Source organism: Flavobacterium sp. JLP, from assembly GCF_015350755.1.
Classification (GTDB): Bacteria; Bacteroidota; Bacteroidia; order Flavobacteriales; family Flavobacteriaceae; genus Flavobacterium.
Map to the genome: position 1 here is coordinate 288,357 of NZ_JADKPS010000002.1, position 57,671 is coordinate 346,027.

At 34.4% G+C, this 57,671-nt stretch carries 46 protein-coding genes and 1 tRNA gene (2 of these 47 cut by a window edge); 31 read left to right on the forward strand and 16 right to left on the reverse strand.

All coding sequences use genetic code 11. The features are described 5' to 3' along the window. A protein-coding gene (gene hutH, locus IRZ83_RS06720; protein WP_029271440.1) for a histidine ammonia-lyase crosses the window boundary here: on the reverse strand, positions 1 to 347 show its 5' portion. Its footprint begins 1,174 nt before the window's first position; 347 of the gene's 1,521 nt are visible here — the first part of the coding sequence; it begins with the start codon at positions 345 to 347; its stop codon lies off the left edge, out of view. A 101-nt stretch (positions 348 to 448) separates the two neighbouring features. On the opposite strand from hutH, the gene IRZ83_RS06725 reads away from it, so the two are divergent. The 3 genes from IRZ83_RS06725 to IRZ83_RS06735 all read left to right on the forward strand — a co-directional run bounded on the left by IRZ83_RS06725 (position 449) and on the right by IRZ83_RS06735 (position 3,266). Continuing rightward, positions 449 to 1,699, forward strand: coding sequence for an NAD(P)/FAD-dependent oxidoreductase (locus tag IRZ83_RS06725; protein WP_194567681.1), 1,251 nt, complete (start codon positions 449 to 451; stop codon positions 1,697 to 1,699). A gap of 201 nt (positions 1,700 to 1,900) precedes the next feature. Then, complete coding sequence (locus IRZ83_RS06730; RefSeq protein ID WP_194567689.1) at positions 1,901 to 2,254, forward strand: type II toxin-antitoxin system MqsR family toxin; 354 nt, start codon at positions 1,901 to 1,903, stop codon at positions 2,252 to 2,254. A gap of 7 nt (positions 2,255 to 2,261) precedes the next feature. Further along, positions 2,262 to 3,266 (forward strand): type II TA system antitoxin MqsA family protein, encoded by a 1,005-nt coding sequence (locus IRZ83_RS06735; RefSeq protein WP_194567691.1) that lies wholly within the window; start codon positions 2,262 to 2,264, stop codon positions 3,264 to 3,266. 137 nt (positions 3,267 to 3,403) lie between these two features. On the opposite strand, the gene IRZ83_RS06740 is transcribed toward IRZ83_RS06735, so the two are convergent. The 6 genes from IRZ83_RS06740 to IRZ83_RS06765 form a co-directional block, all read right to left on the reverse strand. Then, complete coding sequence (locus tag IRZ83_RS06740; RefSeq protein ID WP_029271442.1) at positions 3,404 to 5,089, reverse strand: sodium/sugar symporter; 1,686 nt, start codon at positions 5,087 to 5,089, stop codon at positions 3,404 to 3,406. A gap of 276 nt (positions 5,090 to 5,365) precedes the next feature. Beyond that, positions 5,366 to 6,415, reverse strand: a complete 1,050-nt coding sequence (locus tag IRZ83_RS06745; RefSeq protein WP_029271443.1) for a UDP-glucose--hexose-1-phosphate uridylyltransferase — start codon at positions 6,413 to 6,415, stop codon at positions 5,366 to 5,368. Positions 6,416 to 6,432: 17 nt separating this feature from the next. Beyond that, on the reverse strand, positions 6,433 to 7,593 hold the full coding sequence (gene galK, locus IRZ83_RS06750; protein WP_194567693.1) for a galactokinase: 1,161 nt from the start codon (positions 7,591 to 7,593) through the stop codon (positions 6,433 to 6,435). Then, the gene (locus IRZ83_RS06755; RefSeq protein ID WP_194567695.1) at positions 7,593 to 9,935 is read right to left on the reverse strand and encodes a glycoside hydrolase family 2 TIM barrel-domain containing protein; all 2,343 of its coding nucleotides are present in this window, start codon (positions 9,933 to 9,935) and stop codon (positions 7,593 to 7,595) included. The genes galK and IRZ83_RS06755 overlap by 1 nt, the downstream gene beginning before the upstream one ends. A 60-nt stretch (positions 9,936 to 9,995) precedes the next feature. Next, positions 9,996 to 11,036: an arabinogalactan endo-beta-1,4-galactanase gene (locus IRZ83_RS06760; protein WP_228520667.1), complete on the reverse strand. Its 1,041-nt coding sequence runs from the start codon at positions 11,034 to 11,036 to the stop codon at positions 9,996 to 9,998. Between the two features lie 5 nt (positions 11,037 to 11,041). Beyond that, complete coding sequence (locus IRZ83_RS06765; protein WP_194567696.1) at positions 11,042 to 12,097, reverse strand: aldose epimerase family protein; 1,056 nt, start codon at positions 12,095 to 12,097, stop codon at positions 11,042 to 11,044. A 101-nt stretch (positions 12,098 to 12,198) separates the two neighbouring features. On the opposite strand from IRZ83_RS06765, the gene IRZ83_RS06770 reads away from it, so the two are divergent. Then, on the forward strand, positions 12,199 to 13,197 hold the full coding sequence (locus IRZ83_RS06770) for a GntR family transcriptional regulator (protein WP_194567697.1): 999 nt from the start codon (positions 12,199 to 12,201) through the stop codon (positions 13,195 to 13,197). Positions 13,198 to 13,247: 50 nt separating this feature from the next. Here IRZ83_RS06770 and IRZ83_RS06775 read toward each other — a convergent pair whose 3' ends face one another. Next, complete coding sequence (locus tag IRZ83_RS06775) at positions 13,248 to 13,937, reverse strand: NUDIX hydrolase (RefSeq protein ID WP_029271449.1); 690 nt, start codon at positions 13,935 to 13,937, stop codon at positions 13,248 to 13,250. Between the two features lie 554 nt (positions 13,938 to 14,491). Between IRZ83_RS06775 and IRZ83_RS06780 the strand changes: the two genes are divergently transcribed. The 14 genes from IRZ83_RS06780 to IRZ83_RS06845 all read left to right on the forward strand — a co-directional run bounded on the left by IRZ83_RS06780 (position 14,492) and on the right by IRZ83_RS06845 (position 35,917). Further along, positions 14,492 to 17,536: a SusC/RagA family TonB-linked outer membrane protein gene (locus tag IRZ83_RS06780; protein ID WP_194567698.1), complete on the forward strand. Its 3,045-nt coding sequence runs from the start codon at positions 14,492 to 14,494 to the stop codon at positions 17,534 to 17,536. Between the two features lie 29 nt (positions 17,537 to 17,565). Further along, on the forward strand, positions 17,566 to 19,128 hold the full coding sequence (locus IRZ83_RS06785; RefSeq protein ID WP_194567699.1) for a RagB/SusD family nutrient uptake outer membrane protein: 1,563 nt from the start codon (positions 17,566 to 17,568) through the stop codon (positions 19,126 to 19,128). Positions 19,129 to 19,262: 134 nt separating this feature from the next. After that, complete coding sequence (locus IRZ83_RS06790; protein WP_194567700.1) at positions 19,263 to 20,810, forward strand: alpha-N-arabinofuranosidase; 1,548 nt, start codon at positions 19,263 to 19,265, stop codon at positions 20,808 to 20,810. Positions 20,811 to 20,821: 11 nt separating this feature from the next. After that, positions 20,822 to 22,447: an arabinan endo-1,5-alpha-L-arabinosidase gene (locus IRZ83_RS06795; RefSeq protein WP_194567701.1), complete on the forward strand. Its 1,626-nt coding sequence runs from the start codon at positions 20,822 to 20,824 to the stop codon at positions 22,445 to 22,447. A gap of 166 nt (positions 22,448 to 22,613) precedes the next feature. Further along, on the forward strand, positions 22,614 to 23,573 hold the full coding sequence (locus tag IRZ83_RS06800) for a glycoside hydrolase family 43 protein (protein WP_194567703.1): 960 nt from the start codon (positions 22,614 to 22,616) through the stop codon (positions 23,571 to 23,573). Between the two features lie 88 nt (positions 23,574 to 23,661). After that, positions 23,662 to 24,645, forward strand: coding sequence for an arabinan endo-1,5-alpha-L-arabinosidase (locus IRZ83_RS06805; RefSeq protein ID WP_194567705.1), 984 nt, complete (start codon positions 23,662 to 23,664; stop codon positions 24,643 to 24,645). 13 nt (positions 24,646 to 24,658) lie between these two features. Further along, on the forward strand, positions 24,659 to 26,644 hold the full coding sequence (locus tag IRZ83_RS06810; protein ID WP_194567707.1) for a glycoside hydrolase family 127 protein: 1,986 nt from the start codon (positions 24,659 to 24,661) through the stop codon (positions 26,642 to 26,644). A 334-nt stretch (positions 26,645 to 26,978) separates the two neighbouring features. Next, positions 26,979 to 28,964, forward strand: coding sequence for an alpha-L-arabinofuranosidase C-terminal domain-containing protein (locus tag IRZ83_RS06815; protein WP_194567709.1), 1,986 nt, complete (start codon positions 26,979 to 26,981; stop codon positions 28,962 to 28,964). A 165-nt stretch (positions 28,965 to 29,129) separates the two neighbouring features. Continuing rightward, positions 29,130 to 30,821, forward strand: a complete 1,692-nt coding sequence (locus tag IRZ83_RS06820) for a ribulokinase (protein ID WP_194567711.1) — start codon at positions 29,130 to 29,132, stop codon at positions 30,819 to 30,821. Beyond that, positions 30,805 to 31,506, forward strand: a complete 702-nt coding sequence (locus IRZ83_RS06825) for an L-ribulose-5-phosphate 4-epimerase (RefSeq protein WP_194567713.1) — start codon at positions 30,805 to 30,807, stop codon at positions 31,504 to 31,506. The genes IRZ83_RS06820 and IRZ83_RS06825 overlap by 17 nt, the downstream gene beginning before the upstream one ends. 166 nt (positions 31,507 to 31,672) lie before the next feature. Next, positions 31,673 to 33,181 (forward strand): L-arabinose isomerase, encoded by a 1,509-nt coding sequence (araA, locus tag IRZ83_RS06830; protein WP_057115567.1) that lies wholly within the window; start codon positions 31,673 to 31,675, stop codon positions 33,179 to 33,181. 268 nt (positions 33,182 to 33,449) lie between these two features. After that, positions 33,450 to 34,637, forward strand: a complete 1,188-nt coding sequence (locus tag IRZ83_RS06835; protein WP_194567715.1) for an aldose epimerase family protein — start codon at positions 33,450 to 33,452, stop codon at positions 34,635 to 34,637. 129 nt (positions 34,638 to 34,766) lie between these two features. After that, a complete protein-coding gene (locus tag IRZ83_RS06840) occupies positions 34,767 to 35,399 on the forward strand; it encodes a hypothetical protein (protein ID WP_194567717.1) in 633 nt (210 codons plus the stop codon). 47 nt (positions 35,400 to 35,446) lie between these two features. After that, positions 35,447 to 35,917: an OsmC family protein gene (locus IRZ83_RS06845; RefSeq protein ID WP_194567723.1), complete on the forward strand. Its 471-nt coding sequence runs from the start codon at positions 35,447 to 35,449 to the stop codon at positions 35,915 to 35,917. Positions 35,918 to 36,065: 148 nt separating this feature from the next. On the opposite strand, the gene IRZ83_RS06850 is transcribed toward IRZ83_RS06845, so the two are convergent. Next, positions 36,066 to 36,145: transfer RNA gene (locus IRZ83_RS06850), tRNA-Leu, on the reverse strand. A gap of 230 nt (positions 36,146 to 36,375) precedes the next feature. Between IRZ83_RS06850 and IRZ83_RS06855 the strand changes: the two genes are divergently transcribed. After that, complete coding sequence (locus IRZ83_RS06855; RefSeq protein ID WP_029271464.1) at positions 36,376 to 37,317, forward strand: ribose-phosphate pyrophosphokinase; 942 nt, start codon at positions 36,376 to 36,378, stop codon at positions 37,315 to 37,317. Positions 37,318 to 37,434: 117 nt separating this feature from the next. After that, positions 37,435 to 38,046, forward strand: a complete 612-nt coding sequence (locus IRZ83_RS06860; RefSeq protein WP_029271465.1) for a 50S ribosomal protein L25/general stress protein Ctc — start codon at positions 37,435 to 37,437, stop codon at positions 38,044 to 38,046. 256 nt (positions 38,047 to 38,302) lie between these two features. On the opposite strand, the gene IRZ83_RS19620 is transcribed toward IRZ83_RS06860, so the two are convergent. Further along, on the reverse strand, positions 38,303 to 40,570 hold the full coding sequence (locus tag IRZ83_RS19620; RefSeq protein ID WP_194567724.1) for a tail fiber domain-containing protein: 2,268 nt from the start codon (positions 40,568 to 40,570) through the stop codon (positions 38,303 to 38,305). Positions 40,571 to 40,812: 242 nt separating this feature from the next. Between IRZ83_RS19620 and pth the strand changes: the two genes are divergently transcribed. Together pth and IRZ83_RS06875 are read left to right on the forward strand one after the other, a co-directional pair. Beyond that, positions 40,813 to 41,439 (forward strand): aminoacyl-tRNA hydrolase, encoded by a 627-nt coding sequence (gene pth, locus IRZ83_RS06870; RefSeq protein WP_194567725.1) that lies wholly within the window; start codon positions 40,813 to 40,815, stop codon positions 41,437 to 41,439. Between the two features lie 138 nt (positions 41,440 to 41,577). Next, positions 41,578 to 42,189: a superoxide dismutase gene (locus IRZ83_RS06875; protein ID WP_029271468.1), complete on the forward strand. Its 612-nt coding sequence runs from the start codon at positions 41,578 to 41,580 to the stop codon at positions 42,187 to 42,189. A 679-nt stretch (positions 42,190 to 42,868) separates the two neighbouring features. On the opposite strand, the gene IRZ83_RS06880 is transcribed toward IRZ83_RS06875, so the two are convergent. The 4 genes from IRZ83_RS06880 to IRZ83_RS06895 all read right to left on the reverse strand — a co-directional run bounded on the left by IRZ83_RS06880 (position 42,869) and on the right by IRZ83_RS06895 (position 46,975). Next, complete coding sequence (locus tag IRZ83_RS06880; RefSeq protein WP_029271469.1) at positions 42,869 to 44,767, reverse strand: amidophosphoribosyltransferase; 1,899 nt, start codon at positions 44,765 to 44,767, stop codon at positions 42,869 to 42,871. Between the two features lie 79 nt (positions 44,768 to 44,846). Then, positions 44,847 to 45,770, reverse strand: a complete 924-nt coding sequence (locus tag IRZ83_RS06885) for a PfkB family carbohydrate kinase (RefSeq protein WP_194567726.1) — start codon at positions 45,768 to 45,770, stop codon at positions 44,847 to 44,849. Between the two features lie 241 nt (positions 45,771 to 46,011). Further along, on the reverse strand, positions 46,012 to 46,404 hold the full coding sequence (locus IRZ83_RS06890) for a hypothetical protein (protein WP_194567727.1): 393 nt from the start codon (positions 46,402 to 46,404) through the stop codon (positions 46,012 to 46,014). Beyond that, the gene (locus tag IRZ83_RS06895; RefSeq protein WP_194567729.1) at positions 46,388 to 46,975 is read right to left on the reverse strand and encodes an RNA polymerase sigma factor; all 588 of its coding nucleotides are present in this window, start codon (positions 46,973 to 46,975) and stop codon (positions 46,388 to 46,390) included. Before IRZ83_RS06895 ends, IRZ83_RS06890 begins: the two co-directional genes overlap by 17 nt. A 399-nt stretch (positions 46,976 to 47,374) precedes the next feature. Between IRZ83_RS06895 and IRZ83_RS06900 the strand changes: the two genes are divergently transcribed. Beyond that, positions 47,375 to 47,725, forward strand: a complete 351-nt coding sequence (locus IRZ83_RS06900) for a DUF6249 domain-containing protein (protein WP_029271473.1) — start codon at positions 47,375 to 47,377, stop codon at positions 47,723 to 47,725. A gap of 60 nt (positions 47,726 to 47,785) precedes the next feature. On the opposite strand, the gene rnhA is transcribed toward IRZ83_RS06900, so the two are convergent. Both rnhA and purN read right to left on the reverse strand, forming a co-directional pair. After that, entirely contained in the window at positions 47,786 to 48,265 is a 480-nt protein-coding gene (rnhA, locus tag IRZ83_RS06905) for a ribonuclease HI (RefSeq protein ID WP_194567731.1), read from the reverse strand. 112 nt (positions 48,266 to 48,377) lie between these two features. Further along, a complete protein-coding gene (gene purN, locus IRZ83_RS06910; protein ID WP_029271475.1) occupies positions 48,378 to 48,941 on the reverse strand; it encodes a phosphoribosylglycinamide formyltransferase in 564 nt (187 codons plus the stop codon). Between the two features lie 175 nt (positions 48,942 to 49,116). On the opposite strand from purN, the gene IRZ83_RS06915 reads away from it, so the two are divergent. The 8 genes from IRZ83_RS06915 to IRZ83_RS06950 form a co-directional block, all read left to right on the forward strand. Beyond that, a complete protein-coding gene (locus tag IRZ83_RS06915) occupies positions 49,117 to 49,353 on the forward strand; it encodes an acyl carrier protein (protein WP_007137004.1) in 237 nt (78 codons plus the stop codon). Positions 49,354 to 49,605: 252 nt separating this feature from the next. Further along, on the forward strand, positions 49,606 to 50,859 hold the full coding sequence (gene fabF / locus IRZ83_RS06920) for a beta-ketoacyl-ACP synthase II (protein ID WP_029271476.1): 1,254 nt from the start codon (positions 49,606 to 49,608) through the stop codon (positions 50,857 to 50,859). Between the two features lie 9 nt (positions 50,860 to 50,868). Next, complete coding sequence (rnc, locus tag IRZ83_RS06925) at positions 50,869 to 51,609, forward strand: ribonuclease III (protein WP_029271477.1); 741 nt, start codon at positions 50,869 to 50,871, stop codon at positions 51,607 to 51,609. Between the two features lie 125 nt (positions 51,610 to 51,734). Continuing rightward, positions 51,735 to 52,223: an IPExxxVDY family protein gene (locus tag IRZ83_RS06930; RefSeq protein ID WP_029271478.1), complete on the forward strand. Its 489-nt coding sequence runs from the start codon at positions 51,735 to 51,737 to the stop codon at positions 52,221 to 52,223. An 8-nt stretch (positions 52,224 to 52,231) separates the two neighbouring features. After that, entirely contained in the window at positions 52,232 to 53,662 is a 1,431-nt protein-coding gene (gene pyk / locus IRZ83_RS06935) for a pyruvate kinase (protein WP_194568287.1), read from the forward strand. Positions 53,663 to 54,234: 572 nt separating this feature from the next. Then, positions 54,235 to 55,887 carry an arylsulfatase gene (locus IRZ83_RS06940; RefSeq protein WP_194567733.1) on the forward strand — a complete coding sequence of 551 codons (1,653 nt, stop codon included), beginning with the start codon at positions 54,235 to 54,237 and terminating at the stop codon, positions 55,885 to 55,887. A 61-nt stretch (positions 55,888 to 55,948) separates the two neighbouring features. Beyond that, positions 55,949 to 56,965 (forward strand): HAD family hydrolase, encoded by a 1,017-nt coding sequence (locus IRZ83_RS06945; protein ID WP_194567735.1) that lies wholly within the window; start codon positions 55,949 to 55,951, stop codon positions 56,963 to 56,965. A gap of 94 nt (positions 56,966 to 57,059) precedes the next feature. Beyond that, positions 57,060 to 57,671, forward strand: the 5' portion of a protein-coding gene (locus tag IRZ83_RS06950) for a hypothetical protein (protein WP_029271482.1). It continues 216 nt past the right edge of the window; the window shows 612 of its 828 coding nt (coding positions 1–612); it begins with the start codon at positions 57,060 to 57,062; its stop codon lies off the right edge, out of view.

Sequence of the window (57,671 nt, forward strand, 5' to 3'; positions counted from 1 at the left end):
ATTACAGAAGGATGAACTCCAGAATTTCCTAATGAAAGCGTATTCAAACGAGCCAAAATGGCCGCTTTTGCACAAACCGGACTTAAAGGTTTTCCGGTTCCCGAAGAGTGGCTTCTAATTAAATTATATTGCAGCTGAATTTGGTCTGACTCTTTAATTCGATATTGAGCCATTGGTCCAAAACCAGTATTTACACCGTATATTATTTTATTTCCTGAAAATTCTTTCAGAAAATTAAAGCTTTCGTTTACTCGATTTAGAACTACATCGCTGATGGTAACTTTGTTATTGCCAAAAATTATAGACTCGAATTCTGCTAAACTTAGATATTCATTAATTGTATTCATTAAATTGTTTTTGGTTGTGCTAATTTAATTTTATTTATCAAAATAAATGTAGTTATTTTGATAAGCGCAAATGTAAGTTAATAATCGATAACATTTTTATTATGACAAAGGAGTTTGTTGATGTTTTGGTGATCGGTGCAGGACCTTCGGGATGCGTTTCGGCATCTTATCTTCATAAAAATAACATTAAGATAAAAGTAGTAGAAAAAGCTAGATTTCCACGGCTTGTGGTAGGCGAAAGCCTAATTCCGCGAGTGATGGATCATTTTGCCGAAGCTGAACTTTTTGAAAGCCTCGATGCGATGAATTTCGAGAAAAAATTAGGTGCTCGTTTTATTAGGGGAGAAGAAATTTGTGTTTTCGATTTCAGTCAGAAATTTGGCGAAGGCTGGGATTGGACTTGGCAAGTACCGCGTGCTGATTTTGATAACACGATGGCGGAAGAAGTAATTAGAAAAGGAATTGATTTAGAATTTGAAACAGAAGTTTTGGAAGTTTCTTTTGAAGGAAAAAATTCTAAAACCATTGTAAAAGATGCAGCCGGAAATTTAAAAGAAATTCACGCTAAATTTATTATTGATTCTAGCGGATACGGACGCGTTTTGCCGAGACTTTTAGACTTGGATACGCCGTCGAAACTTGATCCTCATTCTTCGATTTTTACACATGTAAAAGATATTAATCGCCCGGAAGGCGAGGAAGGAACGCAGATTTCATTCGATATTCTGGAAACGGAAGTTTGGTTATGGGTAATTCCGTTTTCTAATGGAAATACAAGTTTAGGTGTTGTAGGGCCAACGGATTTTATCAATTCGCTTTCTGAAAATAAAGACAATGCGGAAGCTTTGAAAAATGCAATTCAGAAGTCTGATTATTATATCAAAAGATTTAAAGGAACGGAATTTTTATTTGAACCGGTAAAACTCGAAAATTATTCAAGAGCCGTTAAAAGAATGTACGGAGATGGTTTTGCTTTGACAGGAAACAGTTCTGAATTTCTAGATCCGGTTTTTTCTTCTGGAGTTGCTTTTGCGACAGAATCTGGAATGCTTGCAGCGAAATTATATATTAAGGAAGCGCAGGGAATTGAAGTAGATTGGGAAACTGAATTTACCGATTATATGAAAAGAGGAATTGCTGTTTTTACCACTTACGTGAAAGAATGGTACACTGGAAACCTTCAGACTTTGTTTTTCCATCAGCCGGAAAATCCAGATGTAAAGGAGAAAATTTGTTCCGTTTTAGCAGGTTATGTTTGGAATGAAGAAAATCCGTTTGTCAAAAAACACGATCACGTGATCAAGAATATGGCATATTTGCTGAATATGCAGAAAGAACAAAGTCAGTCCTGAGTGATCAGGACTTTTTTTGTGGTTTATTGAATTTTTTAAATAATGATTTTCAGTTTTTATATCTTTCCCTATTCAAAATAACATAAACAACACTTAACTTTAAGGTGGATTAATTGTTGATTTAATGGATAAATTAAACTTTAAAGTTGCTTTTTTGGTTTTAAACAAGTAATTTTGCAGTGATTATTAAAAATCATTAGTATGTCTCATAAAGCAAGTGTCATATCTTTTTTACAGGAACTTAAGCAAATAATAAAGACATGGGATATATTTTTTATAGATAGAGCTAAAAATAGTATACAAGATTTAGCAGATATTGGAATCACAGCCAACTCGAGAAAAGAAATAATTGCTCAATTAGAAGTTGAGGATTATAGTGAAGGTCCTCTACCCGAAACACAATTTAATGGAAAAGAATTGTGGATTTTCGGAAAAATAATAAAAACCCAAGACGTTTACATCAAGCTTACTTTGTCCAAAAGTACCAATAATGCGATCTGTATTTCATTTCATAAAGCAGATCATCCTATAAAATTTCCATATAAAATCAAATAGAAGAATTATGAAAAGTCCAATTACAGGTAAAGAAATGACCTTACAAACCAATAAAAAAAGTGTGGTTTTCCGTAAAGAAGAGTTTGAATATTTTCATTTGAGTTATTATTGTGAAGATAGTCAGGAATCATTTACGACAACAGAAATAGACGAGTTAAATCTAAATCAAGTTTATAATCAATATAGAGATAAACATAATATTCTCTTTGCAGATGAAATTCTAAGTATTAGGGAAAAGTATGGATTATCTGCAAATAAAATGTCTCAAATACTGGGATTTGGAGCAAATAGCTATAGGAACTATGAAAAAGGAGAGGTTCCAAGTATGGCAAATGCTAATCTAATTCAAACTATTTCTAATAACTCTATTGTTTTTAAAGATTTAGTTTTAAGAAGTACAGATTTAGAAGACTTTGAAAAAAGTAAAATATTAGTAAAAATAGATGCTGCTATAGAACTAGAATCAGAAACAAATGATGAAAACAAGTTCGTCAGCATGCTCTTTCAAAATATGCTTCCGGATGTTTTTTCAGGTTATAGAAAACCAAATATTCAAAAATTATCGGAAATGGTTGTTTATTTTACAGAAAAACTTTTACCAACTGTAACTATGATGAACAAATTATTGTTCTACGCAGACTTTTTAAATTATAAAAAATCGGGATATTCAATAAGTGGAACTAGGTATATGGCTCATAATTATGGACCTGTTCCTATAAGATTTAACGGAATATTTGATTATATGACAAATAAAAAAATTGTTGATTTGCAAACTGAATTTTATGGTGACTATACTGGAGAGAAATTTATTTCTTCTCCTACTAAAAACTTTAATTCTGAATTATTTAATGAAATTGAATTAGAATCATTAGAAGAAGTCGTGGTGAAATTTAAAAATTGTAATGCAAGTCAAATTAAAGACATTAGTCATAAAGAAAAAGCATGGATTGAAAATGAAAAGGGGAAAAATAAAATTAATTATAATTATGGATTTGATTTAATTCATATTTAAATTATAATGAATTAGATGTTTAGAAGGATTTTCAAATACGTTATTTTTAAGGTAATATAGATTATTAAAAATAAAAAGAGGATATCAAATTGATATCCTCTTTTTGTCTTCAAAAAATAATATAGTAAAAAATTATACTACCAGAATTTAACGTACAATGCCACAATAATCAATAATGTAATTACGATTAAAACTGTAGTTTGTGGTTTTACTTTAAACATTTCAGCGTCTATTTCGAACGCTTTAGGATTTACTTTTGGTCCTGCAAAACTGATTCCGATCATAGCCAGCATTGTAAAGAAGAATGATAATCCCATACAAATGTGGAAAGGAATTTCGAAAGCACCTTTTCCATTTGGATAAGCAGTATATAACAATGTTTCGTTTCCGAACAACATTGGAGCATATTCGTTGAATAATACTGACAATACAAATCCTAAAATCACCCCTACAATAGCGGCAGTTCCAGTAGTTCTTTTCCAGAACATACCAAGGAAGAACATTGCAAAAACTCCAGGGCTGATAAATCCAGTGTATTTTTGAATGTAGGTAAATCCACCAACACCGCCAATTCCTAAGATGTCATTCCATGTAAATAAAACAGCTAAAAGCATTGCAGCAAAAACAGCAATTCTACCAATGTTTACTTGTTGTTTTTCGCCAGCTTCTTTTTGAATGTATTTTTTATGAATATCTAAAGTATAAATAGTCGAGATACTGTTTACTTTTCCAGCTAATGAAGCTACAATTGCAGCAGTCAAAGCCGCTACAGAAAGTCCTTTTAAACCTGTTGGCAAGAAAGTTAATACTGCAGAGTACGCTCCATCTTTTCCTCCAACTAATTGTGGTAAATGTCCATTTTCATATAAAACAAAAGCAGCAATACCAGGCAGCATTACGATTAATGGCATTAATAATTTCAACATTCCAGCAAATAAAATACCTGTACGAGCCGTTTGTAAATCGGCACCAAGAGCTCTTTGCGTGATATATTGGTTACATCCCCAATAGTTTAAGTTGATGATCCAGATACCGGCAAGGTAAGACATCAAACCTGGGAAAGTCAAATATTTGTCGATTTCAAGCTGAGATGAATTTGCAGTTGGTTTCGGGATAATCATTTTGAAATGCTCAGGAGCCTCTCTCATTAAAACTTTGAAACCAGCTATAGCATTTTCGCCTACTCCAAAATATTGTCCAACAGTTGTTAAGGCAATGTATGAAGTTACTAAACCTCCTATAATTAAAACGGCAACTTGAATAACGTCTGTATAAGCAACAACCTTCATTCCTCCTAAAGAGATAAACAAAGCAAATATTGCCAATCCGATCATGATCACGTGAAGGTATTCACCGCCTGCAAGTCCGTTAATAGCAACAGCTCCTAAATAAAGGATAGAAGTTAAATTTACAAAAACATACAAAAACAACCAGAAAACTGCCATAATCAAAGCAGTAGATTCGTTGTAACGTGTTTTTAAGAATTGAGGCATTGTGTAAATCTTATTTTTAAGATATACAGGAATAAACCAAACCGCTACAATAATTAAGGCAACAGCAGCAAGCCATTCGTAAGCAGCAACAGCGATTCCTAAAAAGAAACCTTCACCGCTCATTCCGATAAATTGTTCAGCAGAAATATTTGAAGCAATCAAAGAAGCTCCAATAGCCCACCAAGTTAAATTTCCTTCAGCCAAAAAGTAAGCTTTAGCATCTTGCTCGTCTTGTTTACGTTTTCGATAAACAGTATAACCGTAGACCGAAACTACGATGAAATAAATAATAAAAACCGCATAATCTGCGAAAGCGAGGTTCTGGTTCATTGTTAGTAGTATTTTAAAGGTGATTGTTTGTTTATTTGGTTTTGAAATCATTTTTTAAGACAATTTCCAACCTGGTTTTTTTATTGTTTTATCTGGATTAAAATAAGATATCTGTTTTTATTCTGTTATTTTTTTATGAAAATAAGAACGAAAGCCAAAAGTAAAATAAAATTCTATATCTGCACCATCAACAAATGTGTTTTTTACATTTATAAGCGGTTTGTTATGTTAAATTTTACTTTTGTCTTAATATCTGCTTTTTTATCCAGCATATTTTTAAATGCTTTTGTAATGCACTTCTGATTGCTGTCTTAAAATTTCGGCACTTTTCTCAGGTGTAATATCACGCTGCGATTCGCCTAACATTTCATAACCGACCATAAATTTTTTAACCGTGGCAGATCTCAATAAAGGCGGGTAAAAATGCATATGAAAATGCCATTCAGGATGTTCTAATCCATCTGTTGGAGCTTGGTGAATTCCAGATGAGTAGGGAAAAGAAGTGCTGAATAAATTATCGTATTTTGTTGTAAGCTGTTTTAAAATCTTAGCAAATGATTTTGTTTCTTCTGGTGTTAAATCAGTGATTTTACCAAAAGCTCTTTTGCTCAAAATCATAGTTTCGTAAGGCCAGATTGCCCAGAACGGAACTAATGCCACAAAATGATCGTTTTCGATTACAATGCGTTCTCCTGATCTTAATTCAGCCTGAAGATAATCTTCAAGAAGCGTTCTTTTGTTTTTGTCAAAATAAGCTTTTAGGCTGTTTTGTGTTTTTTCAACTTGTGTTGGCAATGACGACTGCGCCCAGATTTGTCCGTGCGGATGCGGGTTGCTGCAGCCCATCACGCTTCCTTTATTTTCAAAAATCTGAACGTGATTAATATATTTGATATTCCCTAAATCGGTATATTCTTTTTGCCAAGTTCTAATAATGTTTTCAATACCATCAAGTTCCATTTCAGGTAAAGTAAGATCGTGTCGTGGCGAAAAACAAACCACTCTCGAAATTCCTTGTTCTGGTTTTGCTTTAAAGAAAGTATGTTTAATATCTTCTTCAAAAATAATTTCGTCTTGCTTCATTGCAGCAAAATCATTTTCAAAAACAAAGCTGCTTTCGTATTTCGGATTATTCATTCCGTTTGCACGAACGTTTCCTGGACATAAGTAACAGGTTGGGTCGTACTTTGGCAATGTTTCTGTTGTTATGGTTTCATTTTGCCCTTGCCAAGGACGTTTTGAACGATGAGGTGAAACCAAAACCCATTCGTTAATTAAAGGGTTGAAGCGCCTGTGCGGATCTTCGTTAATGTCAAAATTTTTCATTGTAATTTGTTGTGGTATTAAAGTAGTGTTGTTCCATTTGAGATTTTTACATCATAGAATTTTAATTCAATTCCAAATGTATCTAAATAAAGATTTGAAAACTTACTTTTTACCTCATTTTCATTACCTTTTTTTATTAAATTTATAGTGCATCCGCCAAAACCCCCGCCCATTAAGCGTGAACCAATTATAGCATCGTCAGCTTTTGCGGTATCTACAAGCATATCTAACTCTTCGCAGCTCACTTCATATTCTTTCGATAAACCGTAATGTGTTTCGAAAAGCAATTGTCCTAAAAGTTCGATGTTTCCGTTGTCTAAAGCTTCGCATGCTTTTATTACGCGGTTAATTTCTTTTACAACAAAATGAACTCTTTTAAAAACTGTTGGAGTAAATTGATCCTGAATACTTAAAAGCTGTTCTTCAGTACAATCTCTAAAACTTTTAACTTCTGAAAAATGGTTTTTGATGATTGCCAAACCTTGTTCACATTCAATTCTTCTCGTATTATATTCAGATGTAAAAAGCGAATGTTTTACGTTGCTGTCAAATAAAATCAAAGAATAATCTTTGAAATCGGCATTGTGATATTCAAAATCCAAGGTGTTGCAATCCAGTTTTATTACTTTATTTTCAAGTCCGTGTACGCTTGAAAATTGATCCATAATACCACAGTTGATTCCAACCCAGTGTTCTGCTTTTTGTCCTAATAGGGCAATGTCAACTTTTTCAATTTTTATATCGAAAAGTTCTTTTATCCCGAAAAGCATGCCACATTCTAAAGCTGCTGAAGAAGATAATCCAGAACCAACCGGAATATTACTGCTGAAAACACAATTGAAACCTTCAAAAGAAAATCCGTTATCTTGTAATTGTTTAATAACACCACGAATATAATTTGTCCATACGGCATCATTCAATTCGATTTTTTGAGTCAAATCGATTTCAAATTCTTCGTTTAAATCAATGGCGATTATTTTAGATTTTGTGGTATTGTTTTTCTCAAAAGCAAAACAAATTACTTTGTCAATTGCAGCGGGCAAAACGTAACCGTCGTTGTAATCAATATGTTCTCCAATAATGTTGATTCTACCTGGAGAAAGCACAATTTTTTGAGGAGAAGATCCAAAAGATTTCTCAAAAAAGGCTGTGGTGTTTTGTATTAAAATGTCATTCATTATTTTGTAATTGTAATAGTGTTGTCTTTTAGTTTTTCTGAAGTTGCTTTTAAAATTATTTTCTTTTTTAAATCTTTAGTTTTAAGAACAATCGTTGCAATTCCGGCTTCTGACTTTACTGGATTTTGACCAATAATTTCAGCATTTCCTTCGCTTAAAACGAAAGTTACCTCGTTTGTTGCTGTTGGAATAACCGTTCCTTTTGCATCAGTAATTTTAGCGTAAACAAAAACCATATCCGGAAATTCTGAATTAATTTGTTTTGAAGAAAGGTCATAATTCAACTCGATTTTCGAAGCTGTTTCTGGCGTTTTTACACTATTTGAAACCACTTTTTTACCGTTAATAAAACCTTCTGCGCGCAATGTTCCCGCTTTAAATACGGGTACTTTAAAAATAAAAGGTGCATGTTCTAATTTGTCGCTGTTTGTATGTAAAGCTGGTTTTTCTTTAGAAACTAAAATATCATTTAAGTATAAAGCGACTTCATCGCAATTGCTGTAAACTGTAATGTTTAACGGCGATTCTGGTGTCCAGAAATTGGCAATATTTACTGTTGGTCCAGATACTAATTTTTTATCTAAAATTACACTGGCATCTCTCTGACTCTGATAAAAGTAATAAGCAAATTTTGGAATTCTGAAAATATCACTGATTCCAGAACTTTCTAAATCCGGACTGTAACCACGGTTGTAATCGAACATAACCCAGTTTGCCTCTCCAATAGTTTGGTTTCCTTTTCTATTAGAATTAGAAGCTTCTTGAAAATTGTATGCTTGCTGTAAAAGTCTTTTTTCGCCAGCGCTTCTTAATTGTCTTGAAGTTCTTTCCTCTTCTTTTAAATTGGCAAATTCGGTTTGATTGAAACCTGCGTTTTGCGCATAGTATTCCCAATCGCCATATTCTGCAATGAAAATTTTACGATTTCCTTTGTTGTATTTTGTCCAATAATCGGGTGCTTTTGCGTGCTGGCGCGCTGGAATAAACAAATCGTAATTTTCGTTATCAATCCAGCTGGCGCTGTAGTTGTGATCAAAAGGCAATTCTTCTTTTAAGGTTTTGGTTGCTGTTGCCATAAATGCAGCAGACATGTCTGTTTCATTCAATGAAGCTTCCCAAAAAACAATACTCGGATGATTTCGATCTCTTCTCGCCATATCGCGAATGTCCTGATAAGCACTTTTTTGAAAAGTTTCGCCGCCAAAAAACTGCCAGCCCGTTAAGCTGTTCATAACTAAAATTCCCAATTCGTCGCAGGCATTTAGAAAAGCTTCTGCATGCGGATAATGCGACATACGAACAAAATCAAAACCTGCATTTTTAATTTTTACAGCATCGCGATATTGCGCTTCATCAGAAATGGCATATCCCAAATACGGATATTCCTGATGCTCGTTTGTTCCTGTAATGTATATTTTTTCGTCGTTTAAATAATAACCATCAGCTTTTAATTCTGATTTTCTAATTCCGATTTTTTCTGAATAAGAATCAACGACTTTATTATTCGAAAGAATTTGAACTTCCAATTGATATAAATTTGGACTATAAATCGACCATAATTTTGGATTTGCAACCGAAATATTTTGAGTTAAAACCAAATCTGAATCCGGTTTAACCGAAAAATTATTTGATTTATATGCTGTTTTCTTGCCTTTATTATCGGTTAATATAAATTTTAAACTGGCATTTCGTTCTGCTTCAAATTCATTTTTTAAATGAACCTGAACCGTTCCTGAAGCTTCATTTTTGTTTATGGTTTTAAAGTTCACATAAATTCCTCCGCTGGCCACTTTATTAGCATTTACAGCATCTGTAATGTATAATTTTGATGTTGTAATTAAATACACATTTCTGTAAATTCCGCCATAATAATTAAAGTCTAAGTCTTTTAAAGGTTTTCCAGGCAAGAAATCCGGATTGTCTTCATTATTGACTTTTACTTTAATAATATTTTCATTATTGGCATTCAAATACGGCGTAACGTCAACCGTAAAGGGTAAATAACCGCCTTTATGGTTTGTTACTTTTTTATCATTAATCCAAACATCTGCTTCCTGCATTACGCCTTCAAAATAAATAAAGGCTTTTTGATCTTTTGAAATGTTTGTTCTGAATTTTTTCTGATACCAAGAAATGCCTTGAAATTGTTTTATAACTACTAATTTCTCAAGTCGCGCGGTATGCGGAATTGTAACTTTTTCCCAATCTTGAGCTGGAGTTTCTTCTCTTTTAAATTCCCAATCGGCACCAAAATTTACTTTTGTACGCGATTGTGCCTGCGCTCTTCCAAACGAAAAGTTCAGGAGAAATAAGAAGAATATGGATTTAAAAATAAGTTTCATTTTCTTTTTTTTTCTTTCACCATTAAAACATTAATCTTAACCGTAAAATTTAATTGTTATTTATTCTTTAAAAGCATCCAATGCCGGTGAAGGTTTTCCGTCAGAAAGCCAAGCGCTTAATTGATAACCGCTCCAGCTTTTTTCGCCTTCCGGTTCCCAATATATTACGCCTAAACCTTTATTATTCGGAACACTTTTTACTGCTTTTATCGTAGCTTCGAGCATTTCTTTTGTGTTTTGCACTAAAGTATAATCACCGCCAACTTCTACAACCATAACTTCTTTATTGTATCGCGAAGCCATGTCTTTTAAATTATTTTCTAAATCTAAAATGGTACTTTGGTAATCGGTTTTAATCCAGTACGGATAATAGGACAAACCAATTACGTCGTATTTTACATTATTTGCCGTTGCTTTATCAAAAAACCATCTAAATTTTTCGCTCTTATTTCCTTCATCCAAATGAACCACAACTTTTATTTTTGGGTCAATCGCTTTTGTCGCGTCATAACCTTTATTAAGCAATTGTGCGAGCTGACTAAAATTATCGGTGCTTCCTTCCGGCCAAAGCATACCGCCAGGAATTTCGTTGCCAACCTGAACCCATTCTGGCGTAACTCCAGCTTTTTTCAAAAGTGTTAAAACGTCGAAAGTGTGATTGTAAACATCGTTCAACAATTCAGGAAAAGAGTGTTTTTCCCAAGCTGCAGGTTTTTTTTGTTTAGCCGGATCGGCCCAAGAGTCGCTGTAATGAAAATCTATCATAATACGCATTCCCATTTTTTTAGCTCGAACCGCCATAACCACTGTTTCTTCGGGACTGCAGTGACCGCTCCCTTTATCGTTATTCGGGTTTACCCAAACTCTTAAGCGAATGGTGTTTATACCACGGTCTTTTAATAATTGAAGACAATCTTTTGGAGAACCGTCGCTATCATAAAATTTATAGCCAGTTGCTTCCATTTGTGGCAGCCAGCCCACATCAGCTCCTTTTGCAAAACCTTTTTCGTCTGATTTTGAGTCCGGAGTATCTTTTGTAGTACTGCACGAAACCAAAACAGCAAGAGCAAAAAGAAAGAATAAGATGTTTACTTTTTTCATAAATTCTATTTTATATTTTCAAATTTATAAACCGTTGTCTGCTGATATTCTTCGCCTTTTTTCAAAACCGAATTTGGAAAATGCGGCTGATTTGGAGCATCTGGAAAATTTTGTGTTTCAAAACAAATGCCACTTGTTTTATGATAATTTGCGTTTTCTTTTCCTTTTAGAGTATCAAAACAATTTCCGCCTACATAAATATGAACGCTTGGCTGATCTGTGTAAACGCTCATTTTTAAATTAGTTTCTGAACTGAATAATTGTGCAATAATTTCTTTTGAAGGCTCAATTACAAATGAATTGTCTATTGAAGACGGACAGTTTTTAGGTTTTCTAAAATCGAAATTATGCCCAGTAAGATTTGTGAATTTTCCGGTAGGAATATTATCTGAATCCGTTTCTAATATTTTATCAGAAACAATTACCATTTCTTGATCTAAAACAGACGAATCATGACCGTTGAGGTTAAAATAACTGTGATGTGTTAAATTGATAACGGTATCTTCAGTTGTTGTTGCTTTATATTCTAGTTTTAATTCGTTTTCGTCTGTCAAAGTATACGTTAGATAAACGTGTAATTCTCCGGGAAAATTTTCGTCTAAATTTTCACTCAAAAGTCCAAAAGTTATCGATGGATTGTCGCCGCCTGTTAGATCCGTTACATTCCAAACTTTTTTCCCAAAACCAACATTGCCGCCGTGCAAAGTATTTCCGTTGTTGTTTCCTGCCAGTTGAAATGTTTTGCCGTTTAAAGTAAAAGTTCCTTTATTGATTCTTCCTGCGTAACGTCCAATTGTGGTTCCAAGATAAGGAGGACTTGGCAAATTATAAGATTGTAAGTAAGATTCTAAAGTATCAAAACCTAAAACAACATCGATCAGTTTTCCGTTTGTGGACGGAATTTTTAGCGAAGTTACTGTCGCTCCATAATTGATAATCTGAACTTTTATTCCGTTTTTATTTGTTAATTCGAAAGAATGAATTTCTTCGTTATCAGACAATAAACCAAATAATTTGCAATTAGATTGGTCTTGTAAATGCGATATATGTTTTATTTTCATACTATTTTTACCAAAAGTGAAATTCAAAAATAGAAACATTCTTTAAGTTTCCATACCAGTACCTACCAGTTTTTTGTATATTGCCAAAAAAATCAATTTTCATGAATATCATTTCAATCCAAAACAATATCGGTTTGCCAAAATATAAGCAGATAATTCTTTCAATTGAAAAAGCAATTGAAGAAGAAAAATTGGTAAAAGGTGATCGTCTTCCGTCTGTAAATAAAGTTTGTCTGGCTTTTTCTTTATCGCGCGATACTGTATTGCTTGGATACGATGAACTTAAAAAAAGAGGAATAATTTATGCCATTCCGGGTAAAGGATATTACGTGAAAAGCGTTGAAATCAGTATCAAACAGAAGATTTTTTTACTTTTTGACGAGTTGAATATTTTTAAAGAAGACATCTATAATTCGTTTTTAAAAAACATTGGAAAAAATGTTCAGGTCGATATTTTCTTTCATCATTTTAATGTTCAGGTTTTTCAAAAGCTAATAAATGACAGCAACGGAAATTACACCAAATACATCATCATGCCAACCAACTTAAACGATATAGTTAATTTGATAAAAACCCTACCAGTAAATGATGTAATTATATTAGATCAGACAAATCCTCATTTAAAATCGTATCCTGCGATTTATCAAAATCATAAAAAAGATATTTTTGAAGGATTGGTAAAAGGAAAAGTGCGACTGAATAAATATAAAAAACTGATTTTGATTTTTCCAGGTTTTAGAGAACCTCTCGGTATGAAATTAGGCTTTGAAGAATTTTGTAACGAATATAATTTTGAACACGAAATTATTACCGAATTTACAAACAGAGAAATAACTTTAGGCGACATGTACATTATTCCAAATGATCGCGATTTGGTTCGCGTAATCGAAACCGCTCGAAATCAAAATTTTAAATTAGGAGCTGATTTTGGAATCATATCATATAATGAAACCCCATTAAAAAAAGTAGTAGCCAACGGTATTACAACCATTTCTACGCACTTTGAAATGATGGGAAAAATTTTGGCAGAAATGGTGTTGAAAGGAAAGAATGAACAAATTGAAAACAAATCTTCTTTGATTATGCGAAATTCTATTTAAAATAATTTTAGCCCACGGGTTTAAGCAGTTCAACCCCGTGGTTAATTTTTTTATAAATTCAGTACAAAATCATTCAGTAATTTTTCTTCGTATTTTTCTTTATTGAAAGTGTACAAATAAGATCCTTTTCTAGAAGACTGCATGTCTTTTTCGTCAAGTTTATTTAAGATTTCCAACGAATTTATTTTGCTTATAAAGTTTCGTTTGTCTAATTCTTTGCTCAAAATTGCCTCGTACAATTCTAATAACTGACGCATTGTAAATTTTTCAGGAAGCAATTCAAACCCAATTGGTTTTATTGAGGTTCTATAGCGTAATCTTCTTATTGCGTGCTGCACCATTTCATTGTGGTCAAAAATTAAGTTTGGCGCATCGGTAATGCTAAACCATTGTGCATGGTAATTTTTGATTAGTTCAGCATTATGATTTTCGATATTAATCAAGGCATAATAGGAAACCGAAATGGTTCTTTCTACTGGATCACGATCAATTTCACTGTAAGCATATAACTGCTCCATATAAATGTCGTTTAAACCTGTATATGTATTTAAAATTCGAATGGCAGCATTGTCCAAGACTTCATCTCGTTTTAGGAAACCTCCAATCAAAGACCATTTTCCCTTTTCAGGTTCAAAATCTCTTTTAATTAAAAGGATTTTCAAGCCTTGATGGTCAAACCCAAAAATAATGCAATCTACTGCTAATAAAGCTTTATCAGCGGAGCTATAACTGTTTAGCATATTCAATTTTTTATTGGTAAATATATAAACTTCCTAATAGGTTTCATAATTTATTAATGTAGATTTTACACTTAATAATTTTATAACTAAAGAAAAGTTAAAAATGGGATCGAGAACTTCAAATTTGATTACAATTTATCTTTTTCAAACGTTTTCGTTGTAAAAAATCTTCTTTTTTTTCAAAAAATGATTCATTTGAGCCGTAAAAAAACAATTCTAAACAGGATTTTTTTTACAAAATAACAAATTTTGACTTTTCAAATAACTATAAAACAGTCTATTTATACTTTTTTCCGCAAACTTATTTTTTTGATTAAAAAGCTGGTTTTTGACCAAAAGTGTAATTTTTACACAATTAACACTCCAAAAAAATCTTTTTTTTGAAAAAAACATCAATTTATTAATGTGTATTTTACACTTAATTTACGATATGTATTTTTTTTCAGCGCTTTTTTTATGATATTAATTTGTTTTTCACCTTTTTTTTTAGTTAAATTTACAAATGTAAAATTAACACTTATAATTATAACACTAACTAACCTATTTAAACCACTATGATAACAAACCAACAATTAATTTTTTATTGCAATTTTTTATTGCCAAAAAAAGAATGGCTTTTAGCCTTACTAATGTTGCTATTTTCTGCTAATCAAATGTCGGCTCAAGGCAAAGTGATTGGCGGAGTAGTTACTTCGGCACAAGACAACTTGCCTTTGCCGGGAGTAAATATTATGATTAAAGGAACCAAAACAGTTGCCGTAACTGGATTTGACGGAGAGTATTCGATTAAAGCATCACCAAATGATATTTTAGTCTTTTCATTTATCGGATTTCAGAACCAAGAAATCGCAGTAGGAGATCAATCAAAAATAAGCATTTCATTAAGTGAAGACACTAATAAATTAAATGAAGTAGTTGTTGTAGGTTACGGTACACAAAAGAAATCTGATCTTACAGGTTCAATCGGTGTCGTAGATATGGAAGCTGCTAAAAAAACAGTAACCTATGATCCGGCAAAAATGCTTCAGGGTCAGGTTGCGGGAGTTACAGTACAATCATCTGGAGAGCCTGGAGGATTTGTAAACGTGAAAATTAGAGGTATAAATTCATTTACAAACAACAATCCTCTTTTTGTTATTGATGGAATGATTGTAGCAAACCCGAACGATTTTGCACCTGGAGATATCGAGTCGATGCAGGTTTTAAAAGATGCCTCTTCAGCAGCTATATATGGTGTTCAGGGAGCAAATGGCGTCGTAATTATTACGACTAAAAAAGGAAAAAGCGGTAAATTAGATATTAAATACAAATCGCTTGTAGGTTTTCAAAATGTAGCCAGAAAATGGGATTTGACAGACCGAGTTGGATATCAAAAAATTACTACTGCCGCAGAATTAAATGCAGGTTTGGGAATTGCACCAGGAAATGATCCTACAAGTCCTTCTTATATCAACAATGTAAATACAAATTGGCAGAATGAAGCTTTTCAAACCGGAATTGTACAGAACCAGTCGCTTACTTTTAACGGCGGTGCTGAAAGCTTAGGGTACAATATGAATGTGGATTATTTTAAAAATACCAGTTATTTAAATTCGCCTCAAGACTACGAAAGATTTTCTACGAGTTTAAATTTATATGGAAAAAAAGGAAAATTCAAGTACGGTTCAAAAATTGGATATACACAATCTGACAAGGAAAACTTTAATGAATACAATGCAGGACAATCTGCAATTGTTGATTTATTAGGTGCGGTGCCAACTATGCCGGTTTATGATCCGAACAGACTTGGAGGATATGGCGGTACAGATAATTTGACTCAAAGAGCTATTTCGATGAACGTTATCGGGTACAATAATTTGATTACCAACAACGGAAAAAGAAATCGTTTTATTGGAGATATCTGGGGAGAACTAGAAATTGTTAAAGGCTTAAAGTATAAAATAGATTTAAGCTTTGACAGATTAGATTTTCAAAACAGAAAATTTATTCCGCCAAGTGATCTAGGATGGTATTATATTACTACAAATGATGAGGCTTCTTTAGATGTTGATAACGGAAATCAGTCAAGAACTTTCGTAAACAATTTACTAACATATGAATTTTCAATTGGAAAGCATAAAATCGATGCTTTGGCAGGATGGATTCAAGAGCGAAATGATTACTACAGACATTGGTCAAGAGGAGTTGGATATACACCCGGCGAAATCAGCCAAATTCAATATGCTGATGCTACAAGCGCAGGAGAATATAAAAATACAGTTACAAACGTTTCTTACTTGAGCCGTTTGAATTATTCTTATGATGATCGTTATTTTATTACTGGAAACTTCAGACAAGATAAGACATCACTTTTCAGCGAAGATAACAATACAGGAAACTTCTACTCTTTTTCTGGAGCTTGGAAATTGAGCAATGAAAAGTTTTTAAAATTACCAGATTGGTTCAACACTATTAAAATAAGAGGAGGTTACGGAGAATTAGGAAACAACACTATTGGAGTTTACGCCTATTCTCCAACAATTAATGCCTTTGCAGGATACAATTTCAATAATACACTGGCACCGGGAACAACTGTGGTAAGTGCTATAGATCCAAATGTACACTGGGAAAAAACAGCAACTTCTAACGTTGCGATCGAACTTGGATTTTTTAATAATGACTTGCAGTTAACGGCAGAATATTATCAAAAAAAATCAACCGATTTATTAATTGGAGTTCCGCTTCCTTACTCAACTGGAGCATTTCCGGCAAGTATTACAACTAATGCGGGAGCAGTAAAAAACAATGGATTAGAGTTTACAACAACATATAACAACAATCACCACCAATTCAAATACAGCATTTCAGCGAATTTAGGAACATTGAAAAATGAGGTTCTTCAGATTGGTTTGAACGGAAATCCAATTTATGGAGCAGCTTCAAAAACAGAAGTAGGAAGATCTATAGGAGAAATTTATGCTTATCAAACTGCAGGAATTTTTCAAAATGCAGCTGATTTAGCTTCATCGCCAACACAGACAAATGCGGGAGTTGGAGATGTTAAGTTTAAAGATATTAATGGTGATGGTGCCATTACAGATGCAGACAGAACGTATATGGGAGTTGCAATTCCAAAATACAGTTACGGATTTAATTTTAGTGCAAATTATAAAAATTGGGATTTCTCAATGTTCTGGCAAGGTTCAGGCGGCAACAAAGTATTTAACGGATTGTACCGCAATTTAATGACTGAACAATATGGAAACAGCCATGTTGATGCTTTGAATTATTGGACTCCGACAAATACCAATACAAATGTACCGCGACCAATAATTGGAGATCCAAATGGCAACGCAAGAGATTCTGACAGATTTATTGAAAGCGGCGATTACATCAAATTACAAACGATGGAAATTGGATACGAAATTCCGTTGCCAAAAGATTTGTTTATTCAGAAAGCGAAATTGTATGTTAATGGTCAAAACTTATTAATCATTAGCAAATACAAAGGTTACGATCCAGATTTTAATTACAATGACGGATTATTTTCTAGAGGGTATGACGCTGGATCATTCCCAAATCCGAGAACAATTTCTTTGGGTGTTGAAGTGAATTTTTAAACTAGCCTAACAATTAAAAACGAATCAAAATGAAATATAAAATATTTAATTATATAACCGTTTTCTTTTCTCTTGCAGTTGTAACGACAAGCTGTGTTGAAAATGAAGATTTACTTCAAGTTGACCCAAACGTAGAAACTGCGGGTTCATTTTGGAAAACAGATCAAGATGCTATTGAAGGTGTAAACGCTGCGTATGGAAGTTTATTGACAGACGGAACGTACATGAGAAGCACGCCATTGCTTTTAGATTTAAAAGCAGATGATACACGAAGCAACAGCCCTTGGGGTGCAATGTATAATGTCGGACGTTTTAATTCAAACCCAACAGATCCTGCAATTTATGGATGGGCTTACGAAACCTATTACCAAGGAATTTATCGTGCCAATCAAGTTCTGGCCAATGTGCCAAATATTCAATTTGAAGACGCAGCGCTTAAAAACAGAATTTTAGGACAGGCTTATTTTTTAAGAGGATTGTATTTGTTTCATGCAGTAAACATGTTCAAAAATGTTCCGTTGCCAACAGATATTGCGGTTTATTATCCGCAGAAAACAGAAGCTGAAGGATGGGCGCAAGTTATTGCCGATTTCAAAGCTGCTGCAGATTTGTTGCCAACTTCATACGACGGAATTACAGGCATAGATAAAGGTCAAAAAGGCCGTGCTACAAAAGGTGCTGCTTTAGGATATTTAGGAAAAGCCTATTTGTTTACTAAAGATTTCGCTAATGCAAAAACTGCGTTTAAGCAAGTTATAGATTTAGGAGTTTATGCTTTAGTATCAAACTACCGTGATAATTTTACAACTGCAAATGAAAACAATTCTGAGTCTCTTTTTGAAGTACAATTCAGCAGAGATGCAGGCGGTGTTGATTTAGGTTGGGGCGGTGCTCCCGCTTCTGGATGGGGAAAAACATCAGCTCGTGCCATTACTTATGCGCCAAGAGCTTTTGGATGGACAGATGTACAGCCTTCTTGGACATTGTTTAATGAATTTCAGCAGGAAAAAACAAAAACTGGAGCTGTTGATCCTCGTTTAGATGCTACGATTTTCTACAACAAACCAGGCGGTATGCAATTATACGGTAAAGATTTTGCGACTTTTTACGCAACAAGCCCTGCCGATTTAAATGATATATTCTGTAGAAAATACCAAAATTCCGATGGTCAATTTGCAGATGAATACGATTGGCGTTCAGGTATTAACGAGCGTTTATTGCGCTATGCAGACATTTTGTTAATGTATGCAGAATGTTTAAATGAAACAGGAGATACTCCGGGAGCCTATACTTACATTCAAAAAGTAAGAGACAGAGTGGGTCTGCCTGATTTAGCAACGGCAAAACCAGGATTGACACAAACCACAATGAGAGAGCAAATTGGTCACGAGAGATTTTTAGAATTTCCTCTTGAAGGACACCGTTTTGATGATATTCGTCGTTGGGGATGGCTGCAGGATGCTGCAAAACTGGCGTGGTTAAAATCAAGAGATGTTGAGTTTAACTCCTATGCGCCAGGAAGAGAATTTTTTCCAATTCCACAATTGGAAATGGACAATAATCCAGGAACAGTTCAGAACAGTAGTTATTAAAAAAGTTTTCAGTCTCCGTTTTCAGTCTCCATTTTAACTGACTGAAAACGGAGACTTTATTATAAATTAGTAGAATACAAGATATCATGTGAAGGCTTAGGAATCTTCACATGATATTATAACATAAACACATTATGAAAAAAGCACTTTTAATTACATTTCTTATTACTCTTTGTAATCAGGTTAGTTTCGCTCAAAATGAAACTACAGTTGTTAGCATCAAAAATAATGCAGACGCTCCAATCATCAATAAAAATATCTACGGGCATTTTGCTGAACATTTAGGACGCTGTATTTATGGTGGTTTTTTTGTGGGAGATACTTCTAAAATACCAAACACAAACGGAGTTAGAAATGATATTATTACGGCTTTAAAAGAATTAAAAATTCCAAATTTAAGATGGCCAGGCGGCTGTTTTGCCGATACGTATCACTGGAAAGACGGAATTGGACCAAAAGAACAAAGACCAACTATTGTAAACAAATGGTGGGGCGGTGTAACGGAAGACAATAGTTTTGGAACGCATGATTTCTTGAACATGTGCGAGCTTCTTGGTGCAGAACCTTATTTGTCTGGAAATGTTGGGAGCGGAACAGTTCAGGAATTATCAGATTGGGTTCAATATACCAACTTCAGCGGTAAAAGTCCGATGAGTGACTTGCGTAAAAAGAATGGAAGAACAGAACCTTGGAAAGTAAAATTCTGGGGAATTGGAAATGAAGCTTGGGGTTGTGGAGGAAATATGACAGCAGAATATTATGCTGGAGAATATAGAAAATTTGCCACTTTCATGTCGGATTGGGAAAATACTGGAGGTATTACGCGTATCGCTTCAGGATCAAACAGTGCCGATTATAATTGGACAGAAGTTTTAATGAAAAATATTCCGCTAAATATGTTAGGCGGTGTTGGGGTTCATCATTATGCTGTAATTGACTGGGGTAAAAAAGGCGACGCAGTTAATTTTACAGAAGAAGGTTATTTCAAAACTATGAAATCAGCTTTAATAATGGAAGAACTCGTTACCAAACACAGCGCCATCATGGACAAATACGATCCTAATAAAAAAGTTGCCATGATGGTTGACGAATGGGGCGGCTGGTACGAAGTAGAAAAAGGAACAAATCCTGGATTTTTGTACCAACAAAATACCATGAGAGATGCTGTTTTAGCTGGAGCTACTCTTAATATTTTCAACAATCATGCAGACAGAGTTCGTATGGCAAATTTGGCGCAGTGCGTAAATGTTTTGCAAGCAGTAATTCTTACAGACAAAGCTAAAATGATTACTACGCCAACTTACCATGTAATGAAAATGTACAGTGTTCATCAAGATGCGCAATTATTGCCGGTAAGTTTTAATTCTCCAAATTATACTTTTAACGGAGAAACACTTCCTGCAGTTTCAGCTTCAGCCTCAAAAGATAAAAGCGGAGCAGTTCATATTTCATTGGTAAATGTTGATGCAAAAAACAAAAATAAAATAGAGATTGATGTTAAAGATCTTGGCGTTAAAAACTTCACAGGTATTGTTTTAACATCGGCTAAATTACAAGATTACAATTCATTCGAAACACCAAATAAAATTGTTCCGACAGTTTTTAAAGGTTTCGAAAATAAAAAAGGAAAACTTGAAATTACGATTCCTCCTTTCTCAGTAGTTGTTTTAGAAGGAAAATAAAATATAGCGAAATGAAAAAATCAAATTCCATCCTGAAAATTGGCTCGTACATCGCAGTGTTTTTAGTTGTAGTAATGGCGTTCAGTTGTTCAAAAGATGATCCTGAGACACCTGTAAATCCAGATCCTCCGGTTGTGGTTGATCCTCCTGTGGTTACGCCAGCTTTTCCCGGACCGACTTATGCAGATAATTACACTTCAATTTCAAGCTGGGGAAACAGAACGCAATGGAATTTAGCCAACGTGCATGATCCATCGGTAGAAAAATCGGGAGAATATTATTATATGTATCAAACCGATGCTTCGTATGGAAACGCAACAGAAGGCAATGGACATTTTTTTTACAGAAGATCTAAAGATTTAATCAATTGGGAATTTATGGGATCTTCGATGACGCAGGCTCCGGCTTGGGTAAAAGATTCATTGAATAATAAAAGAGCAAGAATGTCGCCTGCTCTTCCTCCAATTGCAAATCCAAATTATGGATATTGGGCACCATGTGTTCGAAAAGTCGGAAACAAATTCAGAATGTATTATAGTATTGTCGTAACGAATCCGATTGTGGGAACAGATACCAATACTTCTTGGTCAGAACGCGCTTTTATTGGCTTGGCCGAAACAGATGATTTGGCTTCAAATAATTGGGTTGATAAAGGAATGGTCGTTTGTTCTGAACCTGACGGAGTAAAAAGTTATGTTCGAAATGGAGGAAATGACTGGGATGCTTATTTTAAATTCAACGCCATCGATCCGAGTTTTATTCAGACTCCAGAAGGCGATCAATATTTAATTTATGGTTCTTGGCATTCTGGAATTGCAGCTTTAAAACTAAATCCAGCCACAGGAAAACCAGATAAATTAAAAACAATCGAAGATTACGGAGTTCGAATTGCAGGCCGAGGAAACGTAAGTACAAACCGCTGGCAAGCCCTTGAAGGACCAGAAATAATCTATAATCCAGACACTCAATATTATTATTTGTTTTTGGCTTATGATGAATTATCAGTTGCGTATAATACTCGTGTTGCGCGATCAAAAAATATTCTTGGCCCTTATTTGACAATCAGTGGCAGCAGCATAACAACTGGAGCAGATTGTTACCCAATGCTGACACATCCGTACGGATTTAAAAATCATACGGGCTGGGTTGGAATTTCGCATTGTGCAGTTTTTCAAAATCCAGACACAAAACAATGGTATTATGCTTCGCAGGCTCGTTTGCCAGAAGGTGTGGCGGGAATTAATGTTTCAAACGCAGTTATGATGGGACATGTTCGCGGTATTCAATGGACAGAAGATGGCTGGCCGGTTGTTGAAGCAGAACGTTATGCGGGAGTTCCGACAACAATAATTACCGAAGCAAATTTCATAGGAACTTGGGAACAGATTACAATGAATTATCAATACAAAATAATTCAAAAAGCTGGCACTATTTATTTAACAGCTGATAAAAAAGTAAGCGGTGACGCAACAGGAACTTGGTCGTATGACAGTACAAAAAAAATCATAACTGTTAATGGCGTAAAATGCAATGTTACCGATGCTTGGGATTGGGAATTAGCAACCAGAAAAGTAACTTTAAGTTATTCAGGATTAACGGCTTCTGGATTGCCTGTTTGGGGAAAGAAAGTCAATTAGAAATATCAATTTTTAAATTCCAAATTCCAGACCTTTTTCAAATGGATTATTCTTTAGTAAGTAATATTCATCAATTAAAGGATTAAAAGAAAGATCTGCTTAATCAGCAAAATCTGCGTAAAAAAAACATATAACGCACAGAAACTATGTTCTAAAATGAATCACAATGAAAAATACAATTACAAGCCTCTCGCTTTTAGTTTTGCTTGCCTTTTGTCAAAAAGTTCAAAGCCAGATTGACCCAGCAAAATTTAATAATCCAATTATAAAAGATCAATATACAGGAGATCCTGCGGCGTTGGTTTACAAAGACAAAGTGTATTTATATGCCGGTCATGACGAAGCTGCAAAAGATTTTAATTTTTATAAGATGAACGAATGGGTAGTCTACTCTTCTTCAGACATGAAAAAATGGGAATCGCATCCGGTGCCATTAAAAACAACTGATTTTGCATGGGCAAAAGGAGATGCATGGGCTTCGCAGGTAATTGAAAGAAATGGAAAATTCTACTGGTATGTAACAGTTTCACACGGAACGATTCATGGAAAATCAATAGGAATTGCAGTTTCTGACAGTCCGACTGGACCTTTTAAAGATGCATTAGGAAAAGCTTTGATTACAAATGATATGACCACACACACCAAAATAAGCTGGGATGATATTGACCCAACAGTTTATATTGATGATGATGGTCAGGCGTATTTAATCTGGGGAAATACTGTTTGTCATTATGCCAAATTAAAAGAAAACATGCTTGAATTAGACGGCCCAATTCAGACGATTGATTTACCGCATTTTACAGAAGCGCCTTGGATTCACAAACACAAAGGCTGGTATTATTTGTCGTATGCGTATGAGTTTCCAGAAAAAATTGCCTACGCAATGAGCAAATCAATTACAGGTCCGTGGGAATTTAAAGGAATTTTGAATGAAATTGCCGGCAACAGCAACACCAATCATCAATCGATTATAGATTTTAAAGGACAGTCGTATTTCATTTATCACAACGGAGCCACGATTCCAGATGGAGGAAGCTTTAGAAGATCTGTTTGTGTCGATAAATTATATTATAACAAAGATGGAACGATGAAAAGAATTATTATGACTTCTGAAGGAATTCAATAGTTAGTATTTCGTCACAGTTTCAGTTTTGTTTATATGATTTAAAAAAGTTTTCAGTCAGCTCAAAACTTTAATTACTTATATCACTTATATGGTTTACAAAAAAAACATACAACAAGCGCTTTCTGTACTAATATTGCTAATTAATTCAGTGTCGTTTGCGCAAGAAATTGTCGTGCACGATCCGGTTGTCATCAAACAAAAAGACACTTATTATTTGTATTGTACCGGAAAAGGAATCAGTGTTTTCAGTTCAAAAGATTTAAAAAAATGGAATAAGGAACCACAGGTTTTTACCGAAAAACCCGTTTGGGCAGATGGCGTTGCAGCCGACTTTAAAAACCATATTTGGGCACCAGATATTTCATTTCATAACAATACTTATTATCTGTATTATTCGGTTTCTGCTTTCGCTAAAAATACATCGGCGATTGGCGTAGCGACAAACACAACTTTAGATTCAAAAGATAAAAATTACAAATGGGTCGATCAGGGAATTGTCATTCAGTCACAACCCAATCGCGATATGTGGAACGCCATAGATCCGAATTTAATTTTCGATGAAAACAATACACCTTGGCTGTCTTTTGGTTCTTTTTGGGAAGGATTAAAAATGGTAAAATTAAATCCGGATTTAAAATCAATTGCACAGCCACAGGAATGGCACACGATCTCGAAACGTAAAAGAACTTTTGAATTAGCAGATTCTGATCCCGGAGATGGCGCGCTTGAAGCTCCTTTCATTTTTAAGAAAAACGGTTATTACTATCAATTTCTTTCCTGGGACTTATGCTGCCGCGGCGAAAAAAGCACTTATAAAGTTGTGGTGGGAAGATCAAAAAATGTAACCGGACCTTATGTGGATAAAGAAGGGAAATTACTAACAGAAGGCGGAGGAAGTTTGGTGGTTCAGGGCGACGAAAATTACTTTGGCGTTGGCCATAACAGCGCTTATACATTTGATGGAAAAGATTATATTTTTTACCACGCTTATGAAAAGAAAACCAATGGAACACCAAGATTAATAGTAAAAGAAATGCAATGGGATGCCAATTTATGGCCGATTTTAAAATAGAATAATCAATACAATGAAAAAATATAATTTTCCAATTTTAACGATTTTCATGTCACTGCTCATTTTGATTTCCTGCAAAGAAACCAGAAATGATGTAGTGCAATCGAGTGATAAAACTTCTGCTCTAAAAGCGGGTTACGAAATTGAACCGGTCAACATTCAAAATGTAAAATTGACAGATTCTTTTTGGTTGCCTATTATCAAAAGAGTACAGGAAATTACGATTGCCTACGCCATTCAGAAATGCAATGAAGAAGGCCGTTTTGAGAATTTTTTAATTGCAGGAAAACAAAAAACAGGAGAAGTTCGAGGACAAATGCCTTTTGATGATACTGATGTTTATAAAATTATCGAAGGCGCTTCGAATACTTTAATCAGTGCACCAAATCCTAAACTGGATCGCGTTTTAGATTCATTGATTGCCATTGTAAAAATTGGTCAGGAAAAAGACGGCTATTTAACGACTTGGCGAACTATAAATCCGGCGAAACCACCCGCGCCGTGGGTTCCGGTTATTGAAGGAAAACGTTGGGAATCTTTACAAATCAGTCATGAATGTTACAATGCAGGACATTTAATTGAAGCAGCTGTTGTACATTATGAAGCGACGGGAAAAAGAAATTTTTTGGATATCGCGATCAAAAATGCAGACTTATTAGTCAGAACTTTTGGCGATGGTCCAGGTCAGGTAAAAGGAGTGCCGGGACATCAAATCGTAGAAACAGGCTTGATCAAATTGTATCAAATTACAGGAAAAGAAGATTATTTGAAACTTGCAAAATACTATTTAGACAATCGCGGAAACCCGAATAATCATAAATTATATGGCGAATATGCTCAGGATCATATTCCGGTTGTACAGCAAAATGAAGTTGTAGGACACGCCGTGAGAGCGGTTTATATGTATGCAGGAATGACCGATATTGCTGCAATGACAAAAGATAAAGGTTATACGGATGCCATAAATAATTTGTGGACCAATATGGTCAATAAAAAAATGTATATCACTGGCGGAATCGGATCAAGACACGATGGAGAAGCTTTTGGAAATAATTATGAATTGCCAAATTTAACCGCATATAACGAAACCTGTGCTGCCATTGGAGATGTGTATTGGAATCACAGACTGCACAATTTAACCGGAAAATCGCAATATTTTGATGTCATCGAAAGAACAATGTACAACGGATTAATTTCTGGAATTTCATTAGACGGAAAAGAATTTTTCTACCCAAATGCGTTAGAATCTGATGGCATTTTTAAATCAAATAGAGGATCCTGCACACGTCAGGCTTGGTTTGACTGTTCGTGTTGTCCAACCAATTTAATTCGATTTGTACCTTCAATTCCAGGGCTTATTTATTCAAAATCTCAAGATGTTTTATATGTGAATTTGTATGCTTCAAACAATGCTTCTTTCACCTTAGGAAAAACTGATTTGAAGATTTCGCAGCAAACTGGATATCCTTGGAATGGAAAAGTTGTAATCTCTGTTGATCCGAAAAAAGAAGGTCAATTTACAATTAAACTTCGCGTTCCGGGCTGGGCAAGAAATGAAGTTTTGCCAGGCGATTTATACAGTTATAAAAAAGCTTCGACTCAAAAGGCAACTATTAACTTGAATGGAGAAATATTGGAAATTCAACCAGAAAATGGCTATTTCACAATTAAAAGAAATTGGAAAAAAGGAGATAAAATCAACCTCAATTTTCCAATGGAAGTTCAGGAAGTGGAAACAAATTTAAAAGTAGAAACCAATAAAAATAAAGTTTCATTAGAATACGGACCAATAGTTTACGCAGTAGAAGAAATTGATAATAAAAACAATTTTGATAAAGTAAATGTAAGCGTCGGAGATACTTTCCAAGTAAAAAAAGAAGCCAATTTATTGCAAGGCGTAAATGTAATTGAGAACTCAAAATTCAAAGCAATTCCCTATTACAGCTGGTCAAACAGAGGCGTAGGAAAAATGAAAGTTTGGTTAGATTATGAGAATTGAGAAGATAGATTATAGAATAAAGAGAATAGAGCCAAGAAGAAAGAATCAAGATTTTCTCTGAATTAAGGATTAGAAAGATTAGAAAATAAATCTACCTAATCTGCAAAATCTGCGAGAAACAAAATTTTAACACATAGAAACATAAATTAAAAAAAGAGAATCAAACAAATCTAGATTTGCACACATAGCTATGTTTGTTTATATAAATGAAATGCCTTTTTAAGAAAACAAATTCTATGTTTCTATGTGTTAAAAATAAATTCAAAGTTTAGAAAATAAAAACCCGTTTTATTTGCATCATAACTATACCAAATAAAACAAAATTTAAATAAAAATGAAGTCCAATTTAATTACAAAAATTACCCTTTGCGGTTTATTGCTGAACGGCTTTTTAGCCTCGGCACAAAAAAATAATCTTCAAGTTGATGTTGCCAAAACAGTAACTAAAATTCAGCCAACAATGTATGGAGTGTTTTTTGAAGATATCAATTTTGCTGCAGATGGCGGATTGTATGCCGAAATGATCAAAAACAGATCTTTCGAATTCCAATTTCCGTTAATGGGATGGAATCAGCCTAAAAGCGACCGTCATAAATTAAACACCGAATCTGGAATTGCAAATGTGATTCAGTATTCTCAAAAAGGAACAAATCATAATTACTGCCGAATTACCATTAATGATGCTTCGGGGTACGAATTGATTAATGAAGGTTTCAGAGGAATGGGAATCAAGAAAGATTTAAAGTACAATCTGACTTTAAAAGCTTCAAAAATTTCAGGAAATATTTCTAAAATTAAATTCCAGTTTGTTGACAAAAACAATAAAGTTCTAGGCGAAACTTCGGTCGTGCCAACATCAGGCGACTGGTCAAACTACAGTGCGCAGTTAAAATCTTCAGCAACTGAAGCCAAAGCAAAATTGAAAATTACTTTTGAAGGAAACGGTGTAATTGACTTAGACAATATTTCATTATTTCCAGAAGATACTTGGGCAGGAAGAAAAAACGGACTTCGTAAAGATTTAGTGCAATTATTATACGATTTAAAACCAGGATTTTTACGTTTCCCTGGGGGTTGTATTGTTGAGGGAAGAACTTTGGCAGAACGTTATCAATGGAAAAAATCAGTTGGAAATGTTGAAGACAGAGAAACTGCTGTGAACCGTTGGAACATGGAATTTTCACACCGTCCTGCACCAGATTATTTCCAAAGTTTTGGTTTGGGATTTTTCGAATATTTCCAACTTTCTGAGGATATTGGCGCTTCTCCGCTTCCCATTTTAAGCTGTGGAATGGCTTGTCAGTTCAATACAGGAGAATTAGTTCCGATAGACCAAATCGATCCTTACGTTCAGGATGCTTTAGACTTAATTGAATTTGCAAATGGTGATGCGACGACAGCTTGGGGAAAAGTAAGAACTGCTATGGGACATCCAAAACCATTCAACTTAAAATTTATTGGAGTTGGAAATGAACAATGGGGGCCAGATTATATTGAGCGTTTCAAAGTGTTTCAAAAAGCGATTAAAGCCAAATATCCAAACATCACAATTGTTTCTGGAACAGGGCCTTTTCCTGATGGTGATTTTTACGATTATGGCATGGCAGCACTTAAAAAGCTAAATGCTGAAATTGTTGACGAACATTATTATAAAGATCCGGAATGGTTTCGTAAAAATGTAACGCGTTATGATAATTACGACCGAAAAGGACCAAAGATTTTTGCTGGAGAATATGCAGCGCAAAGTGTTGGAATCGCAAGCCCATTAAACAAAAACAACTGGGAATGTGCTTTTTCTGAAGCAGCCTTTATGACCGGAATGGAACGTAATGCAGAGGTCGTTCAATTAACCTCTTATGCGCCTTTATTGGCACACGTTGAAGGCTGGCAATGGACTCCGGATATGATTTGGTTTAACAATTTGCAATCTTATGGAACACCAAATTATTATGTTCAAAAGTTATTTTCAAATAATAAAGGAACTGATTTGATCAATATTACGAAAGATGGAAAAGCGGTAACAGGTCAGAATGATTTGTTTGCATCTGCAGTAAAAGATGTAAATTCTAAAGAAGTAATTCTGAAAATTGTGAATACATCAGGAACTTCTCAAAATGTTTCAATTGATTTAAAAGGAGCAAAATTAGATTCGAAAGGAACGGCAATAATCTTAAAAGGCGATGGAATAAATGATGAGAATTCATTTGAATCTCCAACTAAAATTAGCCCAAAAGAAAGCGAATTTAAAGTAAATGGCAATAAAGTTCAATATGATTTTCCTGCGTATGCGGTTACCGTTTTGAAAATTAAGATGAAATAATCGCAACAGAATAAATGTAAAACTAACGTTTGTTTTCTGTTTTGACCTTAAACGCTTGTTTTGATACATTATTTGTAAAAATTCAAGAGCTAATTTTATTAAGTGTTTGTTGTACACTTATAAATGAATTATAATTATATTTGTCATTATTATAAAATGAATCGAATGAAAAATTACGTTATAGGATTGGACTACGGAACAGATTCTGTTCGCGCGGTGCTGATTGACACTGAAAATGGACAGGAGCTGGCATCGAATGTTTCTCATTACAAAAGATGGAAAAACAAGCAATATTGTGACGCGTCGATAAATCAATTTCGCCAACATCCTTTGGATCATATCGAAGGATTAGAAATTACGATTCAAAATGTTGTAAAAGAAAGCAAAGTTGATCCGTCATTGGTTCGCGGAATCTGTATCGATACAACGGGATCTTCTCCTGTTCCAGTTACAAAAGATGGAACTCCACTAGCATTAACAAAAGGTTTTGAAGAAAACCCAAATGCGATGATGGTGTTGTGGAAAGATCACACTTCTATAAATGAAGCAAACGAAATTAACGAACTGGCAGTAAGCTGGGGCGGAGAAGATGTTACCAAATACGTTGGAGGAATTTATTCATCGGAATGGTTTTGGGCAAAAATCCTTCACATTGCAAGACAAGATGAAGAAGTTCGTAATGCAGCACACACCTGGATGGAGCATTGCGATTTAATGACGTATTTGTTAATTGAAGATAAAGATTTAAAAACATTTAAAAGAAGCCGCTGCGCCGCAGGTCACAAAGCAATGTGGCACGAAGACTGGAACGGATTACCGCCAGTTGAATTCTTAGAAAAATTACATCCGTATTTAGCACAGCTTCGCGGTAATTTATATGATGAAACCTATACATCAGATTTAGTTGCTGGAAATTTAAGCAAAGAATGGGCAGATCGTTTAGGGCTTTCAACAGAAACAGTGGTAGCAGTTGGAACTTTCGATGCACATTCTGGAGCGGTTGGAGCTAAAATTGAAGAAAATACTTTAGTTCGCGTTATGGGAACTTCAACCTGTGATATTTTGGTTGGTTCTTATGATGAAGTGGGAACAAAAACCGTTCGCGGCATCTGCGGACAAGTTGATGGTTCTGTAATTCCTGGATTTATCGGTTTAGAAGCAGGACAATCTGCTTTTGGAGATTTATTGGCTTGGTATAAGGAATTATTAATGTGGCCGACAGAACATTTATTAGGTTCGTCATCTCTTTTAAATGAAACTCAAAAAGAACAATTGAGAGAAGAATTCAGCGATAAATTAATTGTTGAATTGACAAAAGAAGCAGAGAAAATTCCAGTTTCAGAAAGTCTTCCAATTGCTTTAGACTGGATTAACGGACGACGAACTCCAGATGCAAACCAAGAATTAAAAAGCGCGATTTCAAATTTATCATTAGGAACAAAAGCGCCTCATATTTTTAAAGCTTTAGTAAACGCAATCTGTTTTGGTGCGAAGAAAATTGTTGATCGTTTTGAAGAAGAAGGAGTAAAAATCGACAGCGTAATCGGAATTGGAGGGGTTGCCCGTAAATCGCCTTTTATCATGCAGACTTTGGCTAACGTATTGAACAAGCCAATTAAAATTGCAGCGTCAGATCAGACACCGGCTTTGGGCGCCGCAATCTACGCAGCCGTTGCAGCCGGAATTTATGGAAACGTAATCGAAGCAAGCCAAAAAATAGGAAGCGATTTTGACGGAGAATATTTTCCTCAATTAGACAAAGTAGCAGCGTACAACAAATTGCTGATTGCTTACGATCAATTAAGTGCTTTCGCAGATCCAAACCTTAAAACAGCACAGCATGAGCTCTCTTTATAAAGATTTAAAACAAGAATGTTATGAAGCAAATATGCAGTTAAATGCATTGAATTTGGTAGTCTACACATTCGGAAACGTAAGCGCTGTCGACAGAGAAAATGGTGTTTTTGCCATTAAACCAAGCGGTGTTCCTTACGAAGATTTAAAACCAGAAGATATTGTAATTGTCGATTTTGATAATAACATAATCGAAGGAACAATGCGTCCGTCGTCAGACACTAAAACGCATGCTTATTTGTACAAAAACTGGCCAAATATTGGAGGCGTTGCACATACGCACGCAACATATTCGGTTGCTTGGGCGCAGGCACAGCAGGATATTCCAATTTTCGGAACAACTCATGCCGATCATTTAACAGCTGATATTCCGTGCGCACCGCCCATGGCAGATTCGCTTATTGAAGGCAACTACGAACACAATACCGGAATTCAGATTTTGGATTGTTTCAAAGAAAAAAATCTTTCTTATGAAGAAGTAGAAATGATTTTAATTGGAAATCATGGTCCGTTTGCATGGGGTAAAAATGCAGCAAAAGCGGTTTACAACAGTAAAGTTCTGGAAGTAGTTGCCGAAATGGCGTACCTGACTTTACAAATCAACCCAAACGCACCAAGATTAAAAGATTCCTTAATAAAGAAACATTACAACCGCAAACACGGAAAAGATTCGTACTACGGACAGTGATAGTTTTGTTTCAGGTTTTCCTTGTTTCAAGTTTCAAGTTGTTGGAAAGTGAAACTTGGAACGCGAAACAAACACAACAAAATAAAAATAATAACATAACAATAAGATTTTCCGCATTTCAGAACCTGAAACCTGAAACAAGGAAAACTTGAAACAAAATAACAAAATGATAGACATTTCTCAAAAAGAAGTATGGTTTGTAGTAGGAAGCCAAGAATTATACGGTGAAGAAACACTTAGAAAAGTAGCAGAACATTCGCAGATAATTGCAAAAGGATTAGACGCTTCATCTTCGATTCCAGTAAAAGTAGTTTACAAAGATGTAGTAAAATCGCCTTCGCAGATTTTAGATGTATGTTTGGCGGCAAATTCAGCTAAAAACTGTATCGGAATTATTGCTTGGATGCACACTTTCTCTCCAGCAAAAATGTGGATTGGCGGTTTGAGTATTTTGAAAAAACCATTATGCCATTTGCATACACAATACAATGCTGAAATTCCGTGGGGAAGCATCGACATGGATTTTATGAACTTGAACCAATCTGCTCACGGAGATCGTGAGTTTGGTTTTATCATGTCAAGAATGCGCAAAAAACGTAAAGTGGTTGTAGGACATTGGGAAGATGAAAGAGTGCAGAAAAAATTAGGAATCTGGTCAAGAGTGGTTCTTGGGTGGGATGAACTTCAAAACCTAAAAGTAGCTCGTATTGGAGACAATATGCGTGAAGTTGCCGTTACGGAAGGCGATAAAGTTGAAGCTCAAATTCGTTTTGGAGTTTCGGTAAACGGATACGATTCTTCAGATGTTACCAAACATATTGAAAAAGTAACAGAAAAAGAATTAAACGATTTGTTAGCCGTTTACGAACAATCATATACTTTAACCGATTCTTTAAAAGAAGGCGGAGCGCAAAGAAGTTCATTAGTTGAAGCAGCAAAAATCGAATTAGGATTAAGAGCTTTCCTTGAAGAAGGAGGTTTCGGAGCTTTTACAGATACATTTGAAAACCTTGGAGCTTGGAAACAATTACCAGGAATCGCAACACAAAGATTAATGGCCGATGGTTATGGTTTTGGAGGAGAAGGAGACTGGAAAACAGCTGCAATGGTAAGAGCTTTAAAAGTAATGAATATTGGTTTGGAAGGCGGAACTTCTTTCATGGAAGATTACACCTACCACTTCACACCTCAAAAATCGTATGTTTTAGGTTCTCACATGTTGGAAATCTGTCCTTCAATTGCTGACGGAAAACCATCTTGCGAAGTGCATCCTTTAGGAATTGGCGGAAAAGAAGATCCGGCTCGTTTGGTGTTTAATTCGCCTGCTGGAGATGCAATCAACGTTTCGCTTGTAGACATGGGAACTCGTTTCCGTTTAATTGTAAATGAAGTAGAAGCAATTAAACCAATGGCAGAATTACCAAAATTACCAGTTGCAAGAGTTTTATGGGATTGTAAACCAAACCTTGATATCGCTGCAACAGCTTGGATTTTAGCTGGCGGTGCGCATCATACAGTTTACAGCCAGTCATTAACAACAGAATACATGGAAGATTTTGCCGATATCGCGGGAATCGAATTATTGGTAATTGACGAAAAAACTACGGTGAGAGATTTCAAAGATAAAATCAATGCCAACGAAGCCTATTACCATTTGTTTCAACATGGATTGTAGTCTGAGATACTAAGTTGCTAAGGTTCTAAGTTTTTGTTACTTTTAGCTTGCTGGGTAATAAATCACTTTGTGAAAATAAAACGCTGATAAAACAGATTTGCTAACGCAAAAGCGCAGATGAAAGGATTTTAATATTAAAAAATCCGTGTAAATCTGCGTCTTCGTGAAACGAATCTGTCTAATCCGCGTCAAAATATAGCATTTTTTAACGTCTGACAGATTATTTTCAATATCTAACATTTCACAATAACCACAAAATTATCAAATTATGAATGTATTAAAACGTTGCGTTTTCGGTTTAAGCCTGTTAAGTCTGGCTGCAGTTTCAGTTCAATGTAAAAGCGATAAAAAAATGGATACTACAACAGTTTCTTCTGATGAAAAAGCTACAGTTACGATTGAAAAATCTTCTTATGGTACAACTGCTAAAGGAGAAAAAGTAGACAGTTATAAATTGAAAAACCAAAATGGGATGGAAGTAGACATTATCACTTTTGGCGGTAGAATTACAGATTTAAAAGTGCCTAATAAAGACGGCGTTTCTGAAAATGTAGTGATTGGATTTAATTCTTTGGCACAATATGAAAAAGAAAATCCGTTTTTTGGAGCTTTGATTGGAAGATACGGCAACCGAATTGCTAAAGGGAAATTTACTTTAGATGGAAAAGAATATCAATTGGCAATCAATAACGCTCCGAATGCTTTGCACGGTGGACCACAAGGATATTTTAATGTGGTTTGGAAAGCCGATGAGGTGAAATCAGGAAACACAGCTTCTTTGAAATTATCCTACTTAAGTAAAGATATGGAAGAAGGTTATCCTGGAAATCTAAAAGTTTTTGTAACGTATACATTGACAAATGATAATCAGTTAGATGTTCTTTACGAAGCAACGACTGATAAGAAAACGGTTGTGAATCTGACTCAGCATTCTTACTTTAATTTATCTGGAGATTTTACCAAAACAATCTTAGATCATGAATTGACTTTGAATGCAGATAAATTAGTTCCGGTAGATGCAACTTTAATTCCGACAGGAAAATTAGAAGATGTTGCCAATACGCCTTTCGATTTCAGAAAACCAAAATTAATTGGAAAAGACATCGAAGCTAAAAACGAACAATTAGAAAGAGGAAAAGGTTACGATCACTGCTGGGTGTTGAACAATCCTGAAAAAGGAAAAACAATAATCGCAAAAGTGTATCACGCTGCCAGCGGAAGGGTTTTAGAAATGACAACCGATGAACCTGGAATTCAGTTTTACTCTGGAAATTTCCTAGACGGAACTCTGCCAATGCCAAACGGAGGAGGAACTTTTGCACACAGAACCGGACTTTGTTTAGAAACAGAACATTATCCGGATTCTCCAAACCAGAAAAACTTCCCAACAACGATTTTAAACCCGGGAGAAAATTATAAAACTAAAACTACTTTTAAATTCTCAGTAAAGAAATAGTTTTAGGATTTGTTTATTAGTTTAGTAATTCTCTATTAAACCTCGGAAGTTATGCTTTCGAGGTTTTTTTATTTAATAATTCTTTCTTTGTTACATTTGATAAATAATCAGAAAACTAAAAACCTTAATATGAAAAGAAAAATAAGCGTCATCTTATTTTCAATTTTATTTCTTCAAAGTTGTCAAAATAAAGAAACTAGTCCATTAGATAATAAATCAATAATTAAAGTTGACTCTATTCATAAAGAGCTACAAACTAATTCTGTAGATAAAGAACAAGTAGATCTAGTCAAAAACTTCATGAAATGGTATATTAAAAATCTAGATGCATTATATAAGTTTAATACAATTGAAGGTGGATCATATGTAGAAGAAAATAAAGAGCCGCAAAACTATTTTGTAAATTTCAGCGAAGTCGATAAATATATAACCGAATTGAAAAAGAGTGGTTTTTTAACGGATAATTTTCTGAAAAATGAAAAGCAAATATTCGTTGATGGAGATGAATATTTTAAGAAAAATCCAGAAAATGATGGCCCGCCATATGGATTTGATTATGACCGCTTCTTTTTTACTCAGGAATCTCTTGAAGATGTTTTCCCAAATATTGAAGAAAGTAAATATCTAATTACTCAAAAAGATGATTTTACTTCTGAAGTTAGGTTTTATCTGCCTATATCTGGAGTAAATTATAAGTATAGTTTAAAAAAAATAAATGCTAAATGGTTTATTGACAAAATAGATTCAGAACAAAGACCATAACAATAGTGATTTGAAGTAGAATAATTAATTGCAAAAAGAAATAAAGTATGGGGTTTAAGCATTTGTTTAAAGCGGCATTAAATTGGACTTCTAATAAAAAAGAGCAAGATCTGTCTTTAAAAGTTTACAGCAAAAGTCATCAAGTTAAAATCGAAGGAAAACCAATTTTAAATGTATCAGCAGCAAAAGCTTTCAAAGGCGATCCAGAATTATACAATCCTGAAGATTTATTATTGAGCAGTTTGGTCTCGTGCCATATGATGTCGTATTTATATGTCTGTTCTCAGAACGGAATAGAAGTTCTTGAATACTCAGACAGCGCCGAAGCAACTCTCGAAGTTTTTGCAGATGGAAGCGGGCGTTTTGTTGAGGTAAAATTATATCCTAAAGTTAAAATCTCAAATTCTGATCAAATTAAATTGGCTTTAGAATTACATCAAAAAGCAAATCAATTATGCTTTATAGCAAATTCGTGCAATTTTCCTGTTTTGCATGAGGCGAGTTGTGAGATAGCTTAACCGCAAAGAACGCTAGGTTTACGCAAAGGTTCGCAAAGTTTTATTTAAATCTTTGCGAACCTTTGCGTATTTTTCGTTGCGCTCTTTGCGGTTAAATCAGGAATAGTATAAAACCAAAAAAACCTCTTCAGTTATGAAGAGGTTTTTGTACCCGGAGCCGGAGTCGAACCGGCACGGTTTCCCACAGGTGTTTGAGACCAGCGCGTCTACCAATTCCGCCATCCGGGCTTAGCAGACGAAAAAATAAGTGAATAAATCAATTATTTTAACGCAATAGAATAAGTAATTATGTTGCCATAACTGTGCTTATTCCTTTAACACGGTGCAAATGTAAAAAATTAAATTAAATGTTCTACTAAAAATACTTAAATTTTTCCTTTCAGTGTCCAATAAATTTTCTAAATTTGCAGCTCGTTAAAACGAAGCACACACAACTAACTACAAAACAACAAATTATAATGTCGCACCTAGAACCAGAAGCTAAAATTTTTGCTTGTTCACAAAGTGTTTATCTTGCAGAAAAAATTGCAGAGCAATACGGAATTCCGTTAGGAAAAGTAACGATGTCAACGTATAGTGATGGAGAATTTCAGCCATCTTACGAAGAGTCAATTAGAGGATTACGCGTTTTTATCGTGTGTTCGACTTTTCCAACTGCTGATAATTTGATGGAATTGTTACTGATGATCGATGCTGCAAAACGCGCATCTGCAAGACATATTACAGCTGTTATGCCTTATTTTGGTTGGGCAAGACAGGATAGAAAAGACAAACCAAGAGTTCCGATTGGAGCTAAATTAGTAGCTAATTTATTAGATGCTGCTGGAGCAACAAGAGTAATGACAATGGATTTGCATGCAGATCAAATTCAGGGGTTTTTCGAAAAACCAGTAGATCATTTATTTGCCTCTACAATCTTTTTACCATACGTAGAAAGTTTAAAATTAGACAATTTAACTATTGCATCTCCGGATATGGGAGGTTCAAAAAGAGCATATGCTTACTCTAAGTTTTTAGAATCAGATGTAGTAATCTGTTACAAACAAAGAAAAGCAGCCAACGTTATCGACACTATGGAGCTAATTGGTGAAGTAAAAGGGCGTAACGTAATATTAGTAGACGACATGATCGATACTGGAGGTACATTAGCAAAAGCTGCCGACCTAATGATCGAAAAAGGAGCATTAAGTGTTAGAGCAATTTGTACGCATGCGATTTTATCAGGTGACGCTTACGAAAAAATTGAAAACTCAAAATTAAGTGAGTTGATTGTTACCGATTCTATTCCGTTAAAGAAAGAATCAAAGAAAATTAGAGTAGTGAGTTGTGCACCTCTTTTTGCTGAAGTTATGCACATGGTGCACCACAACAATTCCATTAGTGGAAAATTTATAATGTAGAAAGCAATATGCTTAGGCTTTAGGCCGTAAGCTTTGTTACTCATTTTAAAAAGCCTTAAGCGTATTGCTTAAAGCTTAGCCAATAAGAATATTTATTAATAACTATATTTTTTTACAATGAAATCGATTACAATTAAAGGATCAGAAAGAGAAAGCGTGGGCAAAGTGTCAACTAAAGCCTTACGTAATGCTGGAGCGGTTCCTTGCGTGTTATACGGAGGAAATCAGGCAGTACATTTCTCAGCGGACGCTGCGGCATTCAAAAACTTGGTTTACACTCCAAACGCTCACACAGTTGTGATCGAACTTGGAAAAGGAAAATCATTCAACGCAATTTTACAAGATATTCAGGTTCACCCTGTATCTGACAAAATCTTACACATTGACTTCTTTCAATTATTTGATGACAAAGAAATCACTATGGAAGTTCCTGTAAAAGTTGTTGGTACATCTAAAGGTGTTCTTGCAGGTGGTGTTTTACGTTTGAACACTCGTAAATTAAAAGTAAAAGCTTTACCTAAAGATCTTCCTGATTTTGTTGAAGCTGATATTACTCCACTTGAAATGGGTAACAAATTATATGTTACTAAAGTTGGTGCTCCAGAATACAAAGTTATGCATCCAGACAACACTGTTGTTGCTCAAGTAAGAATTTCTCGTGCTGCTATGAAAGCTGCTCAAGAAGCTGCAAAAGCTGCAAAAGCTCCTGCAAAAGGAAAGAAAAAATAATTTTTTCAACTCAATACAAAAAGCATCAGTTGCAAAACTGGTGCTTTTTTTTTGTCTTTACTTTTTTTGAAGTTGCTTAGGTGCTAAGTTTCTGGTTTTAAGAGGCTAGAGAATAAAATTGCTGAAGATGGATAATCTTCATAATTTTAGTGAATTTTGCGTAATCTTTGTGCGCTTGTGTATTCATAAAAAAATCCGATTACATGACGCAATCGGATTTTTACTTTTAATTATTTCTTTTTAGAATATAATCTTATTATTTTTTACTAGACAATTGTTTTACCAAAGCTTTTAGCTCCTCTATCTGAGTTTGCTGTTCTTTAATGGCATTAATTAAAACCGGAACCATTTCAGCGTAGTTAACGCCCAGTGTTTTATTGGCATCATTTGCCACATCGACTACTTCAGGTAAAATGGTTTGTACTTGTTGTGCAGATACTCCAATTTTTACTTTTCCAGTATTGTCTTCTTTCCAGTTATAAGAAATAGGATCAATTTTAAGAACATCAGCTAAACCATATTTAAGAGGTGTAATATTCTTCTTCAAACGAATATCTGATGTTTGAATCGTACCATCAACAGCGTAGACAGTTCCCCATCTTTTACTTAAAGAACCTAAGTTTTGAGTAGTTGTTCTTGGAATAATATTACCAGTTTGATCAATTATTACTTGATCAGAGATTCCTGATGTGCTGAATCTAATGTCGCTCAAAGCAGTAGTTCCGTCACCTTTATAATAACTAGTAATTGCTGAAAAGAAAGTCAGGGCACTTGTACTGGTTTTTCCCCTCATACTTATAGAACCCAATAAATCACCAGCTACTAAATTATCTGCAGCAGCTACATTACCTCTTTGTCTATCAAATAGAAGAGAAGGAGCAGCAGCACTTGGTTTGTCATCATAACTAGTTATACGCAGAATACTTCTGTTATCAAGATCTGATCCGTCTTTTAGTATGTGTAATGGTGCTTGTGGATTAATTGTATTTATACCAAGAAAACCATAAGTCGTCAACCTCATTTTTTCAGTATTGTTGGTAATAAACGGAAGATCAAAAGCAGATTTTGTACCAAATGATCTAATTCTGTCAACACCATCTTGATCACCATTACCGTCTAATAACCATGGCATATCTGACCATTCAATTATTCCAGATTTATTTGTAGTAAGCATTCCTGGTGCGTTTACTGCAGGAACCATGTTTATTTGAGTATCTACAAGTGTTGCCCCAGTTCCTCCTGAGATAATTTTAAATACTTTTCCGCCATTATCAGGTGTTGTAGTAGTAAGATCTTTTTTTACAACATCAACAATAATATTTGCATCTAACACTTTACCGTTTCCTGTTACTGTTATAGAAGGACTACCAGCAATTAAATCTCCCTTAATTATGGTTTGCGGAGTAGAATCACCTTTGGGACCAGGTACTCCTTGTGGGCCTTCTGGTCCTTGTGGACCAGTTGATCCAATTGGTCCTTGTGAACCCGTTGGTCCGGTTGGCCCTATTGGGCCCTGTGGTCCTGTTGGGCCAGGTGCGCCTGTCGTTCCTGTCAAACCTTGAGGTCCTGTTGCTCCTGTTAGTCCAATTGGTCCCTGACCTCCGGTCGGCCCAGTTGGTCCTATCGGCCCTTGTAATCCTGTTGAACCAGTAGCTCCAGTTAATCCTTGTGGTCCTTGTGGTCCTGCTGGACCAGTTAAACCTATTGGCCCCTGAGGCCCAGTTGGTCCAATTGGTCCTTGTAATCCTATTGAGCCGGTAGCTCCAGTTAACCCTTGCGGTCCTTGTGGCCCTGCTGGCCCAGTTAAACCTATTGGCCCCTGAGGCCCAGTTGGTCCAATTGGTCCTTGTAATCCTGTTGAGCCAGTAGCTCCAGTTAACCCTTGTGGTCCTTGTGGTCCTGCTGGTCCAGTTAAACCAATTGGGCCATCAATTCCTTGTAGCCCTTGTGGTCCTGTTAGTCCAATTGGTCCCTGTGCTCCAGTTTCACCGGTTAACCCTATTTCTCCTTGTGGCCCTGTTGCACCAGTAGCTCCAGTTGCACCCTGTATTCCTGGCAATCCATCTTTTCCATCCTTACCATTTATGGGTGTCCAAGTACCATCTGAATTTTGTACATAAACAATCTCGGCTGTTTTGTCCGTATAAATGTTAATATCTTTGCCTGGGTAACCTGGCTCTCCTTTATCACCAGGAATTCCGTTGCCTTCTGCTGTTCCTATACCTGATCCTTCTCCAGAAACTGCAATTCTATACCATTTATCAACATACCAATAGTAGTAGCCAGGAATAATATCTGAAATAGTTTCTGTATTAAAAACCAGCAAGCTGTTTACATTTCCATTTGTAATTGTTGTAGTATCTGTGCTTCCTGTTAAAGAAACTCTTGGAATTAATATTCCTTTATCTAAAGCAACAACTTCTAATTGTGTCGAAGCATTTGGCTTAAGTGTGCCTATGCCTACTTGCGAATAAGCTCCGTAACTGGCTAATACAAAAAGTAATGGAAGTAATTTATTTTTCATAGTATATTCTTTATTTATGGGCGATTCAAATATTTAATTAACCCCTTTTTTGAATTAGCAAATTTCTTTTTAAGTCTTGTTGTGTTTTGCCTCTATAGGTTTTTCTTTTTATAGATTAAGGTATTTTTGTAGGTTTTTACTTTTAAAAACACAATTAGGTATTTAGCAATTTTTCTAGAAACTTAGCAGAGAAAATCATTAACGTAAAGAGTTAATTTCCGAATTAAGTTTATTTTTGCATTATGATAAAATGGATAACAAAACTGTTTTCATCAACACAAAAAGAAGAGAACATAGACAATATGAAAAAATATTTGATAGTAGGATTAGGTAATATTGGCGCTGAATACGTAAATACAAGACATAATATAGGTTTTAAGGTTCTTGATTTTTTAGCTAAAAAAGAAAGTCTTTCATTCGAAACGGCAAAGCTTGGTGCTTTAGCTGAATATAAATTTAAAGGAAGGACCTTTTTTCTTTTAAAGCCAAATACTTATATGAACCTGAGCGGAAAGGCAGTGAAATATTGGATGGATAAAGAAAATATTCCTTTAGAAAATATTCTAGTAATTACAGATGATTTAAACTTGTCATTTGGAACGATCAGAATCAGGCCAAAAGGAAGCGACGGTGGTCACAACGGATTGAAAAATATTAATCTGGTTTTAAATACGCAGGAATACACTCGTTTTAGGTTTGGTATCAGTGATCAGTTTAAAAAAGGACAGCAAGTAGATTATGTTTTAGGCGATTGGGATGAAGAAGAAAAAGCAAAATTGCCGGAACGTTTGGAGGTTGCATGTGAAATTATAAAATCTTTTGGAACAGCCGGATTAGAAAATACGATGACTGCTTTTAACGGAAAATAAAGATTTACAAGTATTTAAGTCTTAAAAAATCAAATTATCAATTAATTAAATTGAATAATAACGAAATACTATTTTCTATTCCAAAGTTAAATGTTTAAATTTGGAATAAATTATTATAAACCATAAAATCATAATATCATGGCTTTTGAATTACCACAATTACCTTATGCATATGATGCATTAGAACCACATATTGATGCTCGTACAATGGAAATTCACCATTCAAAACATCATAATGCCTATACAACAAACTTGAATGCAGCTATTGCTGGAACAGATTTGGAAGGAAAAACAATTGAAAATATTTTAATCAACTTAGATAAATCAAACGCTGCAGTTCGTAACAATGGTGGAGGATTTTACAACCACAATTTATTTTGGACTGTAATGGCTCCGAACGGCGGTGGATTGCCAACAGGTGATTTATTAGCAGCTATTGAGTCTTCTTTTGGGTCATTTGAAGAATTTAAAGCAAAATTTGCTAAAGCTGGTGCAACACAATTTGGTTCAGGATGGGCTTGGTTAACAGTTCAAAAAGGAGGAAAATTAGAAGTTGTAGGTACTCCAAATCAAGATAATCCATTAATGCCGGAAGTTGCTGGAAACGGTGGAACTCCAATCTTAGGAATGGATGTTTGGGAGCATGCTTACTACTTAAACTACCAAAACAGAAGACCAGATTATATTGAAGCTTTTTTTAATGTAATTAATTGGACAGAAGTTGCTAGAAGATTTGCTTTAGACAAATAGTCTATTCAAAGAAAATAGAATATAGAAAAAAGACGGATGATCGAAAGATTATCCGTCTTTTTTTGTCTATATTTTTTTATTTCTCTTTAGTCTATTTCTGTAATCTATATTCTCATATCTTTTTTTCTCTTCTAAAAAAAATAAAAAAGGTGGAATTTCTTCCACCCTTTTTGCCCCAAATCTACCATAAACTTAACCTACTATGTTATGGTTCAGTAAATGTATGACAGCTATTTCTATGAAAAAAACTTTTTAGATGAATGGCAAATATATCCGATTAAGTATCAGTAATCTTTTAAATGAATAGCTGAGTTTATTCCAATAAAAAAGGTGGAATTTCTTCCACCCTTTTTGCCCCAAATCTACCATAAACTTAACCTACTAATGTTATGGTTCAGTAAATGTATGGCAGCTATTTTTATGAAAAAAACTTTTTAGATGAATGGCAAATAAATCCGACAAAATGAGGATAATGATTTAGAATTGAAATACTTGAGTTTATTCCAATAAAAAAGGTGGAATTTCTTCCACCCTTTTTGCCCCAAATCTACCATAAACTTAACCTACTAATGTTATGGTTTCCCAAAAGTATTATAGCTTTTCATTTTTACCAAACAAACAGGATGAACGGCAAAAAAAACCGATGAAATGCACAAATTAACCTTTTGTTAGTATTTTATTAATACGCTCGAGCGTCTTTTCCTTCATAAAAATTCATAAATGCTCTGTTTACAACTCGATTTCCACCCGGAGTTGGATAGTCTCCTGTAAAGTACCAATCACCTAAATTTTTAGGACATGCAATATGTAAATCTTCTACCTTTTGGAAAATGATTTTTACTTCGGCATTGATTTCTGGAGAGCTTAACATTTCAGCAATTTTATCTGAAATCTCCTCAGGCGTAAACTGATCATAAATTGCTGTAACATAATTTACGACATCGCTGTCTACATAATTTTCCTGTGCTTTGCATTTTGCGTAAACTTCGTCTACTATATGGTATAAGTTTCTTTCTTTTAATAAAGCCAATGCTGCTCTAAAAGCAACAAGACCTTCTAATTTCGCCATGTCAATTCCGTAACAATCAGGATAGCGAATTTGCGGTGCCGAAGAAACAATTACGATGCGTTTTGGTTTTAAACGATCCATCATCTTAATGATACTCATTTTTAGAGTAGTACCACGAACAATACTATCGTCAATAATAACTAAATTATCGGTTGGTTTAATAACTCCGTACGTTACATCATAAACGTGAGCTACTAGATCATCACGGCTGCTGTCTTCCGTAATAAACGTTCTAAGTTTAGCATCTTTAATAGCAACTTTCTCTGTGCGGATTTTTACCGCCAATAATTCTTGCAACGTTTCAGCAGTAAGTGTGCTTCTGTTTTCTAGGATATAATTGTTTTTTCTTTGATTTAGAAAATCCTGGGCCGCTTCGACTAAACCATAAAATGAAGTTTCAGCCGTGTTCGGGATATAAGAAAAAACAGTGTTGTCTGTATCACTGTCAATTGATTCAAGAACGGCAGGCAAAATTAATTTCCCTAAATTTTTACGTTCTTGATAAATTTCAGCATCACTTCCTCTTGAGAAATAAATTCTTTCAAAAGAACAAGCTTTCTTCACAGTTGGCTCCAATATTTGTTCCATAGAAACCTTACCGCTTTTCTTAATGATCAACGCATTTCCTGGTTCGATTTCCTGCACGCTTTCAAAAGGTACGTTAAATACAGTTTGAATAACAGGTCTTTCTGAAGCCACAACAACTACTTCGTCATCTTGGTAGAAGTAAGCCGGACGAATTCCTGCAGGATCTCTAAAAACGAAAGCATCACCATGACCTAACAATCCGGCCATTGCGTAACCTCCATCTAAATTTTTGGCAGAACGTGCTAATATTTTCGCAATATCCAATCGGTCTGCAATTACAGGAGAAGCTTCTCTTTTTGAGTAACCTTCTGTCTTGCAATCTTGGTATAATTGCATTACTTCTTTGTCTAAGAAATGGCCAATTTTTTCCATTACCGTAACAGTGTCAGCCATTTCTTTTGGATGCTGTCCTAATTCAACTAAATTTTCGAAAAGCTCTTTAACATTTGTCATGTTAAAGTTTCCAGCTAAAATCAAATTACGATGCATCCAGTTGCTTTGACGTAAAAATGGATGTACACTTTCGATGCTGTTTTTTCCAAAAGTTCCGTAACGAACGTGTCCTAAAAACAATTCGCCAACATATGGAATTTCTGATTTTATTTTATTTACATCATCAGCAATTTCTGGCTTTGAAGTCAACTCTTCATTGATACGATCATTGATTTGTTTAAAAACATCCTGAATTGGCTGTGCGTGATTCGAACGAACTCTGCTGATATAGCGTTGTCCTGGCTCAACATCTAGTTTGATGCTTGCAAATCCGGCGCCATCTTGACCGCGGTTGTGCTGTTTTTCCATCATAAGATACATTTTTTGTATCCCGTAAAATGCAGTTCCGTATTTTTCTTTGTAATATTCAAGCGGTTTAAGAAGTCTAACTAAGGCTATACCACATTCGTGTTTTAAAGCGTCGCTCATTGTTTTTGTATTTTGTGTTGTTGTAAGTTGTGTGTATTAACGTAATAAAAAAGCCCCGTTTTATCGAGGCTTTTGGGCATTATATTTCTATGTCAAACTGAGTTAACGACTTAAATTGCTGTAATCGAATCGCTACTTCTGCTTTGCTTAATGTTTCCATCCTTTCAGTTCCAAATTTCTCCACACAAAATGAAGCTAAGTTCGAACCGTAAATTATTGCATTTTTCATATTGCCAAACGAAATGTTTTCGCTTTGCGCAATAAATCCTGAAAATCCGCCTGCAAATGTATCTCCAGCTCCAGTTGGGTCAAAAACCTCTTCTAATGGTAAAGCTGGTGCAAAAAATACTTCTCTGTTGTGGAATAAAAGTGCGCCGTGTTCTCCTTTTTTGATCACCACGTATTTTGGTCCCATTTCTTGAATTTTGTTTGCTGCTTTAACTAATGAATATTCACCAGAAAGTTGTCTTGCTTCTTCGTCATTGATTGTAATAACATCTACACGTTTAATAACGTCTAATAATTCAGGAAGAGCGCAGTCCATCCAAAAGTTCATTGTATCTAAAACAACTAATTTTGGTTTTTTCTCCATTTGATCTAAAACACTGCTTTGTACTAACGGATGTAAGTTTCCTAACATCACAACATCAGCATCTTTGAAGTTTTGAGGAACTTTTGGCTGAAAATCTGCCAAAACGTTTAGTTCCGTTACAAGAGTATCTCTTGAATTTAAATCGTTGTGGTATAAACCGCTCCAGAAAAAGGTTTTTCCTCCTTTTACAATTTCGATACCAGAAATATCAATATTTTTTGAAGTTAAAAGATCTAAATGTTCTTGTGGAAAATCGTCGCCAACTACAGAAACGATGGCCGATTGCAAGTTAAAAAAGGATGCTGATAAACCAATGTACGTTGCAGCACCACCTAAAATTTTATCTGTTTTTCCGAAAGGAGTTTCAATCGCGTCGAAAGCAACCGTTCCAACAATCAATAATTTATTCATTTTATGAATTTCGAATTAGGGTGCAAAGATACTTCATAAGTTGCAATATTGCAACGGTTTAAGTTCTCAAAATTTTCATAAAAAAACAATATCGTTTGCGGGACTAAAACTGTTGTAAATGAGAGAATTATATTTGAATCTTTTGAAGGATTAAAATAGGGTTTTTGGATTTAAAAAGCAATAATTATTTTTGAAAAATGCTTTGAATGTTTTGGATTGAATAGTTAAACAAAACTAGAATTTAAAAGTCGTATTTCTTATCAAAATAATTCTTCAATACTCCAACCTGAACTAAAATCATAAAAGGAACAATCAAAATAGCGTACATTATATTTTTAGAAAAATGCATTCCTGAAAATAAGGCTGAGAATTTGTTTGAATATAATTTTCCGATTTCCATATTATTGCTTCCAGAAAAAAGAGATGCATAGATAGCAAGAGCGATCAGACCGCCAAAAAGCAGAACCCAAGTTGTTTTAGAAATCAAAGGTTTATACGTTTTAATTTTACTTTTTTCAGCGGCTAAAACCTGAGTTATTACTTTTGAAGTAAAGTCAAAAGATGGCGACTCCAAAGTATTTTCGGCCATCATTTTATCAATAAGATTTTCTATATTTTTATCGCTCTCTTTCATAACACGCTACTATTTCTGGTTCTAATTGCTTTTTCAAAATTACGGCTAATTTTTGTCGGCTTCTAAATAATTTTACCTTGACATTATTAGCATTAATATTCATGATTTTACCGATTTCTTCTAAACTCTGATCTTCGAAATAAAACAAAGTCAGCAAGAAATTCTCATCACTTGGCAATAAATTTAAACAATTCTGAATCGTCTGTTTTCGTTCTTTATCTTCTAATGCACTTAATGCATTGTCCATTGTTTTAATTAAATGAGACGAAAACTCATCTATCGAAATATTATTTTCTTCCTTTTTGTTTTTCTTCAACCTGTCTAAACAGGTATTATAGGCAACCTTATAAATCCAAGTCGAAAATTTAGAATCGCCTTTAAATTTGCTTAGAGAATTATATGTTTTAATAAAAGTGTCTTGTGCAACTTCTTCAGCTTCTTCTCTGTTTTTAATCATTTTGAGTGCCAATGTAAAAATCATATCCTTATAACGATCTACCAGCACGGCAAACGCATTGGTTTCGCCCAGCAGGATTTTATCGATATAATGTTGATCACTTATTGTACTCATATTATATAGGACGACAGGTTGTTTGTTTAGGTTACAAGAAATTGAAAATAAATTTCAATTTTTAAAATTCCAAATTCCAACTTTCAAAAGCAGGCTTTACCACACTATTGTCATCTCGACGAAGGAGAGATCACACTCGAAACTCGATAACGATTAACTGTTTACTTTGCGTCCCGAAGTTTCGGGATAGTTTGGTCTCTCCTTCGTTGAGATGACAAAAACGGGACTAATATTTTAGGATCTATTTTCTAAAAGAATTTTAGAGTTTAAAATTAACTGATTATCAGTAGTTTTTGAGATTTAGAATTTAAATTTTTAAATTTTTTGCCAAAACTTGTAACCTGAATTTGAAAACCTTCGTCATATGGAGTATCAATCAATTATAAAAACACAAAAATTATGGGACCAGAAATTTTAGTACCACTTAGTCTTTTTTTGATGATCTTCGGGATTGTCTATCTTATTTATTCAACTAGAAACAGAGAACGTTTAGCACTTATAGAAAAAGGTGTTGATGCCAGTATCTTTTTAAAAGGAACAACAAAGGGTGTTTCGGTCTGGAAAGTGTTTGTAGTCAATCTGGCTTTCTTATTAATAGGAAGCGGTGTTGGAATTTTTCTGGCCTTGCTGATTACAACTTATACATCTTTAGAAGACGGTGCTGTTTATCCGTCAATTATTTTAATCATGGCTGGAGTAGGTTTATTAGCAGGATTTAGAACCGCTAAAGATTTAGATAAAGAAGAATAAGATTTTTTTAAAAGTATTATTTTAATAACGTATCGAGAATATGCTTGATACGTTATTTTTTTAATCCATTTTTGAGCCGATGGTTTCGTAATATTCATCAACAGAAAGTTTGGGCTGCATTGAAGCCATAACGGCAAGCTGATCGCAGCGTTCGTTTTGCGGATGATTGTTGTGCCCTTTAATCCATTTAAAATCGACTTGATGTTTGCGGTAGACAATTAAAAAACGTTTCCATAAATCTGGATTTTTTCTTCCTGCAAATTTCTTTTTTTCCCAGCCCAAAACCCATTTTTTTTCCACGGAATCAACGACATATTTAGAATCAGAAATTACAAGGACTTTCATGTTCGGGTTTTTTAATTTCTCTAAACCAACAATCACAGCTAAAAGTTCCATTCTGTTATTTGTAGTAAGGCGAAAACCTTCATAGAATTCTTTTTTGTGTGGTGTTCCAACCAATTCCATTACGACGCCGTAACCGCCGTTTCCAGGATTTCCTTTTGCCGCGCCATCAGTATATATATGTACTTCGTGAGTCATTTTTTTTAGACTTCTTAGATTATTAGATTGTTAGACTTCTTAGATCATTTGGATTTTTAGACTTTTAGATTTTTCTAATGAGATGTCTAAGAAGTCTAACGATATAAACAATTTATTGTTCTAAGATAGTCTGAATTATTTCTGGAAAATACTTTTGCTCCAGTTCGTGAATCTTTTCGGCTACCGTTTCAGGCGTATCCTCATCTGTCAGGGCTATATTTTTCTGAAAAATAATCCCGCCTTCGTCATAATTTTCATTTACATAATGAATAGATATTCCGGTTTCTTTCTCCTTATTATTAACTATAGCTCTGTGTATGTGCATTCCATACATTCCCTTGCCTCCATAATTAGGCAAAAGTGCCGGATGGATATTGATTATTTTGTTAGGATATTTCTCGATTATATTTTCTGGAAACTTCAATAAAAAACCTGCAAGAACTATCAGATCTGGGTCGATTTCTTGTATTTTTTGTAATACATTTCGTTCTAAAAGTTCGGTTTTTGAGAAGATTTCGACAGGAATTTGATGATTTTTTGCTCTTTCGATGACTTTTGCAGAAGGATTATTCGTAAAAACAGAAACAACTTTCGCGTTTTCAGTTTTTGCAAAATATTTTATGATGTTTTCAGCATTAGTCCCTGATCCTGAGGCAAAAACAATAATTTTTTTCATAATCGAATTTATTTTGAGAATGCAAAAAACGGAATAAAAATCGAAAATAAATAGTATTAAAAGGGCTTTCTTGAAATTAATTTTATAAATTAGTGTTACATTTATAAACTAAATCGTGGTTTTAAAATAAAGTTTTTTATTTTTGCCAACAAATTAAATTCTAAAATTAAAGATTATGTCAGACATTGCATCAAGAGTAAAAGCGATTATCGTAGACAAATTAGGTGTTGACGAAAACGAAGTTGTAACAGAAGCAAGCTTCACTAATGATTTAGGAGCTGACTCATTAGACACTGTTGAGCTTATTATGGAATTCGAAAAAGAATTTGATATTCAAATTCCAGACGATCAAGCAGAAAACATTGCTACTGTAGGTCAAGCTATTTCTTATATCGAGGAAGCTAAAAAATAATAATACCGCACCCGAATTTTAAAAATTCCAAATTTTAATCCCGAAGTTTCGGGACCAAATTCCAAAATTGGAGTTTGTTTTTTAAAAAAATGAAATTTTTAAAGGTCGGGTGTTATTATTTTTTTAAAATTTAAATTTCGATTGATTTTCAATCAAAAAGATATATTTATATTGTAATGCCCATGGCTCTTAAGTAACAATACAGTTAAGAAAGCGTGGGTTTTATTTGTTTAAAGCACAAAAAACATATTTATGGCATTAAGGCGAGTTGTTGTAACAGGATTAGGTGCACTTACTCCTATCGGGAATAATATCCAGGATTATTGGAATGCACTTGTGAATGGGGTTAGCGGAGCGGCTCCTATAACATATTATGATACAGAGAAGCATAAAACGAAATTTGCCTGCGAAGTAAAAAACTTCAATATTGAAGATTACATGGATCGCAAGGAATCTCGAAGATTAGATAAATTTGCTCAATATGCAATTGCAGCCAGTGATGAAGCTATCAAAGATGCTGGACTTACAAATGATAATATCGATAAAACAAGAGTTGGTGTTATCTGGGGAGCTGGAATTGGAGGTTTAGAAACGTTTCAAGAAGAAGTAATTTATTACGCTAAAGGTGACGGAACTCCAAAATTCAATCCGTTTTTTATTCCTAAAATGATTGCCGATATTGCTCCTGCGCACATTTCGATGCGTAATGGGTATATGGGTCCAAATTATACGACTGTTTCTGCATGTGCATCATCTGCAAATGCATTAATTGACGCTTTCAACTACATTCGTTTAGGAATGTGTGATGTTATTATTTCAGGTGGTTCAGAAGCTGCAATTACGATTGCAGGTATGGGAGGTTTTAACTCTATGCACGCTTTGTCTACAAGAAACGAAAGTCCAGAAACAGCTTCAAGACCTTTTGATGCAACCAGAGATGGTTTCGTATTAGGAGAAGGAGCAGGAGCTCTAGTTCTAGAAGATTATGAACATGCTAAAGCCAGAGGCGCAAAAATTTATTGCGAAATTGGCGGAGGCGGTATGTCATCTGATGCTTACCACTTAACAGCACCACACCCAGAAGGAATTGGAGTTATTGCTGTAATGAAAAATACATTAAGAGATGCTGGAATGAATCCGGAAGATGTTGATCATATCAACACACACGGAACTTCTACTCCATTAGGAGACGTTGCCGAATTAAAAGCAATAAGCGCTGTATTTGGTGATCATGCAAAAAATATCAATATCAATTCTACTAAATCAATGACAGGGCATTTACTTGGTGCAGCTGGAGCTATCGAAGCAATTGCTTCTATATTGGCAATGCAGCACAGTATTGTTCCTCCAACGATTAATCACAAGGTTGTAGATGAAAATATTGATCCAGCATTAAACCTTACTTTAAACAAACCTCAAGAGAGAGTAGTAAATGTTGCCATGAGTAACACGTTTGGTTTTGGTGGACACAATGCATGTGTATTGTTTAAAAAATTAGTTGATTAATTTCTGTATATGAATATTATCAAAAAAATATTTTCAAAATCCCGTTCTCTAGAAGACGGGATTTTTTTTGACACTATTCAGAAAATACTTGGTTTTCAGCCTGTTAATATCGATTTTTATAAGAAAGCTTTTACACATAGATCTTCTAATAAATTAGATCAGTCAGGACATCCAATTAATTATGAACGATTAGAATTTCTGGGAGATGCCATGTTAAGTGCTGTAATTGCAGCACACCTATTTAATAAGGCACCTAACGGAGATGAAGGTTATCTAACCAAGATGCGCTCAAAAATTGTGAGTCGAGAGCATTTGAATGAATTGGGCAAAGATTTAAATTTAGTTCGCTTTGTAGAAAGCAAAGTGCCAATTCAGCATTTTGGAGAAAATATTCATGGTAATATTTTCGAATCACTTATTGGAGCGATTTATTTAGACAGAGGATATTCGTCGTGTGAGCGATTTATTCAAAAAAGAGTTATTACGCCTTATGTCGATATTGCTCGATTAGAAGGAAAAGTAATTAGCTATAAAAGTTTGGTTATCGAATGGTGTCAGAAAGAAAAGAGAATCTTTCACTACGATATTTTTGAAGATAACGGTATAGACGGTCAGCGTTTATTTGGTGTTAAATTAAGTATAGACGATAAAGTAATCGCAAGAGCGCGAGCAACTTCAAAAAAGAAGGCAGAAGAAAAAGCATCACAAAGAGCTTATTTTGCATTTCAGGAGAAAATAGACAAGAAATAGCTACAAAATAGCTGTAACTATCTTAAAGCTATAACGTTTTCGTTTATAAATTAACAAAAACAAGCACATCATAACTATTGATGCTCCGTTAGAAATAGTATATTTACACCTTGATTTTTCATGACATGGCTATTCATAGATTGGATTTAGACGAATTTGACGAGATTGATTATTATTTAATGGCAATTCATACTTCACTAGAAGATTATAGACTGGCCTATTTTATCAATAAAATTCTTCCTATAAACTTAAGTAAGAGCAAAAACGAGATCCATGCTCAAACTAAGGAAGGAGAGGCAAATTTTTCAAGATTCTATTATTATGATTCCGAAAAAGCAGTTTCATGGAATTTGATTCAGAATAAAAATGAGATCATTTCAGTGAGTACAAATGATTTTCAGAATTTGTTTTCTAATGAAACAAGTGAGGTTTCAACAACAATTCATTTACTTCCTGAATTCAAAAAAGTAGATTTTTTCCTGAAAATAGAAAATAGCGAAGAGGCTTTAGATTTTTCAGAAATCCAAAAACAATTAAAGACTATAGAAAGTATTGCGGCTATATATGCTGTAGATACTGATAAAATAAAATCAAAAAACAATCTAATTTTTTAAAAGAAATGATAAAAACAAACAAAAAAACCAAAATTGTTGCTACACTTGGGCCTGCATGTAGTACGAGAGAGATTATCAAAGATATGATCGAGGCAGGGGTTAACGTGTTTAGAATCAATTTTTCGCATGCTGATTACGAAGGAGTAAAAGATAAAATTAGTATTATTAGAGGTCTTAACGAAGAGTTTGGTTACACAACTGCGATCCTGGGTGATTTGCAGGGACCAAAACTTAGAGTTGGGGTAATGGAAGAAGGAACAGTAGTAAATGATGGTGATGTTATTACTTTTACAACTGCTGAAGATATTATAGGAACAGCTCAAAAAGTGTTCATGAAATATCAAAACTTTCCAAATGATGTTAATCCAGGTGAGCGTATTTTGCTTGACGATGGTAAATTAATCTTTGAAATCCTTACAACTGATAAAAAGACAGAAGTTACTGCGGTAGTTATTCAAGGTGGAGAATTAAAATCTAAAAAAGGAGTTAATCTTCCAAACACTAAAATTTCTTTGCCAGCTTTAACTGAAAAAGATATTGCAGATGCTATTTTTGCTATTGAGCAAAAAGTAGACTGGATCGCTCTTTCATTCGTGAAAACACCACGCGATTTACAAGATCTTCAAGAATTAATCGCGAAGCATTCAGAATATAAAATTCCGATTGTTGCTAAAATTGAAATGCCAGAAGCTCTTGAGAACATGGATAAAATTGTAGCATATTGCGACGCTTTAATGGTTGCTCGTGGAGATTTAGGAGTTGAACTTCCTGCACACGAAGTACCATTGGTTCAAAAAGATTTGATCCGCAGAGCAAAAACAGCTAGAATTCCGGTTATCGTTGCTACTCAAATGATGGAAACAATGATTACAAGTTTAACTCCAACAAGAGCAGAAGTTAATGACGTTGCGAACTCAGTAATGGATGGAGCAGATGCAGTAATGTTGTCTGGAGAAACTGCTACAGGAAATTATCCAGTTCAAGTTATTCAAAAAATGACACAAATTTGCGAAGCTGTTGAAGATTCACCACTTATTCAAGTACCGCAAAATACACCTCAAATCAAAACAAAACGTTTTGTTACTAAAACGGTTTGTCACCAAGCGGCTTTATTGGCAAATGAAATCAAAGCTAAAGCAATTTGTACTTTAACAAACAGCGGTTATACAGCTTTTCAAATTTCAGCTTGGAGACCGGCAGCACATATTTTAGTATTTACATCAAACAGAAGAATCTTGACACAATTAAATTTATTATGGGGAGTAAGATCATACTTCTATGATAAAGATGAAAGTACAGATGATACTGTAACTGATGTTAATGAAATTGCAGTTCAAAAAGGATATGCTGTTAAAGGAGATTACTTAATTAACCTTGCAGCTATGCCAATTAAAGATAAAGGAATGGTTAATACCATGAGAGTTTCTGAAATAGAATAATTTCTTTTAGAGATATTTTAAAAGCCATTCGATATGCGTCGAATGGCTTTTTTTTTGGACTTATTTTAAAAAATATAGTCATTTAAGTACCTTTTTAAATCATTAAATTCCTTTATAATTTAAGGTAAAAGATAAATTTCTTCTTCAAAAATAGAATTTACTACAATCAAAAAATAAACTTTTAGCAAAATAAAGAACTGCTTTTTACAAAATTGGTTAAAACCACATTTAGTTTAAAGAGTTTTTTCTGCGCATTATATTTTTTGCCATTTAGGTAAAAATATCTAAATCCCTAATTAAATGATTTTTAAGTGTTGCATTTTATAAAATGCAACATCATGGAGCAAAATAAAACATTTTTGATGTTTCATTTTATAAAATGAAACAATGTCAAGCCTTATAAATGCAGTTGTTAGATTTTTTATTAACTAATTTTGAGAGACTTAAAAAAATGTTAAGAATTTTCCTGTTTCAAAAATACTCAACTTATACAGTAAAATTTGAAACATCAGTTTTCCTATTCGATTTATAAATGCCATTTATACAAAGAATTATTAACAAATTTTATTACCATGAAACAAAGTAGACTTACAAGTGGATTAAAAAATGCGATATTACTTTTTGCATTAGTGTGCTTCACAGGTTCTCAAATGGAAGCTCAAAATACAAAGAAACCCAATATTTTGATAATTTGGGGTGATGACATTGGAACTACAAATGTTAGTGCCTACAGTGATGGATTAATGGGATATATGACTCCTAATATTGATCGCGTAGGTAATGAAGGAATACGGTTTTTAGATTATTATGCAGAACAAAGCTGTACAGCAGGTCGTGCCGCTTTAATAACAGGACAGCATGGTATACGTACCGGATTGACTAAAGTTGGTTTCCCAGGAGCACCAATGGGAATGAGTCAATTAGACCCAACAATTGCAGGCGTACTTAAGCAGTTAGGATATGCTACAGGACAATTTGGAAAAAACCACTTAGGAGATCGTAACGAGAGTCTTCCAACTGTTAATGGTTTTGATGAATTCTTTGGAAATCTGTATCACTTAAATGCAGAAGAAGAACCAGAATTACCAGATTATCCTAAAGATCCAGCATATTTAAAACAATATGGACCTAGAGGTGTACTAAAATGTACCGCCACAAATGTTGATGATCCGACAATTACGGATCCACGTTTTGGAAAAATTGGGAAGCAAAAAATTGAAGATACCGGAGCTCTTACTAAAAAGAGAATGGAAACTATAGACGATGAAACTGTTGCCGCCGCTATTGATTTTATTAAAAGACAAAATGCTGCTGGAAAACCTTTCTTCGTTTGGTGGAATGGTACACGTATGCACTTGCGTACACACGTACGAGCAGAACATCGTGGAAGATTCACACACGGAGACAGTGAATATATGGATGGTATGATCGAGCATGATTTAACTGTTGGAGAACTTTTAAAAGTTTTAGATGATTTAGGAATTGCAGACAATACATTAGTAGTGTATTCTACAGATAACGGTCCTCATATGAATACATGGCCTGATGGTGGTTATACTTCTTTCCGTTCTGAAAAAAACACCAACTGGGAAGGCGCATTTAGAGTTCCTTGTATGGTACGTTGGCCAGGCGTTATCAAGCCAGGTCAGGTAACTACTGAAATGATGAGTCACAATGATTGGTTTCCAACTTTAGTGTCTATAGCAGGAGAACCTGATATTGTAAATAAAATGTTGAAAGGTTATAAAGCCAATGGAAACACATACAAAGTACATTTAGACGGATATGATCAATCTGCATTTTTAGAGGGAAAAACACCAACAAGTGCAAGGGACCGTTTCTTTTATTCTGATGATGATGGGTTACTTGTAGGCATGCGCTTAGGAGATTATAAATATGTTTTTGCAGAGCAGCGTATGCAGGGAACTATGGGATTGTGGGCAGAACCTTTTACAAAACTGCGTTTGCAAAAAATATTTAATTTATATCTTGATCCTTATGAAAGAGCAGACTTTACTTCTAATACCTATTGGGATTGGATAATTAACCATATAGGTAGTGTATATGGAATGAATGTAGAAGTAATGAAATTTGCATCAACTTTTAAAGAATATCCTCCTCGCTCAATACCGCCAAGTTTTTCTCCTGTAACTATTATGGAAGAAACTCTTGATCAAATTAAATTGGAAAAAGCAATAAATCAGTCAGCTTCAAAGAAAAAATAGATATCAAAATAGAGCTTGAGTTCCTATAGTTCAAGCTCTATTATTTAAAAAAATCAACATCATGTATAGAAAAATATATATAGTGTCCCTATTTTTATTTTTACTTACTTCATGTAAAAAGTCTGATAATGCTGTAACCGTAAACCCAAAAGACAGTACAGCAGTTGTTGCAAATAGTGATGATCCGCTGCCAAGCTGGAACGACGGAACATTAAAAAGTGATATTCTTTCTTATGTAAAAAAAGTAACTACAAAAGGAAGTGCTGATTTTATTCCGATCGAAAACAGAATTGCCACTTTTGATAATGACGGAACATTATGGGCTGAAAAACCATATGTCCAGGAACTATTTGCTTTTTACAGAGTAAAAAAAATGGTAGAAGCAAATCCGGATTTGGCTAAAAAACAGCCTTTTAAAGCAGTTGTTGAAAAAGATAAAGCATTTTTTGAAAAAGGCGGAGACAAAGCACTAATTGAACTTGTTGCAGCAACTCATACCGGCATGACCGAAGACCAGTTTGAAGCTTCTGCCAAAGAGTTTTTTGCTGGAGCGAAATATCCAGGCAAAAACGTTTCTCTGAAACAAATAAGGTATCAGCCACAATTAGAACTGCTGCATTACCTGCGTGCAAACGGATTTAAAACTTTTATTGTTACTGGCGGAACTATTGAATTGGTTCGTGCAATAGCTGCAGATTTCTACGGAATTCCAAAAGAGCAAGTGGTAGGAACTTCCTTCAAATACAAATTTGATGATGCTGCAAATACCATAAAAAGAGAGCCTGCTTTAGATCAATTTAATGATAAAGAAGGAAAACCTATAGGCATTCAATTGCATATTGGTCAACGACCTGTTTTTGCCTGTGGCAACGAAGGCGGAGCAGGCGACCTTGCAATGCTTAGATATTCTCAAGGAAGTAAATATCCTTCTTTTCAATTAATTATAAATCATAATGATTCTATAAGAGAATACAATTACCAAGAAAAAGACAACCTGTCATTAAATACTGCTGCAAAATACAAATATCGTGTAATCAGTATTAAGGATGATTGGAAAAAAGTTTTTGCAGATAAATAATTTGAATTTAGTTAGAAATCAAAATGAAACGACTTTTTACATTTAGTTGTTTCGTTTTGGTTTTAAATGATTAAGAATCTTTAAATGAATTATTATGAAAGGCATAAGATCTCATATTTTCAAAAAATTGTTATGCACCACCATTTTTCTTTTGCCATATTTTGCCGCTTTTGCCCAGGATGAACCAAAAGGCGGAGCAAGTGCTCAAGAATTGGCAGATAAATTAGCAAATCCCGTTGCAAGTTTAATTAGTGTTCCATTACAAAACAATCTTAGTTATGGTATTGGACCATTTAACGGATCAAAATATACGATAAATATACAGCCCGTAATTCCTTTTAAATTAAGTGATAATCTTAATTTAATTACACGTTATATTCTTCCGGTTGTAGACCAAAGAGATATTACAGGAGAAAATACGCATCAATTTGGATTAAGTGACGCGACTGTAACGGCATTTTTTGCACCCAAAACAAAAGGACTTATTTTCGGGTTCGGACCTGCATTTTTGATTCCGACAGCTACAGATGATTTTTTAGGGACAGAAAAATTTGGAGTTGGACCCAGTATGTTAGTTATGCATCAGGGTAAAGGACTTTCTGTGGGTTTTATAGCCAATCAAATTTGGTCAGTTGCGGGCAATGAAGACCGTGCCGATTTTAATAGTTTTTATACACAAATCTTTCTTTCGCACAGTTACAAAAGT

Coding starts and splice junctions, on each gene's coding strand:
- IRZ83_RS06725 (WP_194567681.1), top strand. CDS start 449: ATGACAAAGGAGTTTGTTGATGTTTTGGTGATCGGTGCAGGACCTTCG.
- IRZ83_RS06730 (WP_194567689.1), top strand. CDS start 1,901: ATGTCTCATAAAGCAAGTGTCATATCTTTTTTACAGGAACTTAAGCAA.
- IRZ83_RS06735 (WP_194567691.1), top strand. CDS start 2,262: ATGAAAAGTCCAATTACAGGTAAAGAAATGACCTTACAAACCAATAAA.
- IRZ83_RS06740 (WP_029271442.1), bottom strand. CDS start 5,089: ATGAACCAGAACCTCGCTTTCGCAGATTATGCGGTTTTTATTATTTAT.
- IRZ83_RS06745 (WP_029271443.1), bottom strand. CDS start 6,415: ATGAAAAATTTTGACATTAACGAAGATCCGCACAGGCGCTTCAACCCT.
- galK (WP_194567693.1), bottom strand. CDS start 7,593: ATGAATGACATTTTAATACAAAACACCACAGCCTTTTTTGAGAAATCT.
- IRZ83_RS06755 (WP_194567695.1), bottom strand. CDS start 9,935: ATGAAACTTATTTTTAAATCCATATTCTTCTTATTTCTCCTGAACTTT.
- IRZ83_RS06760 (WP_228520667.1), bottom strand. CDS start 11,036: ATGAAAAAAGTAAACATCTTATTCTTTCTTTTTGCTCTTGCTGTTTTG.
- IRZ83_RS06765 (WP_194567696.1), bottom strand. CDS start 12,097: ATGAAAATAAAACATATATCGCATTTACAAGACCAATCTAATTGCAAA.
- IRZ83_RS06770 (WP_194567697.1), top strand. CDS start 12,199: ATGAATATCATTTCAATCCAAAACAATATCGGTTTGCCAAAATATAAG.
- IRZ83_RS06775 (WP_029271449.1), bottom strand. CDS start 13,937: ATGCTAAACAGTTATAGCTCCGCTGATAAAGCTTTATTAGCAGTAGAT.
- IRZ83_RS06780 (WP_194567698.1), top strand. CDS start 14,492: ATGATAACAAACCAACAATTAATTTTTTATTGCAATTTTTTATTGCCA.
- IRZ83_RS06785 (WP_194567699.1), top strand. CDS start 17,566: ATGAAATATAAAATATTTAATTATATAACCGTTTTCTTTTCTCTTGCA.
- IRZ83_RS06790 (WP_194567700.1), top strand. CDS start 19,263: ATGAAAAAAGCACTTTTAATTACATTTCTTATTACTCTTTGTAATCAG.
- IRZ83_RS06795 (WP_194567701.1), top strand. CDS start 20,822: ATGAAAAAATCAAATTCCATCCTGAAAATTGGCTCGTACATCGCAGTG.
- IRZ83_RS06800 (WP_194567703.1), top strand. CDS start 22,614: ATGAAAAATACAATTACAAGCCTCTCGCTTTTAGTTTTGCTTGCCTTT.
- IRZ83_RS06805 (WP_194567705.1), top strand. CDS start 23,662: ATGGTTTACAAAAAAAACATACAACAAGCGCTTTCTGTACTAATATTG.
- IRZ83_RS06810 (WP_194567707.1), top strand. CDS start 24,659: ATGAAAAAATATAATTTTCCAATTTTAACGATTTTCATGTCACTGCTC.
- IRZ83_RS06815 (WP_194567709.1), top strand. CDS start 26,979: ATGAAGTCCAATTTAATTACAAAAATTACCCTTTGCGGTTTATTGCTG.
- IRZ83_RS06820 (WP_194567711.1), top strand. CDS start 29,130: ATGAAAAATTACGTTATAGGATTGGACTACGGAACAGATTCTGTTCGC.
- IRZ83_RS06825 (WP_194567713.1), top strand. CDS start 30,805: ATGAGCTCTCTTTATAAAGATTTAAAACAAGAATGTTATGAAGCAAAT.
- araA (WP_057115567.1), top strand. CDS start 31,673: ATGATAGACATTTCTCAAAAAGAAGTATGGTTTGTAGTAGGAAGCCAA.
- IRZ83_RS06835 (WP_194567715.1), top strand. CDS start 33,450: ATGAATGTATTAAAACGTTGCGTTTTCGGTTTAAGCCTGTTAAGTCTG.
- IRZ83_RS06840 (WP_194567717.1), top strand. CDS start 34,767: ATGAAAAGAAAAATAAGCGTCATCTTATTTTCAATTTTATTTCTTCAA.
- IRZ83_RS06845 (WP_194567723.1), top strand. CDS start 35,447: ATGGGGTTTAAGCATTTGTTTAAAGCGGCATTAAATTGGACTTCTAAT.
- IRZ83_RS06855 (WP_029271464.1), top strand. CDS start 36,376: ATGTCGCACCTAGAACCAGAAGCTAAAATTTTTGCTTGTTCACAAAGT.
- IRZ83_RS06860 (WP_029271465.1), top strand. CDS start 37,435: ATGAAATCGATTACAATTAAAGGATCAGAAAGAGAAAGCGTGGGCAAA.
- IRZ83_RS19620 (WP_194567724.1), bottom strand. CDS start 40,570: ATGAAAAATAAATTACTTCCATTACTTTTTGTATTAGCCAGTTACGGA.
- pth (WP_194567725.1), top strand. CDS start 40,813: ATGATAAAATGGATAACAAAACTGTTTTCATCAACACAAAAAGAAGAG.
- IRZ83_RS06875 (WP_029271468.1), top strand. CDS start 41,578: ATGGCTTTTGAATTACCACAATTACCTTATGCATATGATGCATTAGAA.
- IRZ83_RS06880 (WP_029271469.1), bottom strand. CDS start 44,767: ATGAGCGACGCTTTAAAACACGAATGTGGTATAGCCTTAGTTAGACTT.
- IRZ83_RS06885 (WP_194567726.1), bottom strand. CDS start 45,770: ATGAATAAATTATTGATTGTTGGAACGGTTGCTTTCGACGCGATTGAA.
- IRZ83_RS06890 (WP_194567727.1), bottom strand. CDS start 46,404: ATGAAAGAGAGCGATAAAAATATAGAAAATCTTATTGATAAAATGATG.
- IRZ83_RS06895 (WP_194567729.1), bottom strand. CDS start 46,975: ATGAGTACAATAAGTGATCAACATTATATCGATAAAATCCTGCTGGGC.
- IRZ83_RS06900 (WP_029271473.1), top strand. CDS start 47,375: ATGGGACCAGAAATTTTAGTACCACTTAGTCTTTTTTTGATGATCTTC.
- rnhA (WP_194567731.1), bottom strand. CDS start 48,265: ATGACTCACGAAGTACATATATATACTGATGGCGCGGCAAAAGGAAAT.
- purN (WP_029271475.1), bottom strand. CDS start 48,941: ATGAAAAAAATTATTGTTTTTGCCTCAGGATCAGGGACTAATGCTGAA.
- IRZ83_RS06915 (WP_007137004.1), top strand. CDS start 49,117: ATGTCAGACATTGCATCAAGAGTAAAAGCGATTATCGTAGACAAATTA.
- fabF (WP_029271476.1), top strand. CDS start 49,606: ATGGCATTAAGGCGAGTTGTTGTAACAGGATTAGGTGCACTTACTCCT.
- rnc (WP_029271477.1), top strand. CDS start 50,869: ATGAATATTATCAAAAAAATATTTTCAAAATCCCGTTCTCTAGAAGAC.
- IRZ83_RS06930 (WP_029271478.1), top strand. CDS start 51,735: ATGGCTATTCATAGATTGGATTTAGACGAATTTGACGAGATTGATTAT.
- IRZ83_RS06940 (WP_194567733.1), top strand. CDS start 54,235: ATGAAACAAAGTAGACTTACAAGTGGATTAAAAAATGCGATATTACTT.
- IRZ83_RS06945 (WP_194567735.1), top strand. CDS start 55,949: ATGTATAGAAAAATATATATAGTGTCCCTATTTTTATTTTTACTTACT.